The 57,671-nt window shown below is 59.5% G+C and carries 47 protein-coding genes and 2 tRNA genes (2 of these 49 only partly in view); 23 read left to right on the top strand and 26 right to left on the bottom strand.

The genetic code is table 11. The features are described 5' to 3' along the window. Positions 1-102 carry the 3' end of an AGE family epimerase/isomerase gene (locus tag INHI_RS0107470; RefSeq protein WP_027247258.1) on the top strand. Its footprint begins 1,152 nt before the window's first position, so the window shows 102 of its 1,254 coding nt (coding positions 1,153-1,254); its start codon lies beyond the left edge, outside the window; the stop codon is at positions 100-102. A 139-nt stretch (positions 103-241) separates the two neighbouring features. Here the strand turns inward: INHI_RS0107470 and INHI_RS0107475 are convergent. Next, a tRNA-Asn gene (locus tag INHI_RS0107475) sits at positions 242-316 on the bottom strand. A 451-nt stretch (positions 317-767) separates the two neighbouring features. Between INHI_RS0107475 and INHI_RS0107485 the strand changes: the two genes are divergently transcribed. Further along, positions 768-3,779 carry a hypothetical protein gene (locus INHI_RS0107485; RefSeq protein WP_027247259.1) on the top strand — a complete coding sequence of 1,004 codons (3,012 nt, stop codon included), beginning with the start codon at positions 768-770 and terminating at the stop codon, positions 3,777-3,779. A gap of 18 nt (positions 3,780-3,797) precedes the next feature. Here the strand turns inward: INHI_RS0107485 and INHI_RS0107490 are convergent, their stop codons facing one another. The 3 genes from INHI_RS0107490 to INHI_RS0107500 all read right to left on the bottom strand — a co-directional run bounded on the left by INHI_RS0107490 (position 3,798) and on the right by INHI_RS0107500 (position 7,760). Continuing rightward, complete coding sequence (locus tag INHI_RS0107490) at positions 3,798-5,243, bottom strand: phosphatase PAP2 family protein (protein ID WP_027247260.1); 1,446 nt, start codon at positions 5,241-5,243, stop codon at positions 3,798-3,800. A gap of 133 nt (positions 5,244-5,376) precedes the next feature. Beyond that, positions 5,377-7,149: an adenylate/guanylate cyclase domain-containing protein gene (locus INHI_RS0107495; protein WP_027247261.1), complete on the bottom strand. Its 1,773-nt coding sequence runs from the start codon at positions 7,147-7,149 to the stop codon at positions 5,377-5,379. A 122-nt stretch (positions 7,150-7,271) separates the two neighbouring features. Then, positions 7,272-7,760 (bottom strand): Lrp/AsnC family transcriptional regulator, encoded by a 489-nt coding sequence (locus INHI_RS0107500; protein WP_014880073.1) that lies wholly within the window; start codon positions 7,758-7,760, stop codon positions 7,272-7,274. A 94-nt stretch (positions 7,761-7,854) separates the two neighbouring features. Between INHI_RS0107500 and INHI_RS0107505 the strand changes: the two genes are divergently transcribed. Beyond that, entirely contained in the window at positions 7,855-9,060 is a 1,206-nt protein-coding gene (locus INHI_RS0107505) for a methionine gamma-lyase (RefSeq protein WP_027247262.1), read from the top strand. A gap of 115 nt (positions 9,061-9,175) precedes the next feature. Next, positions 9,176-11,587: a thiamine pyrophosphate-binding protein gene (locus INHI_RS0107510; RefSeq protein ID WP_027247263.1), complete on the top strand. Its 2,412-nt coding sequence runs from the start codon at positions 9,176-9,178 to the stop codon at positions 11,585-11,587. Positions 11,588-11,692: 105 nt separating this feature from the next. Here the strand turns inward: INHI_RS0107510 and INHI_RS0107515 are convergent, their stop codons facing one another. Continuing rightward, complete coding sequence (locus tag INHI_RS0107515; RefSeq protein ID WP_027247264.1) at positions 11,693-14,944, bottom strand: chemotaxis protein CheB; 3,252 nt, start codon at positions 14,942-14,944, stop codon at positions 11,693-11,695. 272 nt (positions 14,945-15,216) lie between these two features. On the opposite strand from INHI_RS0107515, the gene INHI_RS0107520 reads away from it, so the two are divergent. The 7 genes from INHI_RS0107520 to INHI_RS0107555 all read left to right on the top strand — a co-directional run bounded on the left by INHI_RS0107520 (position 15,217) and on the right by INHI_RS0107555 (position 21,841). Next, positions 15,217-15,879: a hypothetical protein gene (locus tag INHI_RS0107520; protein ID WP_254656862.1), complete on the top strand. Its 663-nt coding sequence runs from the start codon at positions 15,217-15,219 to the stop codon at positions 15,877-15,879. Positions 15,880-16,436: 557 nt separating this feature from the next. Further along, positions 16,437-17,573 (top strand): ABC transporter substrate-binding protein, encoded by a 1,137-nt coding sequence (locus INHI_RS0107530; RefSeq protein ID WP_027247265.1) that lies wholly within the window; start codon positions 16,437-16,439, stop codon positions 17,571-17,573. A 98-nt stretch (positions 17,574-17,671) separates the two neighbouring features. Then, positions 17,672-18,592, top strand: coding sequence for a branched-chain amino acid ABC transporter permease (locus INHI_RS0107535; RefSeq protein WP_027247266.1), 921 nt, complete (start codon positions 17,672-17,674; stop codon positions 18,590-18,592). Beyond that, on the top strand, positions 18,592-19,575 hold the full coding sequence (locus INHI_RS0107540; RefSeq protein WP_027247267.1) for a branched-chain amino acid ABC transporter permease: 984 nt from the start codon (positions 18,592-18,594) through the stop codon (positions 19,573-19,575). Before INHI_RS0107535 ends, INHI_RS0107540 begins: the two co-directional genes overlap by 1 nt. Then, a complete protein-coding gene (locus INHI_RS0107545; RefSeq protein ID WP_014880065.1) occupies positions 19,568-20,338 on the top strand; it encodes an ABC transporter ATP-binding protein in 771 nt (256 codons plus the stop codon). The genes INHI_RS0107540 and INHI_RS0107545 overlap by 8 nt, the downstream gene beginning before the upstream one ends. After that, complete coding sequence (locus tag INHI_RS0107550) at positions 20,335-21,024, top strand: ABC transporter ATP-binding protein (RefSeq protein ID WP_014880064.1); 690 nt, start codon at positions 20,335-20,337, stop codon at positions 21,022-21,024. Before INHI_RS0107545 ends, INHI_RS0107550 begins: the two co-directional genes overlap by 4 nt. Before the next feature lie 73 nt (positions 21,025-21,097). Beyond that, positions 21,098-21,841, top strand: coding sequence for a glycosyltransferase family 2 protein (locus tag INHI_RS0107555; protein WP_027247268.1), 744 nt, complete (start codon positions 21,098-21,100; stop codon positions 21,839-21,841). A gap of 63 nt (positions 21,842-21,904) precedes the next feature. On the opposite strand, the gene INHI_RS0107560 is transcribed toward INHI_RS0107555, so the two are convergent. Then, positions 21,905-23,455 (bottom strand): trimethylamine methyltransferase family protein, encoded by a 1,551-nt coding sequence (locus tag INHI_RS0107560; protein WP_027247269.1) that lies wholly within the window; start codon positions 23,453-23,455, stop codon positions 21,905-21,907. Between the two features lie 473 nt (positions 23,456-23,928). Here INHI_RS0107560 and INHI_RS0107565 point away from each other — a divergent pair, with 473 nt between their 5' ends. The 5 genes from INHI_RS0107565 (at position 23,929) to INHI_RS0107585 (ending at position 29,713) form a co-directional block, all read left to right on the top strand. Further along, a complete protein-coding gene (locus INHI_RS0107565; protein WP_027247270.1) occupies positions 23,929-24,525 on the top strand; it encodes an outer membrane protein in 597 nt (198 codons plus the stop codon). Between the two features lie 422 nt (positions 24,526-24,947). Beyond that, entirely contained in the window at positions 24,948-25,532 is a 585-nt protein-coding gene (locus INHI_RS0107570) for an outer membrane protein (RefSeq protein WP_014880060.1), read from the top strand. 305 nt (positions 25,533-25,837) lie between these two features. Beyond that, the gene (cysS, locus tag INHI_RS0107575; RefSeq protein WP_027247271.1) at positions 25,838-27,235 is read left to right on the top strand and encodes a cysteine--tRNA ligase; all 1,398 of its coding nucleotides are present in this window, start codon (positions 25,838-25,840) and stop codon (positions 27,233-27,235) included. A 67-nt stretch (positions 27,236-27,302) separates the two neighbouring features. After that, the gene (cimA, locus tag INHI_RS0107580) at positions 27,303-28,934 is read left to right on the top strand and encodes a citramalate synthase (RefSeq protein WP_027247272.1); all 1,632 of its coding nucleotides are present in this window, start codon (positions 27,303-27,305) and stop codon (positions 28,932-28,934) included. Further along, positions 28,934-29,713 carry a squalene/phytoene synthase family protein gene (locus tag INHI_RS0107585; protein ID WP_027247273.1) on the top strand — a complete coding sequence of 260 codons (780 nt, stop codon included), beginning with the start codon at positions 28,934-28,936 and terminating at the stop codon, positions 29,711-29,713. The genes cimA and INHI_RS0107585 overlap by 1 nt, the downstream gene beginning before the upstream one ends. 85 nt (positions 29,714-29,798) lie before the next feature. On the opposite strand, the gene INHI_RS0107590 is transcribed toward INHI_RS0107585, so the two are convergent. Beyond that, positions 29,799-31,025 (bottom strand): MFS transporter, encoded by a 1,227-nt coding sequence (locus INHI_RS0107590; RefSeq protein ID WP_027247274.1) that lies wholly within the window; start codon positions 31,023-31,025, stop codon positions 29,799-29,801. 92 nt (positions 31,026-31,117) lie between these two features. Here INHI_RS0107590 and INHI_RS0107595 point away from each other — a divergent pair, with 92 nt between their 5' ends. Beyond that, the gene (locus INHI_RS0107595) at positions 31,118-31,786 is read left to right on the top strand and encodes a DNA-3-methyladenine glycosylase family protein (protein WP_036766976.1); all 669 of its coding nucleotides are present in this window, start codon (positions 31,118-31,120) and stop codon (positions 31,784-31,786) included. After that, entirely contained in the window at positions 31,783-32,448 is a 666-nt protein-coding gene (locus INHI_RS0107600) for an alpha/beta hydrolase (RefSeq protein WP_027247276.1), read from the top strand. The genes INHI_RS0107595 and INHI_RS0107600 overlap by 4 nt, the downstream gene beginning before the upstream one ends. A gap of 58 nt (positions 32,449-32,506) precedes the next feature. Here the strand turns inward: INHI_RS0107600 and INHI_RS0107605 are convergent, their stop codons facing one another. Beyond that, complete coding sequence (locus tag INHI_RS0107605; protein WP_027247277.1) at positions 32,507-33,205, bottom strand: pseudouridine synthase; 699 nt, start codon at positions 33,203-33,205, stop codon at positions 32,507-32,509. A 601-nt stretch (positions 33,206-33,806) separates the two neighbouring features. Between INHI_RS0107605 and INHI_RS0107610 the strand changes: the two genes are divergently transcribed. Further along, on the top strand, positions 33,807-34,373 hold the full coding sequence (locus INHI_RS0107610; protein WP_014874743.1) for an HNH endonuclease: 567 nt from the start codon (positions 33,807-33,809) through the stop codon (positions 34,371-34,373). Positions 34,374-34,454: 81 nt separating this feature from the next. Here the strand turns inward: INHI_RS0107610 and ocd are convergent, their stop codons facing one another. Genes ocd through rocF form a run of 3 tightly spaced genes read right to left on the bottom strand, consistent with a single transcriptional unit; the run spans position 34,455 to position 37,350 of the window. Next, positions 34,455-35,501: an ornithine cyclodeaminase gene (gene ocd / locus INHI_RS0107615; RefSeq protein WP_027247278.1), complete on the bottom strand. Its 1,047-nt coding sequence runs from the start codon at positions 35,499-35,501 to the stop codon at positions 34,455-34,457. Continuing rightward, a complete protein-coding gene (gene ctlX / locus INHI_RS0107620) occupies positions 35,498-36,427 on the bottom strand; it encodes a citrulline utilization hydrolase CtlX (RefSeq protein ID WP_027247279.1) in 930 nt (309 codons plus the stop codon). Before ctlX ends, ocd begins: the two co-directional genes overlap by 4 nt. After that, positions 36,424-37,350, bottom strand: a complete 927-nt coding sequence (gene rocF / locus INHI_RS0107625; RefSeq protein ID WP_027247280.1) for an arginase — start codon at positions 37,348-37,350, stop codon at positions 36,424-36,426. Before rocF ends, ctlX begins: the two co-directional genes overlap by 4 nt. A 112-nt stretch (positions 37,351-37,462) precedes the next feature. On the opposite strand from rocF, the gene INHI_RS0107630 reads away from it, so the two are divergent. Then, positions 37,463-37,888 carry an Lrp/AsnC family transcriptional regulator gene (locus INHI_RS0107630; RefSeq protein WP_014874739.1) on the top strand — a complete coding sequence of 142 codons (426 nt, stop codon included), beginning with the start codon at positions 37,463-37,465 and terminating at the stop codon, positions 37,886-37,888. Positions 37,889-37,940: 52 nt separating this feature from the next. Here the strand turns inward: INHI_RS0107630 and INHI_RS0107635 are convergent, their stop codons facing one another. Together INHI_RS0107635 and INHI_RS0107640 are read right to left on the bottom strand one after the other, a co-directional pair. Then, positions 37,941-38,411, bottom strand: coding sequence for a disulfide bond formation protein B (locus INHI_RS0107635; protein ID WP_027247281.1), 471 nt, complete (start codon positions 38,409-38,411; stop codon positions 37,941-37,943). 2 nt (positions 38,412-38,413) lie between these two features. Further along, the gene (locus INHI_RS0107640; RefSeq protein WP_014874737.1) at positions 38,414-38,992 is read right to left on the bottom strand and encodes a YqaA family protein; all 579 of its coding nucleotides are present in this window, start codon (positions 38,990-38,992) and stop codon (positions 38,414-38,416) included. A 178-nt stretch (positions 38,993-39,170) separates the two neighbouring features. On the opposite strand from INHI_RS0107640, the gene INHI_RS0107645 reads away from it, so the two are divergent. Beyond that, positions 39,171-39,256 (top strand) — tRNA-Leu (locus tag INHI_RS0107645). 285 nt (positions 39,257-39,541) lie between these two features. On the opposite strand, the gene INHI_RS0107650 is transcribed toward INHI_RS0107645, so the two are convergent. The 13 genes from INHI_RS0107650 to INHI_RS0107710 form a co-directional block, all read right to left on the bottom strand. After that, positions 39,542-41,020 carry an HD-GYP domain-containing protein gene (locus INHI_RS0107650; RefSeq protein WP_027247282.1) on the bottom strand — a complete coding sequence of 493 codons (1,479 nt, stop codon included), beginning with the start codon at positions 41,018-41,020 and terminating at the stop codon, positions 39,542-39,544. Between the two features lie 98 nt (positions 41,021-41,118). Continuing rightward, the gene (locus INHI_RS0107655) at positions 41,119-41,874 is read right to left on the bottom strand and encodes an ABC transporter ATP-binding protein (protein WP_014880046.1); all 756 of its coding nucleotides are present in this window, start codon (positions 41,872-41,874) and stop codon (positions 41,119-41,121) included. Further along, positions 41,874-42,728, bottom strand: coding sequence for an ABC transporter ATP-binding protein (locus INHI_RS0107660; RefSeq protein ID WP_014880045.1), 855 nt, complete (start codon positions 42,726-42,728; stop codon positions 41,874-41,876). The genes INHI_RS0107655 and INHI_RS0107660 overlap by 1 nt, the downstream gene beginning before the upstream one ends. Beyond that, positions 42,725-43,660: a nickel transporter permease gene (gene nikC / locus INHI_RS0107665; protein WP_027247283.1), complete on the bottom strand. Its 936-nt coding sequence runs from the start codon at positions 43,658-43,660 to the stop codon at positions 42,725-42,727. Before nikC ends, INHI_RS0107660 begins: the two co-directional genes overlap by 4 nt. Further along, positions 43,657-44,715, bottom strand: coding sequence for an ABC transporter permease (locus INHI_RS0107670; RefSeq protein ID WP_014874732.1), 1,059 nt, complete (start codon positions 44,713-44,715; stop codon positions 43,657-43,659). The genes nikC and INHI_RS0107670 overlap by 4 nt, the downstream gene beginning before the upstream one ends. A gap of 1 nt (position 44,716) precedes the next feature. Then, positions 44,717-46,312: an ABC transporter substrate-binding protein gene (locus INHI_RS0107675; protein ID WP_027247284.1), complete on the bottom strand. Its 1,596-nt coding sequence runs from the start codon at positions 46,310-46,312 to the stop codon at positions 44,717-44,719. Between the two features lie 85 nt (positions 46,313-46,397). Then, entirely contained in the window at positions 46,398-47,468 is a 1,071-nt protein-coding gene (locus INHI_RS0107680; protein ID WP_027247285.1) for a dipeptidase, read from the bottom strand. A gap of 204 nt (positions 47,469-47,672) precedes the next feature. Further along, positions 47,673-48,344 (bottom strand): class II aldolase/adducin family protein, encoded by a 672-nt coding sequence (locus INHI_RS0107685; protein WP_027247286.1) that lies wholly within the window; start codon positions 48,342-48,344, stop codon positions 47,673-47,675. Positions 48,345-48,351: 7 nt separating this feature from the next. Next, the gene (gene mtnA, locus INHI_RS0107690) at positions 48,352-49,455 is read right to left on the bottom strand and encodes an S-methyl-5-thioribose-1-phosphate isomerase (protein ID WP_027247287.1); all 1,104 of its coding nucleotides are present in this window, start codon (positions 49,453-49,455) and stop codon (positions 48,352-48,354) included. Between the two features lie 87 nt (positions 49,456-49,542). Beyond that, positions 49,543-49,833 carry a MoaD/ThiS family protein gene (locus INHI_RS0107695; RefSeq protein WP_014880039.1) on the bottom strand — a complete coding sequence of 97 codons (291 nt, stop codon included), beginning with the start codon at positions 49,831-49,833 and terminating at the stop codon, positions 49,543-49,545. 10 nt (positions 49,834-49,843) lie between these two features. Continuing rightward, entirely contained in the window at positions 49,844-52,114 is a 2,271-nt protein-coding gene (locus INHI_RS0107700; RefSeq protein ID WP_027247289.1) for a xanthine dehydrogenase family protein molybdopterin-binding subunit, read from the bottom strand. After that, complete coding sequence (locus tag INHI_RS0107705) at positions 52,114-52,596, bottom strand: (2Fe-2S)-binding protein (RefSeq protein ID WP_027247290.1); 483 nt, start codon at positions 52,594-52,596, stop codon at positions 52,114-52,116. Before INHI_RS0107705 ends, INHI_RS0107700 begins: the two co-directional genes overlap by 1 nt. Beyond that, on the bottom strand, positions 52,593-53,459 hold the full coding sequence (locus INHI_RS0107710; RefSeq protein WP_027247291.1) for an FAD binding domain-containing protein: 867 nt from the start codon (positions 53,457-53,459) through the stop codon (positions 52,593-52,595). The genes INHI_RS0107705 and INHI_RS0107710 overlap by 4 nt, the downstream gene beginning before the upstream one ends. A 709-nt stretch (positions 53,460-54,168) precedes the next feature. On the opposite strand from INHI_RS0107710, the gene INHI_RS0107720 reads away from it, so the two are divergent. Both INHI_RS0107720 and INHI_RS0107725 read left to right on the top strand, forming a co-directional pair. Further along, positions 54,169-55,134 carry a TAXI family TRAP transporter solute-binding subunit gene (locus INHI_RS0107720; protein WP_014874723.1) on the top strand — a complete coding sequence of 322 codons (966 nt, stop codon included), beginning with the start codon at positions 54,169-54,171 and terminating at the stop codon, positions 55,132-55,134. A 178-nt stretch (positions 55,135-55,312) separates the two neighbouring features. Continuing rightward, a protein-coding gene (locus INHI_RS0107725) for a TRAP transporter permease (protein WP_027247292.1) crosses the window boundary here: on the top strand, positions 55,313-57,671 show its 5' portion. The gene runs 251 nt beyond the window's last position; only the first 2,359 of its 2,610 coding nucleotides appear in the window; its start codon is at positions 55,313-55,315; its stop codon lies beyond the right edge, outside the window.

The raw sequence follows: 57,671 nt of genomic DNA on the forward strand, positions 1-57,671 counted from the left end.
GATATCTACCACGCATTACAGGCCTGCCTGCTGCCACTGGGGGCACTGCCGCTGGGCCATGTGGCGGGGCTGAAGAAATTGCCCGCGCCGCTGTTGTCCTGAGCGGGGCCGGAGGCGCCTCAATCGAGTACCCGGCGCGCTTGGCAGAACGCGCTACCCTGCACTGGTCAATCGCGGCAAAATACGGACGTACAGAGACCAAAAAGGGCTTAGCGTATACACGCTAAGCCCTTGAAAACTTTGGCTCCGGCGGTAGGGATCGAACCTACGACCAATTGATTAACAGTCAACTGCTCTACCGCTGAGCTACGCCGGAATGTGGGGCTGATATATGGCCTCCGTTCTGGCGCGTCCAGAGAAAAAATGCGCTGGTTTCAAATTTTTTCGCTCCGGGGAACAGATCATTGCGCCAATGGTCAGAGACCCAAACTTGCCACGATGCCGCCGGGCAATCCTTGATGGTTTGACACCTTTCGCCGATCAATGCCGGAGTGCGCTGTCAGCCTACTGCCGACGCTGAAACTATGGTAGGCTCATCCCGAGGTGGGTTTGCGTTTGCAGCGCATCCGATGTTCGAAGCGGCGGATACCGTGGTCCATCAGCGCACCTCCAATGAAATGACCGGATTGAAAAACCGCGTCTCCCTTTGCTGAATGGCGGCAAATTATGCCGTTGCACTGTTGCTGAGGGCCGTTCCTGAGGATGTCGGGTGATCATTATGGCACAGACATAGCATGCCCAGCGGCGCATGCACGAAGGGGGATGACATGGCGAAACTGACACATCCTGGCAAATGGCCGCCCACTGATATTGCTGAGGGCACAACACCGCGGGCCTGGTTGCGATATGAACGGCAATATCCGGGGTCACGCCGCCCGTCGCGCCTGATATCGCATCCGACAGTGCCTTATGTGGCTGCGGCGCGTGTGGGAGGTACGGATGGTGAGATTGATCTGGCGGCGTTGAGTGCGGCGGCAGAACATTACCTCAAACAGCTGAAGCAGTATGTTAATGCAACGCCGCCGCCGCTGGGAAAGGCTGACCCGATGCTGGATCTGCTGGCCGATGTTGCCGCAAGCGGCAGCCTGCTGCATTGGTGTGATATCTGGCCCAAAATTGATGCCGAGCCAAGCCGTCTTGACGGGCAGATCGCCAGTTGGAACATGTCGCGCCATCCAAAGAGTGCGATGCCGGGCACCGTCATTCTGGTGGCGACAGAAGGCATTCCTGACCCCATGCATGGATCCTTTCTAATGCGGTTTCCGTCCGCCGGATTTCGGGTCCCGGTTGAGGTGCGCGCCACCGCTGATGGCTTTGATCTGGTCATCCGTGGCTTGACTGCGGAGTTTCCCGGCGGGTCCCATCAAGCGCTGTCATCGCTGCTGGCAGGACGCAGCGATGCTGAAAAACGAATGGTGCTGGGCGGATTGTCGCGCAGCCTCTCCGGCGTTCCCTTGGGGTTCCAGGCCGGTGTTGCACCGGCAACATTGGTTGCATCCTCCGCGACCGATGCGGAGGATGCGCCCGTCGAGGCTGCGGTCTCATCAGACGACGGCAGCAGCGCGACATCGCCACCGCCCTCTGATCCGGCGCCTGTCCCACCGACACCGCAAGCCGGTGCGGAGCCTCCGGCCCGATCCTCGGTCTATCGGATGATCACGATGCTTGAGGATAACATTGCTAAGCAGGCCGGAGTTGTTCCGAAGTCCCTGTTGCTGCAGGATATTCGGTTTTCGGCGGAGCCTGAGAACGTCACCGACGGGGCCTGGGATATTACCCTGACCCTGCTGGCGCGTGGGCAGGATACGCCGCGGGGCGAACCGGTGAGTTATCGTCTGACAGTTCGGGTGCGTCTGGCGGAGCCAGGCGCAAATGAGGTTGAGTTGCTCTCGGTCACGCGGGTACCGCTGGTCAGTCACGCGGTGGCCGGAACGGGGATTCCGCTGCCGCCACCGCTGCCTTTTGTGCGGGTATTTCCGGTGCCGCCGCCCGATTGGCGGGCCCCGTCGGGGAGAGTTCCGCCGCACCCCGCACCACCGCTTGCATGGCGCCGCCCGACGCGGCCGGACAGGATTTTGGATCTCTTCCGGGAAGACCGGGCGATTCCGCTGGCTCTTGGCATGAAGATGCAGCAACCGGCCTACGAGGTGCGCAACTGCCCGCGGTTTGTGCCTGGCGACGGGGAGGGCCGTTTCCCCAAAGCCCTGCCGACCACCGGGTTGTCCGATCTGCCGCCGCGCCGCAATGTATCCAGTGCAATCAGCGCCTATTGGCACAGCAAAACCTTCTTCGACAATATGCGCGGGCTGGGCCTTGCACCGGAGAGTTACATGGCCACGGCGGAGGGGCCGCTGGCGGTGCACTATCGGTCGGGCATCGTGCCAGGGCCGGGCCGGGATGGGCGGACTATAAATGCCCAGGTGCGCTATGAGGTGGCACCGGATGCCACCCTTCAGAGCAAACCCAGCATCGATATGCATCTGGCGCTGGCCAATCTCAACCGTTGGGCGAGGGTGAAGACAGGAACGCCGGACAGTCGATTGGAGCCGTTGGCTATCGCCAGCTGCGGGCGTTGGATGTTGCATGAATTCGGGCATTACCTTTTGGCGGCCCGGATTGGGCAACTGGAGTTCGACTTTGCCCATAGTGCAGGGGACTCGCTGGCGGCAGTGTTCTTTGATCCACTGTCCGATCTGTCCAGCCCGACCTATCCCGGCGATCCGAGGATGCGGGGGTGGACGTTTCCCTTTGTCTTTGCGCCGCGGCGGCACGACCGGACGCCCGCAATGGGCTGGGGCTGGTACGGATTGCTGAACCGCTCGGTGATTGAGGATCCGCCTGATTCCGGCAGCGAGCATAAGGCCTATCTGACCGAGCAGATCCTATCGTCCACCTGCTTCCTGCTTTATCGGTCATTGGGCGGCGATACGCTTGCGGGTGCGGAGGCAGACTGGACACAGCGCACCCGGGCCTCCGATATGACGCTATATCTGCTGATGCAGGGCATGGCCGGGCTGGCACAATCGCCGTCGCGCGCTGAAATGCTGGAGGTGGGCATGGAAGAGGCCGGCTGGAGCGCCCCGGCCTCCGTCCCCTTGCCAAGAGGCGGAGCAGACTGGCAGCCCGCCACCTCTCACAAGGCGACGCGATGGGCCTATGAAACCATGGGCATGTTCCCTTCAGATCCGAGTGAGATCATCAGCAAAGCGGGGGCGGCTCCGCTCGTTGACATCTACATTCGCGACCGCCGCCCCAATGTCTTCCCCACCGGGGACGGGCCGGTGGAGGTCGGACCAGGCAGCTATGTGCCCGTCTCGCTTCATTGGGCCGCGGATGCCAATTGGGTAATGCCCGGGTGGTGGCCGAGCTGTGGCAACCGGGGGTCCGTCGCCGCCACTAGCGCGCGGCTGCGCGCCTGGGCCGGTTGGGTGCTGAGTGACAAACCGCTTGCTCAGATCATGGAACGCAGTGTTGTCTGGCACGGGGACCTTGATATCGGGCCGTTTGACATTGCGCCGGGCGGGGCCGACATAGCGCTGGCGCAGGCTGATCAGCAACAGATCACGCAACTGACCACAGCAGCACGCAATGCCGCCCCTGCCGGAACCCAGCTGGTGGCCTTTTATGAACTGAGCCAGGTCAACGACCGCGCCAACACCGACCCGTCAGCCGGGTTCACAGTCATGATCGGGCCGGGGGCGTCACCCCCGACGACGGTTCAGGCGCTTGTTGATCTGGTTGCCGGTGACAATAATCTGGGCCTGCATATGGAAGGTTAAGAGACCCCGGCCAACGTGTCATGTGATATCAGCGGAGACCCAGGGTGTCGGCCATTCGGTCTTCGCCTTCTCCAGAATACGGTGCAGCGTGGGCACCGCGATATGCGCCCATGGGGTGCCGTCGGCCGCCGGGTTCACAGGGGCACTGTCCATCAGGCAATACCAGATCCCTGCCGCGATATGCCGTCCTGCGGTCGAGTCGGAGGGGTAGTGAACCCCGATCCGTTCGCGGTTCACCGCAATCCGGTTCGCCATGGTCAGCAAAGGCGAGGCGATCACATCGCTGCCAAGCAGATCGCTATAAGTTGGCTTGCGCAACAAGGTGCCGGCCGGGATTTGAATATCCGTGCCTGAGCCATCGGACTTATACCCTTTCACCACACCAAAACGCTGCGCCACACCGGGGATTTCCAACAACAGCAGGGACAGGAAATGTGCGAGAAACGCATGCCCGCTGGGAAAGGCGGGATGGGCTGGTGGACCAAAGGGCACCGTCAGCCCGGGCCGCAGTATCGACGGGCGCACCCGTTTGAAATAGGCCTTGTAGCTCATATAGGCGACATTACCGACCGCCAGTCCAAGATCAATAAGCTTGAGCGTGAAAGGATGGTCAAAGCTGTTGGCCCCCAGAAAATGGATCAGATAGGCCGGCAGGCCATCGGCCTGAATATCGCATTCAACCATATATTGCTGACGATCATCCTCCATATACATCTTGAGCACTTCCAGCTCGGCGACAATGATGTCAAAGGCGGCCTCAGCCGCAGTGCGCGATTGTGCAGCGGTGCCGGTTCTGACGTATTGCCAAAGCAGATCCTTGTCTTCCAGCCAGCGATTGCCGACATGGGCCGGATGCCAGTTGTTAAACTGTGATGCAAATTCCAGCGCCGCCATGGTGCCGGGTTCGGATCTGTCTGCGGCCCGCAGCCATTCCCCGAGATTGGGGTCAAACGGCAAGCTCCAAAACCGCAGGGCAGGGTCCCAGTCTTCGGTCGTCCATTCCAGCGCCACGGGATAAGCGGCAGTGTCTGTCGGCAGCTGATAAGGGCTGATGATCATCGACAGAGGGAACGGGTCACCGCCGTTGTTGTCTGGGCTGAAGTCCAGCGTCCAGGGCAGCAGCCCCAGCTCCTTGGGTGTCGCGTAGTAGCTGCGCAATGTGCCGATCCCAGCGTCAGCCCCATTGCCGAGCAGATAGCCGTTGTCCTCAAGCCCGAGGCCCAGCCCTGAGCCGAGCCCCAAACCGTTCCCGAGTCCGAGACCGGATCCTAGTCCAAGACCAAGGCCGGATCCCAAACCCAGGCCAAGCCCCAGGCCCTGACCCGCGCCCAACCCGTTGCCAAGACCGAGTCCATTGCCCAATCCCAAACCGTTTCCAAGACCCAGACCATTGCCGAGGCCCAGCCCCAACCCGAGACCCAGACCGTTCGACGCACCTTGTGAACTGCCATGTTCCGCCATCATAAATCCCCCTTAAATCGTTGAATACGAGTTAAAAAACGTCCTACGTGGCTGCTGATATCTGGCCTTTTGCCGGTCTGCCTCTCATTTTATTTTGTTATTGTCGGGTATCCCGATAATGCGCTGTGGCTGCCGTCTACTCGGGCAGTCCCGCGCGTATCAAACCGTCGATCAGACGATCCAGGGCCTCCTTTGATTTCAGCGGATACCAGGTCGCAAATTTCGAGACCGAGAATCCGGGATCGAGAGCGAGTATTTCCTGCGCTACTTTGTGCGCATTTTCAGCCTGACCGCTGAGGGCAAAAGACGCCGCAAGCAACCGCAGGCTGGCCATGAAACGGGGCTTGTTGCGGCGGGCGTTTTTCAGAAAACGGATCGCCTCCGGCAGGTTGTCATCGACAAATTCAGCGAGGCCGGCAGCGGTCAGAAAAAAGAAACTCAGAGGATCGTAAGGCGCCAGCCGCCAGACATTGAGAAGCCTGTCGCGGGCCTCTGCACCGTCGCCGAGGTAGGCATATGTCGTCGCACTCAGCCCCCAGGCCAGCGGCAGGTTCATATTATGCGCCAGCGCATCCTCAAAGAGTTCCAGCGCGTCTTCCGGGCTGTTTTCATGCAGGCTGAGCACATGCGCGCGCACAGACAGCGTCAGCGCGTCATCCGGGTCCAGTTCCACCGCGCGCCGGGAATGGTTGATCATGGTCAATATGTCGTCACGCGGGTTGTGAGAATGGCCCTCCGCCAAAAAGAAATTCATACACCAGGCGAGATAAGCATGGGCCTGGGGATATTTTGGGTCAAGTGAGACGGCGCGCTTCAACAGGGCAATTGCCTCTTCATAGCTGTGGTCGTCCAGCTGATAGAGCCGGGCGAGGGCGCGCAGCACACATTTGTAAGCATCCAGACTGTCAGTGCTGCGGGCGCTGATATGTTCAGCCTCGGTTGACAGCACCTTAGGTTCCAGCATCGCCAGCACACCGGAGGCGATTTCATCCTGAAAGGCAAACAGCTCCTGCAGATCCCCGCGATAGGTCTGAGCCCAGATGGCGCGGTTGCGCAGCACATCCATCAACTCAACAAAAATACGCAGCTGATCCCCGTGTCGGTCGACCGAACCAGTCAGCAGATAGGAAACCCCGAGGCCGCGACCGATCTCGGCCGGGTTTTCGTTGCTGCCCCGGAATTTAAGTGTCGAGGTGCGCGCCATGACAAACATCGTGCGGCTGCGGGACACACCTGAGATGATCTCCTCGGTGATGCCGTCGCCGAAATATTGCTCCTCAGCCTGCGCGCCGCGATCCTGAAACGGCAGAACCGCCAGCGTCGGGCGGTTTTTCCAATCGGCATGGGGGTGCAGGGGAACGGTGTCACCGCTGCCGTCGCAGACCTGATAGACCTGAACCGGGCGATCAATGTTCTTCAGCAGCGGCGATCCAAGGTCGTGAAACCGCAGCGACAGTTTTCCGCGAACGATATCGCGGACCATCTTGGTGACCACCACGGTGCCGGGATCGGCCAGTTGATGAATGCGTGAGGCGATGACAACGCCATCAGATTGCACAGTGCCCTGATCATCGATCACGTCGTCAATATTGACGCCAATGCGGATCTTCATCGGGTTGGCATCGTCATTCTGCTGGCCCAGCCGGTCCTGAACCGCCATGGCCCATTGCACCGCATCTGTGGCGCTGGAGAATTCCACCAGCAGCGCATCTCCGGCATCGGACCGCCGCACGCCGTCGTAACGCTTCAACTCATCCAGCAGCACTGTATCGCGCAGGTGACACCAACGGCGCACCGTATCCGTTGTGCTGATTTCGATATGCCGCGTGTAATCGGCCACGTCAGCAAAGGCAAACGCCGTGAGCCGCGTAGAGATCTTGGGTAGGATTGTCGAGATGGGCCCCTGCATGGATGATGTCCTGCCGCCAATAGGGGGGCAGTATATCGAATAGTATAGAATTATAAAGAATGTAGCGCAGGGGAAGTCGTATCTTCGCCGACTATCCGCAAATCAGCGAACCCGCTGGGTGATCAGCTTTTGGAGCTCTCAACCTCCGGGTAGACTGCAGTCTTTTTCACGACGCCGTAGACAAAGCTGGTGTCGATGGAACTGATACCGCCAATGGGATGCAGACGCGCGCGCACGAAGCGTTCGTAATCCTCCAAATCCGCCACCACCACGCGCAGCAGGTAGTCGGCCAGGCCGGTCATCACAAAACAATCCAGCACCTCCGGTGTGTCGCGGATCTGGCGTTCGAAATTGGCCACCACGCTTTCCGTGTGGTTCTCAAGGCTGACCCGGACAAAGACCGTGACCGGCAGCCCGTAGACCTTGGCATCGACATCGATACTGTAGCCCTGAATGACATTGGTGTTTTCCAGAATACGCAATCTGCGCAGGCAGGGTGAGGGCGAGAGATTGACCTCAGCCGCGAGGTCGAGATTCGTCATCCGCCCATTGCGCTGCAGCGCCCGGATTATTCGGCGATCGGTGGCATCCAGTTTGGCTATCTCTGGCATAATATGCCAATCCTTTTCCAGTTTGAGGGTAAATTAGCAACTAATCACCCGCGTGGCCATCCTAAGATGCTGGAAACACAATAGGGTGATTTCCATGACAAAAACCGGCTCCAGCTTCTCCACACGCGCAATCCACCATGGCTATGACACGCAGTCGCAGCAGGGATCGCTGAACCCGCCGCTCTATCTGACGTCGACGTTCACCTTCGATTCCGCCGAGGCCGGTGGCGAGATGTTCACGGGTGAGCGCGAGGGGCATTTCTACAGCCGGATCTCCAACCCGACGCTGGACCATCTGGAGCAGCGCATTGCCAATCTGGAAGGGGGCGAAGCAGGGCTCGCCACGGCGTCCGGCATGGGTGCGATCACTTCGACGCTGTGGTCGTTCCTTGCGGCGGGTGACGAGATCATCCTCGACAAGACACTCTATGGCTGCACCTTCTCCTTCATGACCCATGGTCTGCCGCGTTTTGGTGTGAAGGTGCGCCTGGTGGATATGACAGATCCGACCAATCTGGCAGAGGCGATCAGCCCCAAGACCAAGCTGGTCTATTTCGAGACGCCGGCGAATCCCAATAATCGCTTGATCGACATTGCTGCGATTTCCGAGATTGCGCACAAAGCCGGTGCCAAAGTGGTGGTCGACAACACCTTTGCCACGCCGGTCCTCACGCGACCGATCGAACTGGGCGCAGATATCGTGGTGCATTCGGCAACCAAATTCATCAGTGGTCATGGCGATGTCATCGCGGGGCTGGTGGTGGGCTCCAAGGAGGATATCACCCAGATCCGTCTGGTGGGGCTGAAGGATATGACTGGTGCGGTCATGTCACCCTTCAGCGCAATGCTACTGATGCGCGGCCTGAAGACGCTGGAACTGCGCATGGAGCGCCATTGCAAATCCGCACTGAAAGTCGCTGAGGCACTGCAAGCGCATCCTGCGGTGGAGCGGGTCTATTATCCAGGCCTTGATGATTTTGCCCAGAGAGATCTGGCCGGGCGGCAGATGTCGGGCTTTGGTGGCATGATCCCGTTTGAAGTGGTCGGCGGCAAGGCAGGCGGTATCGCCATGATGAACCGGCTTGAGATGATCCAGCGCGCGGTCTCGCTAGGTGATGCGGAGACCCTGATCCAACACCCGGCCAGCATGACCCATTCGACCTACACCCCTGAGGAACGCGCCGAACATGGCATCGCTGAGGGTCTGGTGCGGATGTCGGTAGGGCTTGAAGGTGTCGACGATATCATCGACGATCTGATGCAGGCGCTGTCCTCGCATAACGCCTACGCCGCTGCCTGATCTCGGCTGTGCCCGGCGCCCCCGTTGGGGCGCCTTATGGTAACGGCCGCGCCCTTCGGGCCGCTCTATGTAAAAGGCCCCCTCCGCACTCCGGCGGGAGGGGTAGCTTCGACTTATGCCAACGAGTTTGACCATGACCCCGACAACCGCCGCGCCGCCACCCTCTCCTGAAATGCTGAAGACGATTGAGCAGCGGTTGCTGTGGCTGTCACATTGGATGATCCACAACGCCAACCACCTGCGCGCCAAGGAAGATGGCATCAAGATCGGCGGCCATCAGGCCAGCTCTGCCTCCATGGTGTCGATCATGACCGCGCTCTATTTCAGCGCGCTGCGGCCCGAGGACCGGGTGGCCGTGAAACCCCATGCCTCGCCGATCTTTCATGCGATCCAATATCTGATGGGCAATCAGACCCGTGAGAAGATGGAGAATTTCCGTGGTTTTGGCGGGGTGCAGAGCTACCCGAGCCGGACCAAAGATATTGATGACGTGGATTTCTCCACCGGATCCGTGGGTCTGGGCGTGGCGATCACCTCCTTTGCGTCCATGGTTCAGGACTATATCACCGCGAAATCCTGGGGCGCAGACGCGCCGCAGGGGCGCATGGTGGCGCTGGTCGGCGATGCAGAACTGGATGAGGGCAATGTCTATGAATGCCTTCAGGAAGGCTGGAAAAACGATCTGCGCAACACCTGGTGGATCATTGATTACAACCGCCAGTCCCTTGACGGGATTGTGCGCGAAGGATTGTTCCAGCGGATTGAGAAGATCTTTGACGCCTTTGGCTGGGATGTGGTGAAGGTAAAATATGGCGCCCTGCAACGCGCCGCCTTTGAGGAGCCGGGCGGCGACAAGCTGCGTCAGTGGATTGATGATTGCCCCAACCAGACCTATTCGGCGCTGACCTTTATGGGCGGGGCTGTCTGGCGTCAGCATCTGATGGAGGATCTGGGCGATCAGGGGGATGTGACTGCACTGATAGAGCGGCGTTCGGATGCGGATCTGGCAGCCCTGATGGAAAACCTCGGCGGTAATTGCGTGACCACCATGGCCGATACCTTTGCCGCCATCGACCATGATCGTCCGGTTTGTTTCCTGGCCTATACGGTGAAGGGGTGGGGCACGCCCATCGCGGGCCATAAGGACAACCACGGCGGCCTGATGAACAAGACCCAAATGGCCGAATGGCAGCGCTACATGGGTGTCGCTGAGGGTGAGGAATGGGAGCCGTTCGCAACGGTCGAAAATGTAGCTGCGCTGCAGGGCTTTCTTGATCAGGCCCCGTTTTTTGCCAAGGGAGCGCGGCGCTATCAGGATGCGCGCTTACCCGTGCCAACGGTGGAGGTGAAGACCGATCGCGAGATGTCGACACAGATGGGATTTGGCAAGATCCTTGATGATCTCTCCAAAGGTGACAGCGACCTGGCGACACGGATTGTCACCATGTCACCGGATGTGACCGGGACCACCAACCTTGGCCCTTGGGTGAACCGGCGCAAGCTCTTCGCCCGCACGGCTCAGGCGGATGCTTTCATCGAGCATAAGATCCCGTCGACCGCCAAATGGGAGTTCACACCGGACGGCCAGCACATCGAGCTGGGCATCGCTGAGATGAACCTGTTCCTGCTGTTGGGGGCTGCCGGCCTGTCTCAATCGCTGTTTGGCAAGCGGTTGATCCCTATTGGCACCGTCTATGACCCCTTCGTCGCGCGCGGCCTCGATGCGCTCAATTATGCCTGCTATCAGGATGCCCGTTTTATGATCGTGGGCACACCGTCGGGGGTGACACTCGCGCCTGAGGGTGGTGCGCATCAATCCATCGGCTCGCCGCTGATCGGGATGAGCCAGGACGGGTTGGCCGCGTTTGAACCTGCTTTCGTCGATGAGCTGGCGGTGATCATGGAATGGGCGTTTGATTATCTTCAGCGTGACGGCGAGGGCGACCCGGATGAGCGCACATGGCTGCGCGATGAGACCGGCGGCTCGGTCTATCTCCGGCTGACCACCAACCCGATTGAACAGCCGGGCAAACGTGTTGACGATGATTTCCGGCAAGGCGCCATTGATGGCGCTTACTGGCTGAAAAAGCCGGGGCCGAACTGTGATGTGGTGATCGCCTATCAGGGGGCTGTTGCGCCGGAAGCCATTAAAGCCGCTGCCGCCATTGGCGAAGGCCGCCGTGACGTGGGCGTGCTGGCGGTCACCTCGGCCGACCGGCTAAATGCGGGCTGGACCGCAGCGCAGCGGGCGCGGGCCCGTGGTCTGCCGCAGGCACAAAGCCATATCGAGACGTTGCTGGCCCAGCTGCCCAGCCATTGCAAGCTGATCACAGTGATTGACGGGCACCCCGCAACCCTGAGCTGGCTGGGGAGCGTTCAGGGGCATCAGTCTATTCCGCTTGGCGTCGAGCATTTTGGTCAGACCGGTACCATCGGTGATCTCTACCGCCATTTCGGCATCGACGCGCAAGCCATCACCGCGGCTGCAGACGGGTTGACGGCAGGGCGACGGCTTAAGGTGGTGTAACGTCTGACCTCTCCTGAGGCAGGTCAAAGACTACAGATGTGGAACATGAAAAAGGCGCAGTCACCTGCGCCTTTTTTGAAATGTGATTGCCCTATGTGAAGGCGATCAGCTGTCAGTCTCCTGCGCCTCGCGGAAGATCCCGACCAGTCGCGTCACATCACCATTGTCGTCGCGAATAGCCATCCCCTGGCTCTCCACCTGGATCTCGACGCCATCGGGACGGATCAAACGTTTGATGAAGGAAAAACCGTTACCCGTTTCAATGGCCTCGGAGACGATGCGCTGCACATCCTCACGGTCATCGGGGTGGAAGAAGGCAATCGCGCTGTCGATTTCCGGATCATAATCCTCGGGTTTTACGCCATGGATCTCATAGACTTTGGGCGACCAATAGGGGGTCTGGCCATCCGCATCGATGGACCAGAAACCGATCCCGACCATGTCCTGAACCAATTCGGCCTGCATCAGCAACTCTTCGGCCCGTTCGCGTGCCTCCACGGTTTCTGTCACATCGGTGCCAATGGTGAAAACAGTCGGTTCCTCGGTGATGTGATGCGGGAACCGGTGGCGGTCCATGCTGATCCAGCGGTCGCCCTCACCACCGGGCAAGCTCACCTGCAGCAGTTCATTGTCAAACCCGTCCTTGCTGTCGAGCACCTTTGCATCTTCCCGGAGCGTCTGCTCATCAGCGCCGGCGTCCGATGCGAGTGCAAAGAGATTCTTTGACAGCGCCTTGTCCCGGCTCAGCCCAAGGAGTTCCGCATAGGCCGAACTGATCCGCAGGACCTCACCGCTGCGGGTTCGATTGAGCAGCAGCAGATTGGAGTTGTCGAGGATCATCTCCATCTCATGGGCCATGCCGGGGAATTCCGACACCACCATGGTCACGCCGAGGATCTGCCCATTGACATCAAAGTAGGGCGAGCAGGTCAGCCGGATGCGGGTGCCCTTGGAGGTGAATTCCTCGGTCACGGTCTGGCCAAGGCGCAGCGCCTCGCTGCAGATCGGTGCCAGGATCGGAAAACCTTCCGGCAGGGCACATTGGCTGATGTGCGGGCTGGAGATGGGGCGGCGGATATTGAACATCCGGGTTGCCGCCAGAGTTGCCTGAGTGATCTGCAAAGCGCTGTCGGCCACAACAATCGCCAGCGGCGTGCTTTCGAGAACGGAGATCAGCTCGCCGGTACGACCACTCAGCTCGGACGCGGTGACCTGCAGTTCCTCGTTGACGGTAATCAGCTCTTCGTTGGTGGATTGCAGTTCCTCGTTTGAGGTCTCCAGCTCCTCATTGGTGGCTTGAAGTTCCTCATTGGTGGATTGCAGCTCCTCATTGAGCGACTGCAGTTCCTCGTTCGAGGTCTCCAGCTCTTCAATTGTCTGCTGCAGAGCTTCGCGGGTTGTCGCGACCTCATTCTCAAGATTGCGGATCCGTTCAAAGGTGGCGTCACCTTCCTCACCAACAATCGGTGTCTCACTCATCCGGGAGCGGTCAACCGTGACCGGCGTGAAGACCACAAGCGCCGCGCGTTCGCTGATGTCCTTGGCGATAATCGGGTAGACGTCGAGGCGGATCTCCTCGTCGTCATTCTCTGCCAGAAGATGGCGCACGCCGCCCTTGTGAGCGCCGTTTTTCAGCGCGATGGTGATCAGGCTGCGCGCCTCTTCACGCAGGGGGCTGCGCAGCAGATCAAGATGCATCCGCAACGAACTGGTCTCATTGACTTCGATAAACTGACTCACCGAGCCATAGACCCGCGCGATGGAGAAATCCTCGGTGACCAGAAGCGAGTTTTTGCCCAGGGACTGTGCCAATGCCTCAAACAGCTGACGGTCGGTGGAGGGCCCCGGCTGTGCAGGCGGTTTGATGGTTGGCCGCTGCGCCATCATCGGCACCGATGGCATATTATAGGGCTGCTGGGCCTGATGGGCGCGCAGAGATCGCTTACGATAGACATGCGATGCAGAGCGGTCCTGGACGAACAGTTCATCAGATCCGGCGACGCTCTCGGCGGTGCCGAGGAACAGCAGCCCATGCGGTGACATCGCATAGTGGAACCGCGACATGACTTTCTGCTGCAGCGGGTTGCCGAAATAAATCAGTAGGTTGCGGCAGCAGATCAGATCTACCTTCTGAAACGGCGGATCCTGGCAGACGTTGTGGTCGGAGAACAGAACCGCATTGCGCAGGTTGTCGACCACCCGGACGCCATCGGTCTGGCGGATCAGGTATTTATCCGCAAGTTCAGAGGGGATATCGTTCAGCGCCGCAAGGCTGTAGACCCCTTTACGCGCCGTTTTCAACGCATCCTTATCGATATCGGTCGCGAAAATCTGCACCCGTGATTTGAGCTGATTGGTCGGGTTGCCGAGCGCCTCAGAGACCACCATGGCGATTGAGTAGGCCTCTTCGCCGGTGGCGCAGCCAGCCACCCAGATTCGCAGCGGGCCGGGACCGCGCTCCTTGATCAGTTGGGGCAGCAGCGCTTTCAACAACTCGAATTCTTCGCGGTCGCGGAAAAACCGCGTGACCGAAATCAGCAAGTCCTTGAACAAGGCATCAACAGCATGAGGGTTGTTGCGGCAGAACTGGGTGTATTCCTCCTGGGTTTCGATCCCAAGGGCAATCATGCGCCGCTCGATCCGGCGGCTGATGGTTGTCTGTTTGTAGTCGCGGAAATCCACGCGGGTGCGCGCCAGAAGAATTTGTAGCAGATCCGACACCGGCGAGTCCCGCAGGCTGTTCTCATGCCGGAAGGAGGTGAAATCACGCGGGGAAGAGAGGATCTTCTGCAGGTTGGCGCCGATATCTTGCGGCCGCAGCACGAGATCGACGCAGCCAGTCTGCACCGCAGCTACAGGCATTCCATCGTATTTCGCGCTTTCGGCGTCCTGGGCAATGGTAATGCCGCCGGCCTCTCGAATGGCCTGTACACCATAGGCGCCATCACTGCCGGTCCCCGAGAGGATGATCGCCATGGAGTTGTCGCCGTTCTGCTCCGCAAGGCTGACCAGGAAGCGGTCGACCGAGGGGCGCGGCGTACCGGGTTCGGCATTGGGATCCTGTAGCAGGTGCAGGCGACCATCTGAGAAGATGACATCGCTCTTGGGCGGGGTGATATAGACGACATTGGCCTCGGGGATCGTGCCATTTTGTATGGTGCCGACCTTCAGCTGGGTCTGCCGCGCCACCAGCTCCGTCATCAGGCTTTTGTGGTGTGGCGACATATGTTGGACAACAACATAGGCCGCAGGCACATCCACCGGGAGCGTCGCAACCAGCTCACGAATGGCTTCAAGTCCGCCTGCGGAAGACCCGATGCCGATAATGGTCAGGTCCTGAGTTGTTTGCGTTGTCATATGTGTGCCTATCGTCTACCGTCTTTTTTATCTATTAACGCCTTCAGCGCTACAAGGTCCATGACCAATTGCGAAAAAGGTCGATCTGGGAGTGAGCTGACATGGCGTGCTAGGTTTGGGGGCGGGATAGAAAAATTACAATTTAGGGTTGCATAAAGCTTGACTGAGATTGTTACTCCAACCTACGCTGTATCAATGGTTTGTAAACTACTCCTAACTAGAAATTAAAACATCTCCAGTGATACAGGTTGGGTGTGATGAACGTGGTGGCTATGACTGATAGTACTGAGACTGGAGAAGACCAACGACGGTTCATCGTGAACCTGATGGCGGAGAAGGGGGAGACCCCCTATGTCCGGTCCTGTGAAGTGGTCAGTTCCGCGTTCCGCAACAGAACCTCCTTCGTGAATACGATGCCGCTTGAGGAGGTGTTTTGCGATTCTATTGCCGAAGGATTGAACGACTGCGTCAACATGCTGTCGGGCGAAACACAGGTTATTTCCCTGCCGTCCCTCATACTTGAAGTGCCAGGCCTGGTGCTGGCTGGGGCTCATATTCTCACCACCGTTAATGATGATGGTAGTCAGTCGATCATCATCCGGTTTCGGATCAGTCTTGGCGGGATCGGCTATGCATTCCGCCCTGATGTGGGCTTCGGTGCCGGGCTTGAGGATCTGACCCGAGAGGTGAGCGCGCAGGTGCTGACCGATCTGGCATTGCCGCTGCTCAATGTGCTTTCCGCGACAGAGGCCGGTCTGGTCGATGCAGAGAGTGCCATAGGATCCCTGAGCCAGCAGCTCGCCGACCGGGTTCATGAAATCCGCTTTCAAATCGAACTTGTGAAACGCTATACCGACGGTCTTGAGCGTCAGCGCAATAACCCTCAAGGCGCGGATGCCGTGAAAGATCAACCGCGCCGACTTAGTTCCTGCTAACGAATACTATTTCTTCACAGCTCTCAGTTGTTATTAATGTTATTGCGATGGTTGACCTACCACGCAATACATTCGTCATAGGCGTTTGCAGTCCCATCTTATGGATCTCGCGCTTAGTTGCAAAAAAATCGCTCAACCGCGTGATCGTCGTTGTATGTGACAATAGTCCTTTGGCCATATGCGACGCCGCCTTCCACGGTGCGCTCTCTTCCTACCGACATCAGGTGAGGTGACGGTGGTTCTCCATCGGAAAATCCCGACATGACCGCCGTGCCTGCCGCGATGATAAGTTTTAAGGTTAGATATTTTAATCTTGAAATAAATACAGACTTCGGCCTAGGCTTCTTTAAGGGATCGATAAAGCGGTCCTTGGACATCGTGTGATCGGTCTCCTGCGCATGTGCTCTGCCTCCGGTATGAGTGCGCCCGCGCAGGCCGACAAATGTGAAGAACGCCGCAAAAAGCTGGCGCAGCGCAGTCCAATCAGAAAGAGTAAGCGGCGGGGAGTTGCCACAGAAGCAGCCCCCATTGCTCAGACAGATCAGGGAGATGGATCAATGACGACACTGAAGACCATGGCACTGGCCACAGCCATATCAACACTGGCCTTGGCCGCCGGCGCTGAGACAAAGATCGGTATGATAACAACGCTCTCCGGTGGCGGCGCGGGCCTTGGCGTCGATGTGCGCGACGGCTTCATGCTGGCGATGGAGCAGGCGGGCCGCGACGATATCGAAGTGGTGATCGAAGATGACCAGCGCAAACCTGAAAGCGCCGTGCAGATCGCCGATCAGATGATCCAATCGGAGAAGGTCGATATTATGACCGGCATCATCTGGTCGAACCTTGCCATGGCGGTGGTTCCGGCGGCAACGGCACAGGGCGTATTCTATCTGTCGCCCAATGCCGGCCCGTCAGCGCTGGCCGGGAAGCGCTGCCATGAAAACTACTTCAACGTGGCTTGGCAGAATGACAATCTGCATGAGGCGGCGGGCGCCTACGCCAATGATGCGGGCCTGAAAAACAGCTACATTCTCGCCCCGAACTACCCGGCGGGCAAGGATGCATTGACCGGCTACAAACGGATGTATCAGGGCGATCTGGCGGGTGAGACCTACACCAAACTGGGGCAGACCGACTATGCTGCTGAGATTGCGCAGATCCGCGCCTCCGGTGCCGACAGCGTCTATTTCTTCCTGCCGGGCGGTATGGGGATTTCCTTCCTCAAGCAATATGCAGACAGCGGTGTTGATCTGCCGGTGGTTGGCCCGGCCTTCAGCTTTGATCAGGGCATCCTGCAGGCAGTTGGTGGCGCGGCCTTGGGCATCAAGAACACCTCGCAGTGGAACAAGGATCTGGACAACCCGGCCAACACAGCCTTTGTCGCCGCCTTCGAGCAGAAATATGAACGTCTGCCGTCGTTGTATGCAAGCCAGGGTTATGACACCGCGAACCTGATCCTCAGCGCACTGGACAAGGCAAGTGTCGATGACAAAGAGGCCTTTCGCGCAGCGCTGAAGGCGGCGGAGTTCGAGTCCGTTCGGGGGGATTTCAAATTCGGTGACAACCACCACCCGATCCAGAACATCTATGTCCGCGAAGTCATTCAAGAAGGCGATGTTTTCACCAACAAGATCATCGCAACCGGTCTGGAAAATCACGCGGACGCCTACGCGGCTGAGTGCAAGATGTAAGACCGCATGGGGCGTGCGGGCCGGTGAGAGATCCGGCTCGCATCACCCAATTCCAATTGCTGCGGGGCGTGATGCCTCTGCCTTGGTGGAACTAACTAATGTCCCTCATTCTTATTCTGGAGCAGATCCTGAACGGATTGCAGTTCGGGGTGATGCTCTTTCTCATGGCGGCCGGCCTGACCTTGGTCTTTGGCGTTATGGGGCTGATCAATCTGGCGCATGGTGCGCTTTATATGGTTGGTGCCTTTGCCGCCGCTGTTGTGGCCGCCTGGACCGGCTCTTTTGTCCTGGCCCTGATGGCCAGCTTAGCAGCCGCCGCCGCGGCCGGCGCGCTGGTCGAATTCCTGGTGATCCGGAAACTCTATGACCGGGATCATCTGGATCAGGTGCTGGCCACCTTTGCGCTGATCCTGATCTTCTCGGAGGGCACGCGCTGGGTCTTTGGATCCTTCCCGCTGTTTCTGGATGTGCCGAGTTATCTTTCGGGTCCGATCAGCCTGCCGGGGGGCATTGAATACCCGCTCTATCGTCTGACCATCATTGCCATTGGCCTGGTGGTTGCAGCCGGTTTGTTCTGGCTGATCGCACGCACGCGCATCGGCATCCAGATCCGCGCCGGCGAAAGTGATCGGGAGATGATCGCGGCCCTTGGTGTCGATATTTCAAAGCTTTACACGCTGGTCTTCGCCCTTGGTGCTGCACTGGCCGGATTGGCCGGTGCCTTGGTCGGAGCCATCCAATCGGTGCAGGTTGGCATGGGTGAGCCTGTGTTGATCCTTGCCTTCGTGGTGATTGTGATTGGCGGCATCGGCTCGATCAAAGGCGCCATGGTCGGCTCGCTTTTGGTCGGGCTCACCGACACGCTTGGCGGCGTGTTCCTGCCGCAGATGTTCGCGCTGTTCATGGAACCGGCCAGTGCAACATCCGTCGGGGCATCGCTGGCGTCGATGCTGATTTACATCCTGATGGCGGTCATCCTGCTGGTGCGCCCGTCCGGTCTCTATGGGGGGCAGCACTGATGAACCGTGAAAAACTGTTGAACGCTGCGGTGATCCTGCTGCTGCTCGCGATCCCACTATGGGCGCATATGACAGAGGAGCCGTTTCTGATTACTCTCGCAACGAAGGTGGCAATCCTTGCGCTGGCGGGGGTTGGCCTCAATATTGCCCTGGGGATTGGTGGTCTTGTAAGCCTTGGCCATGCGGCATTTTTCGGGATCGGTGGTTATGCGATGGGCATCCTCGCCGTCCATGCGCAGAATTACGAACCACTGGCCGAGTGGCCACTTCTGATCGAAGGCACCAACCAGATGCCGGTGATCTGGCTGGTGGCGGTTGTTGCCAGTGCGCTTGCAGCACTGGTGATCGGCGCGCTGTCGCTGCGCACCTCGGGCGTCTATTTCATCATGATCACCTTGGCCTTTGGTCAGATGCTCTACTACTTTGCCATCAGTTGGTCAGCCTATGGCGGTGAAGACGGGCTATCGATCTGGGTGCGCAATGAGTTTCCGGGTATGAATACGTTGGCTCCGCTGCAGTTTTTCCTGATCTGTTACGCCATCCTCTGTGCGGCGCTGTGGTTTGCCGCCCGACTGGCGCGCGCGCCCTTTGGTCTGGCGCTCTCTGCTGCGCGTCAATGCGAGGCGCGGGTGGAGACGGTTGGCATCACCCCTTACCAGCTGCGTCTGACGGCCTTTGTCATCTCAGGAGCGATCACCGGTCTGGCCGGCGCGCTGTTTGCCGATCTGAACCGTTTTGTCAGCCCCACAATGTTCAGTTGGCACACCAGTGGTGAGATCATGATTTTTGTTATCATCGGCGGCGTCGGGCGGCTTTTTGGCCCGGTGATCGGGGCTGCGTTGTTCATTCTGCTCGAGCACCTTCTGGGTGGGATCAGCGATTACTGGCAGATCTATCTGGGCGGGCTGCTGCTGATCATTGTACTTTACGCCCGTGGCGGCGTGATCGGTGCGATCAGCGGACGGGAGGTGGCCCATGACTGATCCAACGGGCGCAAAGCAGGTTTTGGAGGTCAGAGATCTTAGCAAATCCTTTGGCGCGTTGCAGGCCAGCAAGAACATCTCTCTGGATCTGCGTGCCGGAGAAATCCATGCCTTGATTGGTCCGAACGGCGCCGGAAAATCAACACTTATCAAGCAGATATCCGGGGAACTTCGTCCCGACAGCGGGTCCGTTTCGCTGCTTGGTCATCCGGTAGATGATCTGAGCCGTGTCGCACGAGCCCGGATGGGGCTGGGGCGTACCTTCCAGATCTCCGCCCTCGCGATGGACTTCACGGTATTGCAAAACGCGGTGCTCGGCGCGCTTGGCGCGCGGGGCGGCGTGTTTCGGTTCCTAGGCAATGTGATGCGGGACAAGGCATTGGTGGCGCAGGCGGAACACGCCTTGGAGCGCGTGGGCCTGTTGAGCGACGCAAAGCGGCGGACCGCGGACCTGTCACATGGCCAACGGCGCCAACTGGAGGTGGCGGTGGCGCTGACGCTGCAACCACGGCTGTTCCTGATGGATGAGCCGATGGCAGGCCTTGGGGCAGGTGGATCGCAGGCGCTGACAGGGTTTCTGAACACCCTGCGCCATGAGGCGCCGATCCTTCTGGTAGAGCATGATATGGATGCTGTCTTTGCTTTGGCGGATCGGATCAGCGTGTTGGTTTATGGCGAAGTCATCGCCACCGGCACCACCGATGAGATCCGCAACAACGCAGAGGTGCGACGCGCCTACTTGGGTGAGGAGGAGGCGGTATGACTTTGCTATCTCTAAAAAATGTTACTGCGTCCTATGGGCCGTCTCAGGCCTTGTTTGGTGTGGAGCTGGACATCGGCGAAGGCGAGGTGGTGGCGCTGATGGGCCGCAACGGCATGGGTAAGTCGACCACGATCAAGACCATCTGCGGCATGTTGCCAGCGAGTGAAGGCACGCTGCATTTCGCAGGAAATGACCTGCGCAAGCTGCACTCACATAAGATCGCGCGACTGGGTATCGGGTTGGTACCTGAGGGCCGTCGATGTTTTGCACCGCTCACGGTCGAGGAAAATCTGAGAGCTGCTGCAAGGCCCGGCCCCTGGGATTTCGCCATGGTCGCAGACCTCTTCCCCCGCTTGGCGGAGCGGCGCGATCAGACCGCGTCTTCTCTCTCCGGAGGGGAGCAACAGATGCTCGCCATTGGTCGTGCGTTGATGATCAACCCGCGTCTGTTGATCCTGGACGAGGCGACCGAAGGCCTCGCTCCCGTGGTGCGTCAGGAAATCTGGGCGGCGATTGCGCGGCTGAAACGCGACAGTGGTCTGTCGATTCTGGTGGTGGACAAGACACTACGTGAACTCGCCGCCGTGGCGGACCGAGCGGTGATTGTGAACAAGGGCGCGACGGTCTGGACGGGTGCAATGGACGCGCTGACTCCCGAGCTGAAGGACCGCTATCTGGGCGTTTAGCCAGGTCCCTGGCTTGGACTCGTGACCCGGCTTTGCTAGGCAGGGCAAAACACTCCCGGCCAAGGAACCCACCATGCCTGCAATCACCCTCTGCATTCCCGCCTATGCTATGGGCGGGGATGGTGCGCGCTACTTGGCGGATTCCTTTGACCATCTCTGCCATCAGAGTTTCAGCGATTTTGATATCGTTGTATCAGATCAATCCGATGATATGGCGGTTGCTGAGGTCTGCCGGACTTATGCCGACCGGCTGACCATCACCCATCTGTGGAACCGCGAGGGGCTGAGACAGGCCTCGGCGAATGTGAACAACGCAATAGCCCATGCAACCGGCGATATCATCAAGGTTCTGTTCCAAGATGATTTGATTATAGACCCCAACGGGTTGGCGCACATACATGATGCAATGGGGCAGGGTGCGGACTGGTGCCTCTGCGGCTCTGGCGTTACGCGGGATGGCAGCACTGTGACCCGTCCGATGCGACCTCGGCTGACCGATCGGATGCATTTTGGCAAGAATACCGTTTCCAGCCCCTCGGTTCTCGCCATGCGCCGTACCTCCGCGATGGAGTTCGACGAAGCCTTGATCTGGCTGATGGATGTGGACCTCTACAAACGCCTGTGGGATGCCTACGGAGATCCGGTGGTGGTGCCCGACACCGTGATTGCCAACCGCATGCATGAGGGTCAGGTCAGCGCGTCTGTCAGCAAGGCGTTGCGGCAGAAGGAGCTGCGATACATGGGCAGAAAATTTGCCAGGACCACCAGTTTTCGCGGCTGGTTGGAATATCTTCGGCAGCGGCTGAAGGCGCTCTGACATCGCGACGTCAAAGTACACCTATGGGCAGTCTGAGGTGATGCCCATAGGTATTTCAATCGTCTAGCGGGATAAGTGAATGTTAAATCTCTCTCGCAAAGCCTGATCCAGAACTGGATCGAATTGCGCCTGCGAGGCTTGGCTTAGGATATGTTCCTTGCGGGCTATCGCCTTTTCGATGAGGTCAGGCTTGTCCAGCTCAGCCCATTCCTTGGGAGAGGTGCGATCCCCGAATGTGGGATAAACGAAATCCTGCTGCATCCGGCTGAGCGTAGCGTCCGTACCCAGATAATGGCCAGTTCCGCTAAGGCAGACTTCAGCAATCTGATCGATGGCAACGGTGTCTTCGCTCACCTCAATACCGCGCACGCAACGCAGCGCCTGGCCGAGCATATCGTCGCTCAGGATCAGCGACTCAAGGCAGAACCCAAGCAGAGAGGCATGCATTCCGGCCGCCTCATACACCATATTGCACCCCGACAGCCCCGCCATCACGTTGGAGCACATCTGCTCCCATCCGGCCTGCATGTCGGGCAGTTTGCTGTCAGAGGCGCCAGCGGCGGCGCCGCCCGGCAGGTCATAAAAATGATGCATCTGCGCGCAGCCCGCCGTCAGCAGCGCCTGTTCGCCAGATCCGATCGACATCGCCCCGGTTCGCAGATCAAGCCCGAAAGGCCAGGTGCCAAAGATCGCAGGCGCCCCGGGTTTGACGGCGTTGACGTAGACCAGACCGGCAAGGCATTCGGCAACCGCCTGCACAATGGCGCCGGCAATCGTTGATGGTGCGGTGGCGCCGGCCATGCCCGCGGACAGCAAGAGAACCGGCATACCGCCCTTGATGCACAGCTCCATCACCTCGCAGCTTTCGGTGGCAAACTTCATCGGGGGCACAACAAAGCAGTTGGAATTGGACATAAACGGACGCTCGCGCCATTTGTCCTCACCGCCTGCAATCATATGCAGCATCTCCAGTGCCGGCGGCACATGGCTCGGCTCGGTAAAGGATGTTCCGATATGTTTCAGCGTGCCAGAGCAGCTCGCGTAGACCGTATTCAGGTCCATTTCCATATTGTCGAGAATATCGCGGCACACCATAGGCCGCTGCAGGAAGTGGACGTTGTCCAATTGGTCGGTGATCCGGGCCGCGTCGTGCAAATCCTGCACGGTTGAATCGCGATATGTCCGGCCATGAACATCAACCACATGGACTGCAGCACCGGCAGTGCCGTAATGCACCCGCGTGCCTGAGAGTTCGAGGTCGTTCTTGCCATCCCGGCTGAACAGGGTGACCGATCGGTTGGCCTTGGCAATCGTGTCCTCTACCAGGGCACGGGGGAACCGGATGCGGCCATCGTCGCCTTCAATGCAGCCCGCAGCTTTCAGATAGGCAACCCCGCTTGGTGGCGCGTCGGCAAGGCCGATCTGCTCCAACGCGTTCAGCGCGGCTTCGTGGATACGTGCAACACCGGCGTCGCTGAGCGGGCGATAAAGGCCGCCCTCCAGCCCGGCCCGAACGGGGCGCAGATGGTCGGCAAGGGGGGCTGCCCGGGCAGCACGGCGGGCAGCGCGGCCACCGCTTCGGGACGCACGAGGGGAGTTCGATTGATCTGTCATAAGGTCTCTCTGGGTCTGAAATGGAAGCTGATCGTTTCAGATCCGCCTCGGTCGTCCCCGCGCCGCCCGACCACGGGACGCGCCGATTGTGCGGCCGATCAGACTGATGAACCACCGTTCTCCTGACTGTTTCCCTGGCTGGCTGGCTGCCATGTCACTGCTCCGTTGTCGTCTGTACATCGTTGCACAGAGGGCGACCGATTCTATCTCATTTGCGACTTATGTGAAATTTGCGACCAATATTTCACAACGGAGATGCGCCAACTTCTAAATTCACCTCCGAGCATGATCGGTAAAAATGTATAAATATTAGCGCGTTAAAGGGTGAATTTCGTCTATGTTGGTGTTACCAACTGAGGCACTCTGAGAACGCCATCATGCTGAACCCGGTGTTAAGCATTTGCAGAGATACTGGTCGGAGATGGGCAATCACGCGCGCCTGAACGGCGCGCCGTCAAAAAAGGGCAGTGCCGATGACACCGGCCTTCATTCGCAGCACGGACCATGATCTCTCGGCGCATCGTAAGCAGCGGCGCCGGTGGCTTCGGACAGGTGGTAGCGGATCAGCCCGGTGGGCAGCGATTGCCGGGCTCACAGCGGCGGTCCTTGCGGCTGCGCCCTGTTCTGCTGGTGACTGGAGCGGTTTTTTCCTTGGCGCCTCCATGGCGCGCGTACAGGCCGCGCAATCAGTGCGGGGTTCAGTAAGCGCGTCGGGGCTTCACCTTGGCTATGATCATGATTTTGGTCTCGTGGTGCTGGGCGGGGAGGTCGAGGTTGATCGCAGCGGGCGTGCCCGCTCTGACCTGACGGAGGATCAGACCCGGCGGATCAAACTGAGGGCCGGTTACGATATGGGGGAGACGCTGGGATATGTCACCGTCGGCTCAGCCCGCAATGAAACCGCCACAGATAGCGACAACGGGGCGGTTTATGGCCTTGGGCTCAGCTACTCCCTCAACCGGGCTCTGCATGTCAGCGGGGAATACCTGCATCAGGACGCAAGCGATGGCGCCGCCGTTCAGACGCCCTCGCGTGATATCCTGTCGATCCGCGCATCTTTTCAGTTCTGACGCCCTCCCTCTCACCATCCGTCAATAGGCGTGGCTGCCGGGATCGACCTCTTGGGGCTAGTGTCCAAACACACCTAGATCTGGCCATCACTTCGCAGCGTCTCATCCATCGTCGCGCGACTGGCGCAATGGGCAGATCAAGAGTTGCATGACGGCCCCGGTTTCAGAAGCCAGATGAGCGGTGGTTGGCCGGTCCGGCAAGGCACCGGCGCGGATTTGCCAATCGGCGATTAGACGCCCGAAATCAATCGGCAGGAACCTGCCTCATGCCCTCATTTTGGGCCAAATAATGCGCAGAAATTCGGAAAAACTCGACGGGGTCTGGAACAAAACCGCTGTCGATCTTCTTTAGGAGGGGCAGACGCGAGAGTAGCGCGTCTTTGAGAAGACACATGTCGAAAGACAGACAAGGAGAAGTCGAGATGACTCGTATCGTATCCATGGCCGCCATCGCCGCCGCCCTGAGCACCCCAGCCTTTGCCGGCAATCTGGAAGAGCCCGTCGTGGCCCCAGCCCCTACGGCACCGCCCGTCGTGGTTGCCAATGACGGTGGCGATTGGACCGGTGCCTATATCGGTGGCCAAATCGGGCAGCTGGACGCAGACACCAGCAACGGCCTGTCAGGCGATGATGTCTCTTACGGTGTGCACGCTGGCTATAACTATGATTTTGGCCGCTTCGTGCTGGGTGGTGAGATTGACTATGACGCCACAGATGTCGATCTTGGCGGCGGTGCCGCCACTGTGGACTCCGTGATGCGTGGCAAGGTGAAGGCCGGGTATGACTTCGGTCCCGTCCTCGCCTATGTGACTGGCGGTGTGGCGCAGGTCGACACCTCTGTTGGTGATGAAACCGGTGAATTTTACGGTATCGGCGTCGCCTACCGCGTGACCGACCAATGGACTGTCGGTGGTGAAGTGTTGGAGCATGACTTCGATAATCTGGGCAGCTCCGGCATCAGCGCCGATGCGACCACCGTATCGCTGCGGGCCTCCTACCAGTTCTGATTTGCCCCCCAGTGATAACAGCGGCGCGTCCATTTCGATGGGCGCGCCGTTTTGCGTCGGCGTGAGGCTTAAGTCTGAATTGCAGGCTTGGCGGGGCTTTCTTGCTGTGTTATGCCAATCTTATGAACCGGATTTGCAACATTATTACCTGCTGCATTACCTGCTGAAATAGTCAGCGGGCTGGTTTCTGTCGTTCCCTTCTTTTGAACAAGTTGCTAAGCCCGCGCTGCGCGCCGCGTACCTGCGGCACCCGTTGGGAGATTGGCCAGAGGCGCACTGCGCCGCGGTCAGACGAAGGATTTGTGATGACGACGATCAAGCTGCACAACACCCGCACCAGAGGCAAAGAGGTGCTGAACCCGATCAATCCCGACGATGTGCGCCTCTATCTCTGTGGGCCGACAGTCTATGACCGCGCCCATTTAGGCAATGCGCGCCCGGTGGTGGTGTTTGATGTGCTCTATCGCCTGTTGCGCCACGTCTACGGCACCGATCATGTCACCTATGCGCGCAATTTCACCGATGTGGATGACAAGATCAACGCAACCGCGCTGGCCCGCAAGGAAGCAGGCGCGCCGGGCACGCTGGAAGAGCTGGTACAGGAGCGCACAGAAGAGACTATCAGTTGGTATCTGGCGGATATGGCTGAACTGGGCGCGCTGGAGCCGGATCACATGCCGCGCGCAACCGCCTATATCCCGCAGATGATCGCGATGATCGAAGAGCTGATCGCCAAGGGTCATGCCTATGCGGACGGTGCCGGTCATGTGCTGTTCTCGGTCAAGAGCTACAAGGATTACGGCGCGCTGTCCGGCCGGTCGGTGGACGACATGATTGCCGGTGCGCGGGTTGAAGTGGCCGATAACAAACGCGATCCGATGGATTTCGTGCTGTGGAAGCCCTCCACCGATGAGCTGCCCGGTTGGGACAGCCCCTGGGGCCGGGGTCGTCCGGGTTGGCATATCGAATGCTCCGCCATGAGCCACGAACTGTTTGGCGATAGTTTCGACATTCACGGCGGCGGCAATGACCTGATGTTCCCGCATCACGAGAATGAAATTGCGCAAAGCTGCTGTGCCCATCCCGAGGGTGATTTTGCAAAAATCTGGCTGCATAATGAGATGCTGCAGGTCGAAGGAAAGAAGATGTCCAAGTCTCTGGGCAACTTTTTCACCGTGCGCGACCTCTTGGATCAGGGGTATCCGGGGGAGGTGATCCGGTTGGTATTTTTGCAAACCCACTATCGCAAGCCGATGGATTGGACCGACAAAAAAGCAAAAGAAGCAGAGGCAACGCTGCGTAAGTGGTATCAGCTTGCGGCAACGGCCCTAGACAATGAAGAACCATATGTTGGGGTGATCAATGCACTATCCGATGATCTAAATACAGCCCAAGCAATTGCCGAATTGCATCAGCTTTTTCATGCCGAAGATGCTGCAAGCATGCGGGCTAGTTTGAAGTTCATGGGTCTTATGGGTGCGGACACTCCAACATGGGCTACCGGTGAGAACATTGATCTAACCTTATATGAGAGAAAACTATCCGATGCTCGGGAAGTCGCTATGCAGAGTAAGGATTTTTCCGAGGTTGATCGCCTGAAGGCGGCCTTTGTTGCTGCTGGGGTTGAGGTCCGGATGAGTAAGACCGGCGTTGAACTGGTGCCCGGCCCCTCATTCGATTCCAGCAAACTGGACGCGATCTAGCACCAAAACAGACCACTGCCCTCAGAGGTGAGGGCCACCCTCATTCCGCCAAGCCATAAGGCCAGCCATGACCAAAGAACGTCTTTACCTCTATGACACCACGCTGCGCGATGGGCAGCAGACCCAGGGTGTGCAGTTCTCGACCACCGAGAAGGTGCAGATTGCGACGGCGCTGGACGGGCTTGGGGTGGACTACATCGAAGGAGGCTGGCCCGGCGCCAATCCGACCGACAGCGGGTTCTTTGACGCAGCCCCCCGGACGCGCGCGACCATGACTGCCTTTGGCATGACCAAACGGGCAGGGCGTTCCGCGGAAAACGACGATGTGCTGGCGGCGGTGTTGAATGCCGGCACAGCGGCGGTCTGTCTGGTCGGCAAAAGCCATGATTATCACGTCACCCATGCGCTGGGGATCACGCTTGAGGAGAACCTCGATAATATCCGGGCCTCCATCGCGCATCTTGTGGCGCAGGGGCGCGAGGCGCTGTTTGATGCCGAACATTTTTTTGACGGCTACAAGGACAACCCGGACTACGCGCTGGCGGCATGCCGCGCCGCGCTTGAAGCAGGCGCGCGCTGGGTGGTGCTGTGTGATACCAATGGCGGCACCTTGCCGGGGGACGTGGGGCGGATCGTGGCGGAGGTGATCGCGGCCGGGTTGCCGGGGGATCATTTGGGCATTCACACCCATAATGATACCGAAAATGCGGTGGCCTGCTCGCTGGCGGCTGTGGATGCAGGCGCGCGGCAGATCCAAGGCACGCTGAACGGTCTGGGGGAGCGCTGCGGCAATGCCAATCTGACCACACTGATCCCCACACTGCTGCTGAAACACCCCTATGCGGACCAGTTTGACATCGGTGTCAGCCACGAGGGCTTGAGTACGCTCACCGCGCTCAGCCGGATGCTGGATGAGATTCTGAACCGGGTACCAACGAAACAGGCCGCTTATGTTGGGGCCTCCGCCTTTGCCCATAAGGCCGGGCTGCATGCCAGCGCGATCCTGAAGGATCCGAGCACCTACGAACATATTGACCCGACATTGGTTGGCAATGCGCGTATCATTCCGATGTCCAATCAGGCAGGGCAGTCCAATCTGCGCCGTCGCCTGTCGGAGGCCGGTCTGCGCGTTGAGAACGGCGACCCGGCGCTGGCGCGAATTCTGGAGCGGATCAAAACCCGTGAGGCCGAGGGGTATTCCTATGACACCGCGCAGGCCTCGTTCGAGATCCTGGCGCGCGAGGAGCTGGGGCAGCTTCCAAGTTTCTTTGAGGTGAAGCGCTATAAGGTCACGGTGGAGCGGCGCAAGAACAAGTATGACCGGATGGTCTCGCTCTCTGAGGCGGTTGTGGTCGTTAAGGTGGATGGCCAAAAGCTGCTGTCGGTGAGTGAATCGCTGGACGAGACCGGTAGCGACCGGGGTCCGGTGAACGCGCTGGCCAAGGCGCTGACCAAGGATCTGGGCCAGTATTCCAAGGCGCTGGGTGATATGCGGCTGGTTGATTTCAAAGTGCGCATCACCCAAGGCGGCACCGAGGCGGTGACACGGGTCATTATCGACAGCGAAGATGGCGCCGGGCGACGCTGGTCTACCGTTGGCGTCAGCGCGAACATAATAGATGCCTCGTTTGAGGCGCTGCTGGATGCGATCCGCTGGAAGCTGCTACGCGACACCGATGCCGGGGGCGTTGGCGTCTGATGACGACATTTGATGACGACCTGATTACCTGCGCCGATCTGGTACAGAAAGGCGATCCCGACCGTTTTGCCACGGTGATGGCCTCGCCAGTCTCTACGCGCGCCGCCCTGTTTGCGATTTACGCGTTTAATCTGGAATTGGCGCGGGCACCCTGGGCCTCAACCGAGGCAATGATTGCCGAAATGCGTGTGCAATGGTGGCGCGACGTCGGCGCCGAGATTGCCGCCGGTGGTTCTGTGCGTCGACATTTTGTCGCCACACCGCTGGCCAGGGTCCTGACGCCGGAACTGGCGGTGCATATTGATGAAATGGCAGAGGCCCGCCGCTGGGACATCTACCGAGACCCGTTTGAGGATGAGGCGGCACTGGCGGATCACATCGACAAGACCACAGGCTCGCTCATGTGGATGGCAGCGGCGACGCTGGGGGCACGTGATCAGACACTAGTGCGCCGGTTCGCCTATGGGGTCGGCGTCGCCAATTGGCTGCGCGCAATACCCAAATTGGTTGCAGAGAAGCGCGTGCCGCTTCTGGATGGCACCCCCGAGGGAGTACGGGCACTGGCCCAGGATGGCCTTGCGGCGTTGAAAGAAGCCCGCGCCAATCGGGGAGCGATGGCGGCATCTTCGCTGCCGGCGCTCCTGCCAGGCTGGCAGGCGGACAAGATCCTGCAACAGGCCGTCGCCGTGCCGCAACGGGTTGCAGATGGCGCCTTGGGGACAAGTGAATTCCGCCGTCGCACCAGTCTGATCTATCGGGTCTCGACCGGGCGCTGGTAGGTTCACTGAGATTCAGATGGAAAAAAGACGCCGACGGCTTTCCGCCTGGCGTCTTTTTCTTTTTCTGCAGCGGGTTAACCGGAGATCACATGTCACGTACAGCTCGGGGTTTCAACGCAAGCCACAAGAGCGCGCCGCCCGCCAGGACCAGGAAGGGCGCCATCGCCATGTTCACGGCGGTCCAGCCTTCGACCGCACTACCGCCTGAACAGTTCATCAGCCCGCCCGAGGCCAGCGAGGCAAAGGTGACGCCGCCAAAGACCAAGAGATCATTCAGCCCCTGCATCCGGCCGCGCTCATAGCTCTCATGTGCGCCGGCCAACATGGTGGTTGCACCAATGAAGCCAAAGTTCCAGCCAATGCCCAGCAAGACCAAGGCGACAAAGAAATTTTCCAGATCCACGCCCTGCAGCGCGACAGCCCCGGCTGCGGCAAGAATCACAAGGCCGGCGCCAACAACCTTTTCAACGCCGAAACGCGCAATCAGATGACCGGTAAAGAAGGAAGGCACATACATTGCCAGCACGTGGGCGGTCACCACGTCAGCCGCGCTGCCTTCGGTAAAGCCACAGCCAACAACCGCCAGCGGGGTGGAGGTCATCACTAAGTTCATCAGCGCGTAGGACACCATTGCACAGATCACGGCCACGGCGATGGTGGGTGTGCGCAGCAGCTCCAGACGGCTGCGTCCCTTGGGCGCGTCCTCGCTGGGCACCGGGGGTTTGGGGATCTTGAGGAACAGAAACAGGATGGCGCCCAGAACATTGACTGCGACCACGGCCATATAGGTGCCGAGGAAGGGGATCACAAAGGCTTGGCTGGTCGCCTTGACGATCTGCGGGCCAATAATGGCTGAGAGCAACCCGCCCGCCATCACATAAGAAATTGCCTTGGGCCGAAACGCATCGGACGCGGTGTCAGTGGCGGCAAAGCGGTAAAAACCTTGCGCGCTCATGTAGATACCGGTCAGGAAGCTGCCAAACAGGAAGATGGGGAAGGAACCAAGGTAGAGCCCATAGGCACCAATGACCCCGCCAAGGGTGCCGCCGGCAGCCCCGACAAAGAATCCCGCCTTGCGCCCGTAACGCTGCATGATCGCGGAGATCGGCGTTGCTGCCAGCATGGAACCGGCGACGATCAGCGAAATCGGCAGGGTCGCGAAACAGGCATTGCTGGCAAGCGATTGACCTGCGAGACCACCAATGGTGAAGATCATCGGCATCTGCGCGCCCAAAAAGGCCTGCGCAAGCACGAGAATGACAACATTGCGTTTGGCGATGCGGTCGTCGGGGAGGGGGAGGCTGTCAGTCATGACAGATGCGTATCCCTGAATATCCGGCAGGGCAAGATTGATGCTGCATCAGTGCGTTATGCGCGCGAAAAAGACGCAAGGAGAGGTGACACATGACAGGATCGAAAAATCCGGATGCGGCGGGGGCGGTTAACGTCGGACGGATCATCACCAGTGACGCCTGCGTATCTGAAGGAGCAGCTTGGCTGGCCGATCACGACGCGCGATTTGCCGCCGCGATTGACCTCTGCGGACCGCTGCCCCTGCGCCGCAAACCCGAGGGCTTTGCCGAACTGCTCAGCGCGATTGTCAGCCAGCAGGTGAGCGTCGCCTCTGCCAATGCGATCTGGGGCCGGATGGTTGAGGCGGGGTTGGACACCGCCACTGCCGTTGCCGCCGCTAGCGAGGATGATCTGCGCGGTGTCGGTCTCAGCCGTCAGAAAATCCGCTACGCCCACGCCCTGGCTGCGGCCGGCATTGATTTCGACGCCCTACGCCAGCTGCCGGATTCCGAGGTGATTGAGACCCTGACGCAAGTTTCGGGCATCGGCACTTGGACCGCGGAAATCTATGCGATGTTCTCGCTTGGGCGGGCCGATGTCTTTGCCCATGGTGATCTGGCGTTGCAGGAGGGTGCGCGGATACTGCTCGACCTGCCAGAGCGGCCCAAACCCGCCGCGATGCGCCGCATCGCCGAGGCATGGTCGCCGTGGCGGTCGGTTGCGGCGCGCGTGCTCTGGGCCTATTACCGGGTGGCAAAGGACAGGGAAGGGATCCGATGACACGAGTTTTATCAGCCGAGCGCAAGGCGCCTTTGTCGGGGCAGACCCGATCCGTGGTGGTGTTTCTGCATGGCTATGGGGCCAATGGCGCCGACCTGCTGGGACTGGCTGACCCCTTGGGCGAACATCTGCCGGATACATTGTTTGTGGCGCCCGATGCGCCGGAGCGTTGTGCGGGCACGCCCTTTGGCTTCCAATGGTTTCCGATCCCCTGGATCGACGGTTCTTCCGAAGAGGAATCCATGCGGGGCATGATGGCCTCCATCGAGGATCTGAACGCATTTCTGGATGCGCTAATGGTGGATGAAGATGTGCTGCCCGAGCAAGTGGTGCTGTTTGGATTCTCCCAAGGCACGATGATGAGCCTGCATGTCGCACCCCGCCGTGAAGATGCGGTGGCGGGGATCGTCGCCTTCTCCGGGCGGCTGCTCTCGCCGGAGACGCTAAAGGATGAGGTGGTCTCAAAAATGCCGGTGCTGCTGGTGCATGGCGACGCTGACGATGTGGTGCCGCCGCAATCACTGCCCGAGGCTGCCGAGGCGCTGGGAGAGGCCGGGTTCCAGGATGTCTTCGCCCATATCATGAAGGGCACAGGTCACGGCATTGCACCCGACGGGTTGAGCGTGGCGCTGGCCTTCATGCGTGACAAGCTGAGCCTGTGACACCACTGCGACCGGTTCCGGTTGCAGCAGGATCAGAAAACAACACCAGCCGCGCAGCTTAACGCTTGCGCGGCTTTCTTGGTTTTCGCGGTTTTAAGCCTGCATCCGACTCCGGTCGAGCGGGCTTTGACGCGGCGGCTTTGCGCCGGGCAATGGCCTGTCGGTTTGGCGCAGGTTTGGGTTTTGGCGGACCCGGAATAATTGGCGCCTCCAGATCCTCCCAGGTGCCGGGGGACAAGCCGTCCAGCGTCCAGATCCCAATCGCCGCCCGGATGAGGCGCAGGGTCGGATGGCCGACAGCGGCTGTCATTCGCCGCACCTGCCGGTTGCGGCCTTCGCGGATGGTGAGCGCGATCCAGCTGTCAGGCACGGACTTTCGCACCCGGATCGGTGGGTTGCGTGCCCAGATCCCTTCCGGTTCCTCAATCAACGCGGCTTTGGCTGGGCGGGTCATCCCGTCTTTCAGCTCCACGCCGTTGGCCAGCGCCTGAATGGCGGCGGCATCCGGTGTGCCCTCGACCTGTACCCAATAGGTTTTCGGCATCTTATGCTGCGGGTCCGAAATCCACGCTTGCAAACGCCCATGATCGGTCAGCAGCATCAGCCCCTCGCTGTCACGGTCCAACCGCCCCGCAGGGTAAACCCCCGGCAGATCAATCCAGTCGCTGAGCGTCGCACGCGGACTGCTGTCGCTGCCACGATCGGTGAACTGGGGCAGTACATCATAGGGTTTGTTGAAGCGGATCAATCTGGTCATCAGCCTGCAATAGGCAGCGCTTTACTAAGTGGCAAGGGTGACGAGCGCCTCCAGCGTGGTTTGGCCGGGTGCAGATCAGCGTCTAGCCGTCATGCTGCTGTCACGGAAGCATCCTAGTGATCAATCAGAAAGCTGGTCCGAGGCCGTGTTAGAATCATTGATAATGGGGGCTTGCCAGTTGCAGGCCACGATATATAGTTAATTCAAAGCAGGGGCGGGTTCCCCGCTCTGATGTCGGAACACAGGCAGACAGGGCGGTAGAGCCGTTGCAGAACATGCAGATCCACCAGCAACAGATTTCAGCAGGTATTGGCGATGGGTGTACAGCCGTCGCCCAAGGTGAGCCTGTGAGTTGCTGCAACAAGGGGATGCGTCCGCTGATTGGTCTGCGAATACCTGTCTGGCCGCATCGAAGCCCTCTGTCGGTTCGCCCTCAGTATGCTGAGATTCATATGACTGATCCAAAGACAAGCGCGTGGGCTCCACGCGCTTTTGTTTTTTCTGAAACCACCGCTGTGCCGGCCCGTGTGCGGGGGCAGGGTGGTGGTCGATGGCCGGGACCTTGGCGCAGGTCCAGGCCATTGAAACGAGGAGGTGCAGTATGACCGTCGCCGTTGGCAATCTCAGAACCTTGATTCTGAACGCAGATATGCAGCCACTCAGTTGGGCACCGCTGTCTGTCTGCAATTGGCAGGATGCATTTGTCGCCGTTCATCAGGAGCGTGTGATCCAGGTCAAAACCTACGAAGATGTCGAGGTGCATTCTGCCTCGCAATCCTTCGAAGTCCCTTCTGTTGTGGCGCTAAAGCGCTATCGCAAGCGTAAGAAAGTCGCCTTTACCCGCTATAACGTCTTCCTGCGCGATGAGTTCTGCTGCCAGTATTGCGGCAAGCGGTTTGCCGCCAAAGATCTGACATTTGACCATGTCATCCCCCGCAGCAAAGGCGGCGCATCTTCCTGGACCAATATCGTGGCCTGTTGCAGTGCCGATAACCTGCGCAAAGGCAATCTGAAGCCACAGCAGGTCGGGCTGAAACTGCGCCGCAAACCCTTTGCCCCCAGTCCGCATGAGCTGGACGCCATTGCCCGGCGCCTGCCGCGTCCCAAACCAGAGCTGCACCAGACCTGGATGGACTTTCTCTATTGGGACAGCGAATTGGACAGCTGAGAAACCACAACAGATTTATCCATAAAAAAAGCCCCGATTAGCAAAGCTGTCGGGGCTTTTGGTTGTCTATATCCCGAAATCTCAGCCCTTGGCGCGTTGCACCATGCCAAAGAGATCGCGCGGATCGTCAGGGTCGGCCAGCATATCCAACTCAAGGAAGAAATCCGTATCCTTGATCCGGTCGCGGATGTAGCGCAGGGCCGAGAAATCCTCGATCGCAAAACCGACGCTGTCGAACAGGGTGATCTGCTTGTCATCGCGGCGACCGGGTTTCTGGCCCAGGATCACCTGCCACAGCTCGGTGACTTCAAAATCCTCAGGCATCTGTTGGATCTCGCCTTCGATCCGGGTCTGGGGCGGGAATTCCACAAACACGTCAGAGCGGGACAGGATGCCCGGTGCAAGCTCCGTTTTGCCGGGGCAATCTCCGCCGATGGCGTTGATGTGGACACCGCTTCCGACCATGTTGTCGGTCAGGATCGTGGCATATTGCTTGTCGGCGGTGCAGGTGGTCAGGATCTGCGCGCCCTCGATGGCCTCTTCCGGCGTTTTGCAGGCCACAACGTCCAGCCCGCTGGTCTTCAGGTTCGCCGCGCATTTCGCGGTTGCAGCCGGATCAACATCATAAAGCCGCACGGATTTCAGCCCGCAGATCGCCTGCATCGCCAGTGACTGGAATTCTGACTGGGCGCCATTGCCGATCATCGCCATCGTCGTCGCCTCTTTGGGGGCCAGATGCTTTGCCACCATAGCTGAGGTCGCAGCGGTGCGTAATGCGGTCAGGATCGTCATCTCGGTCAGCAGCACCGGATAGCCGGTATAGACATCCGCCAAGAGGCCAAAGGCAGTGACTGTCTGCAGCCCCTCAGAGGTGTTTTTCGGGTGGCCGTTTACATATTTGAAGCCATACGCCTCGCCGTCGGAGGTTGGCATCAACTCAATCACGCCCACATCGGAGTGGCTGGCCACGCGCGGCGTTTTGTCAAACAGCTCCCAGCGTTTGAAATCTTCTTCGATATAGGTGGCCAGATCCTTCATCACGGTGTCAATTCCAACATGATGAATGAGGCGCATCATATTGTCGACGCTGACAAAAGGCACAAGTGCCTTGTCCGAGGGTTGGGTCATAACTGGGTCCTTTCACGGGGGCTGAGGTGGATGGCTGCCAGCATGCAGCGCACCGACCCGCCAGCGGTTTCGATTGTAGGGATGGAGAGCGGCAGCAAGTCGGCACTGCGCTCGACTATGGCGATCTGTTCTGGGCGCAGTACCTCCACCGCGCGGGAGGAGAGCGCCAGAAGACGGCGATCACCGGTCAGCTCCAGCGCATTGCCGGCAAATCCGGCGATCTGTTCGGGCGTAAGATCAATCACCCGGCGTCCGGTTTCCTCCAGCCGCGCGGCAACTTCGGCCCGACGCATTGGATCGGTGATCATATCAAGGCAGATCAGCGCATAATCCGTGCCGATGCCCATCAGAACATTGGTGTGATAGACATCACGGCCCTGCGCGTCCCGCGCTTCGAACACCATCGGTTCAAAGTTGAAATGGGTGCAGAAGCGTTCCAGCAGCACCGGATCGGCACGGTTGGATTTCACGGTATAGGCGATGCGTCCGATATGATCGAGCACCATGGCGCCGGTACCTTCGAGCGCCAGCCCGTCCTGTTCCAGCCCGGAATAGTCGATCACATCTTGAACGCGGTAGTCCCGCTTCAGCAGTTCGATCACATCCCAACGGCGTTCCTTGCGCCGGTTGGCCGCATACATCGGGTAGACCGCAACATGGCCGCCGGCATGGGTCGAAAACCAGTTGTTGGGGAAGACGCTGTCCGGGATCTCTGTGCTGGTGTCGTCAAACACATGCACGCTCACACCAGCGCCGCGCAGCGCTGCAACAGCTGCGTCGAATTCAGCCAATGCCTGGGCCGAGGTGACATCGGCAGTCTCACGCGCAAGGGTCTGAAACGCATTATCGTCGCGCGTCTCCGGATTGGAGCAGAAATGATGTGGTCGGATCATCACCACCGCACCGGGGGCCTGAAGCCGTCTCATTGATAGCTCCGTGTTGGGCGGTCAAAGACGCGGCGACCAAGAGCCGAAGCGCAGAGATCCACCATTAGATGCGCGGTACGACCGCGCTCATCCAGAAACGGGTTCAGCTCCACCAGATCAAGCGAGGTCATCAGGCCGGAATCATGCAGCATTTCGCAAACCAGATGACCCTCGCGTACTGTGGCGCCGCCGGGCACGGTGGTGCCGACTGCGGGGGCTACAGACGGATCCAGAAAATCAACATCGAGCGAGACATGCAGCATTCCGTTGGCATCTTTGACCCGCTGGAGAAAGGCAGAGAGCGGACCGGCAATTCCATTTTCGTCGATGTCACGCATGTCATGACGGTGAATATCGCTGGCCTCAAGCGCGAGGCGTTCCGGGGTATCCACGGAACGCAGGCCAATCATGCAGACGTTTTCTTGCGGGACCGGATTGGCAACCTCGGGAAAGCCTGCAAAATCAGGGCGCCCGGTGAAATAGCCCACTGGCGTCCCGTGTAGATTGCCGCTGTCAGAGGTTGCAGGCGTATGGAAATCGGTATGCGCATCAAGCCACAGCACGAATTGCGGGCGGCCTTCCTTGGCCGCGTGGTTGGCCACGCCAACAACCGACCCCAAGGACAGCGAATGGTCGCCACCAAGGAAGATCGGCAGGCCATCTTTCATCGCCTCTTCGGCGGCGCGGATCAGGCGATTGGTCCAGCCGATCGTTTCATTGCGGGCAAAGACCAGACCGTCGTTGGTATCGGGTTCATGGGTGGCAGGACGCAGATTGCCCTGATCGATCACCTTGTGACCCAGACTTTCAATTGCGCGCCCCAGACCGGCGGTGCGATAGGCATCCGGCCCCATCAGGCATCCGGCGCGTCGCTTGCCGCTGTCCACCGGGGCCCCGATCAGAATACAGGTCTTGGATGTCACGCGCATATCTCCTCTGCGAACTGTAGATACTCTTAGAAACCTCCGATTTGAGGTGGATTCCAGCGATCAAATCGCCCATATAGTAGGGCAAATAATCAAGTCGGAGGTTAAATTGGACAAAACGGATGAGCGCCTGATTGCTGCGCTACGTCATAATGCACGCGCATCCCTGTCGGATCTGGCGTTGCAGCTGAACCTGTCGCGGACCACCGTCCGGGCCCGGATCGAACGGTTGCAGACCAAAGGTGATATCCTTGGGTTTTCTGTTGTACTGAAAGAGGATGTCCTACGCGATCCGGTGCGTGGGCTGATGATGATCGGCATCGAAGGCCGTGGTACCAGCCGGATCACCCGACAGCTTCAGGGGCTGCCAGAGGTGCGGGCGATCCACACGACAAACGGGCGCTGGGATCTGATTATTGAGCTGGGCACCGAAACGCTCGAAACCCTGGATGCCGCCCTTGCCAAGATCCGTACATTCGAAGGGGTGGTCAGCAGCGAGACCAACCTCCTGCTTGCCACAAAAAAGGACAGCTAATTCGGGCAACGCCAGGCCTATCCGATTGTGGCGCCCAGCATCTGTGTTCCTGTCAGATCCGGTTCTTGCGCATGTGGTTGGCCGCAGCGACCCAGAGTACGGCCAGAAAAAGCGAGGCAATCGCATTCCAGCTGGCCATTGAGAGGTTGAACAGCTCCCATGGTACATCGTCGCAGCGCACCAGCGGTGCCGACATGATTTTCTGCATCAGATCCTCGCCGCTGAGGTTGCCAATCGGGCCGGAGGTGCAGGAATTTGGACCTTCCCACCAGCCAAGCTCAACACCGCTGTGATAAGCACCGATACCCGCCGTGGCCAGCGCAACCAGCGCGCCGAGATAGGGCAGGATCACCATTGGCACCATCAGGGCCAGCACCCCAATCACAATCGCGGCGCCATGCGGGTAACGCTGCCAGATGCACAGCTTACACGGCGGCATCTCGCCCAGATACTGGAACCCGAAGGCCCCCAGCAGAAGCGCAGCTGAGCCAGCGGTGGCAATCAGAATTAGAAATCGGCTCATGTTTACAAGACCTTTAGTGCGAAAAACCCGCCAAACAACAACACGACAAAGATCGTGAAGACAAGGCCCAGACGCCGTTCAATAAAGTCGCGGATGGGCGCGCCGAATTGCCACAGAAGCCCCGCAACGATGAAAAACCTCATAGCACGCGCCAGAATGGAGGTCGCAACGAAGGTTGCGATGGGCATTCCAGTCCAGCCTGACATTATTGTGATCACCTTATAGGGGAAGGGTGTGATGCCCGCGATCAGCACGGCCCAAAACCCAAAATCATTGAAGCGCTGATTGAATTCCGCCATCGCATCCGCCTTGCCCATGGCAGCAAGCACCGGTTGACCGATACTGTCGTAGAAAAACGCACCGATCGCGTAGCCCAGCAATCCCCCCGCAACTGACGCCACCAGCGCCACCAACGCAATCAGCCAAGCCCGAGAGGGGCGGGCGAGGATCATCGGGATCATCAACACATCTGGCGGGATCGGAAAAACCGAGCTTTCAACAAAGGCCACACCCGCGAGGCACCACAGCGCCTTGGGATGATCGGCCAGAGCCATAGTTCGGTCATACAGCGCGCGCAACATCCTCGGGGCTCTCCTTGGCAATCCGATGAGAGCGGTGCCACGTGGGGGCGGGCGGGTCAACCATCATGGCCTCATGAGGCGCCCAAATGTCGTTCAGACTTCAGGTGCATTTTTCACCACTTCGGGCGCGATTTGCCTATGGACCTCAGCGACCGCCTTGGGTAGGAACAGGACAGAGGCCCAAGTGGCGGAATGGTAGACGCAGGGGATTCAAAATCCCCCGCCTTTGCGGGCGTGCCGGTTCGAGTCCGGCCTTGGGTACCAAGGGTTTCAAGGGGCTGTGCGATTGCGTCGCGCGGCCCCTTCTTCTTTTCGACATCCTCGGAAGCAGAACCCAAGCCCGGCAACTGCGTCGTCGCGGATCAACTTCGCCGACTTTGGGGCTGCAGGTTCGTCGGCGGCGAGGGCGACCACTCTCGCTGTAATCGCGCAGGGATGAGAGCAAGCGCTACAACTGCAGATGTCTGAGTTTTCTTCCGATGCGCATGGCTCGCGTCACATCTGCATGCGTATCTCTCACAGTCAGAAGACCGCGCATTCGCGGAAACGTCAGTATCTGGGCGAGAATGGGCGCGTTTCGCGGGCGGGCCATGGGCTCGCTGCGATGGCGTCTTTCAGGGCGTGGTAGATCTTCGGGTCGATGGCTGTGCCCTGCATGTCGTCCATAACTGCAAATGCCTTCTCCAGCGGCAATGCCGAACGATAGGGACGGTCCGCGGTCATCGCGTCAAAAATATCAGCGACGGTGAGGATGCGCATTTCAACTGTCAGATCCGCCGCTCCGAGGCCGTGCGGATAGCCGGTCCCATCCAGCCGTTCGTGATGCGCCGCCACCACTTCTGCGACATCTTCGAAAACCGAAATCCGTCGCAATATGTCATGACCCAGAACTGGGTGCAGTTTCACCTGCTCCATATCCTGACTGTTCAGACGGCCGGGTTTATCCAGAATCGCGTTGGACACGCCTAACTTACCCAGATCATGCAGAAGCCCCGCACGGACCATCCAGCGCCGATGAGGCAGGTCAAAACCGAGCGCCTCACAGATCATATCTGTGTAATGTGCGACCCGTTCGGAATGGCCATATGTGAAAGGACTTTTGGCATCGATCACCTTTGAAAAGGCGTAAGAAACCTCATCCAGATAGTCGTCATCGACGGGCATGCTCACCCGTGCTGCGCGATCAGAGAACACGCTGGTCTCCAGCCTGTTGCTGGTTAGCCTGTCGTAAAATCCGGGCGCGCGGATCACGCGAGTAAAGATGGGCACCAGCTCCGGATCGAACCAGCTGCCTGCGCGGGTTTCCAGCTCATCCGCCGCGGCGCCGGAGCCCAGCTGTAGCGTGAAAACATCCGTGACCTGCGCCATAAGCGCGATACGGGAGAACAGCGGAATCTCCTTTTGGCTGATTCCGGCCGGATGGCCGCCGCCATTCCAATGCTCGTCCAGACCGGCAATCCCATTGGCAACCCGTTCCGAGAAGCGCATCAGCCGGGCGATTTCTGCGCCCCTGTCACAGCGGGTCTGGATCAGTTCAGTGGCCAGGCTGCCACTGCGGCCAATCACGCCAGTGACCGTTTTCAGCCGCTTCAGACGGCCGTCCCCCTGACCGGTGTGGCGCAGCACGAAATCCAGCTTTTGCCGGGTTGTGCCATCGACAAATTTGAAGTTGCGCTTAAAGGTGAGATCATCGGTTCGGTAGAGCGCGCAGATCCGGGCGGCGTTGGAGCTGCATCCCAGATCCTTGAGCAGAAGCGTAAAGTACAGATCCGCGCGCTCCTGCTGCGACAGATGCAGGTAATCTGCTACCTGCATGCCAATCCAACAGCAGCGGACGCAATGCCCCTCTGGCTGACCTTCGGTGAGATCCAGCGCATGGCTGAGTGCACCCAGCAGTTCGCCCAGCTGGATGGTTTGGCCGCCGACCCGCGAATAGGTCACATCGTGCAGCACGCCAATGGAGGCGGCCGCAAAACCGGGGGCCGGATCCGATCCGGGCAGCGAATACGGGGTCGGAGTGGCCACCATGGCGCGCATCCTTGTTCAAACGCGCGCCTAGCCTACTATAGCAGCCTTAATCTCAGGTTACTGCGGCGATCATCCGCCCTGTAGACATCGGCATCAGGTCAGGCGACACGATTTGCCGAGGCCTCAAGCAGCGTTTGGGTATAGGGATGCTGTGTCCTGCCCGCACGCATCGCCTCAATGCTGAGCACCTCGACGATCTCGCCATGCTGCATCACTGCTGCCTGGTCGCACATATGCGCCACCACCGCGAGATCATGGGAAACCATCATAAAGGTCAGCCCATGTTCGGCACGCAAATCACTGAGAAGGTTTAGAATTTCTGCCTGAACAGAAACATCCAGTGCCGAGGTCGGCTCATCCAGCAGCAAGATATCCGGCTGTGGTGCCAAGGCGCGGGCAATGGCGACGCGCTGGCGTTGTCCCCCCGACAGCTGATGCGGATAGCGAAAGCGGAAGGCCGGACCGAGACCGACGTCTTTCAGCAATTGGTCAACCCGATCGTCGATATCGCGAAACCCGTGCAGGTGCAGCGTCTCCGACAACACCTGATCCACCGACTGGCGCGGATGGAGCGAGGCATAGGGATCCTGAAACACCATCTGAACGGTCTTATAGAACTCCCGGTCGCGGGTGGGGCCAAGCCGCGTGCCTTCGACCGAGATTTCACCGTTCCATTGCGGCGCAAGTCCGGTGATGGCTTTCAGAATAGTGGATTTTCCCGACCCGCTCTCTCCGACAAGGCCAAAGCTGGCACCTGTCTCAACCCTGAGAGAGGCCGCTTTGACGGCATGGACCAACGCGCCGCGGTCGCCAAAATAGACGTTCAGATTGTTGATTTCCAAGGCGGTTGTCATCACCGTCCCTCCACGCTGGGGGCATCTCGCCAGGCGGGATCACGTTGCAGGACCTCCAGCCGTGGACGCGGTGCATCAAATCGGGGCAGGCTGCCCAACAGTCCCTTGGTATAGGGGTGCTGGGCCTCATGCAGGCGATTGGCGTCGCAGACCTCGACGATGCGACCCGCATACATGATCAGCACGCGGTCGCAGAATTGCGAGACAAGGTTCAGATCGTGGCTGATAAAGATCAGCCCCATGCCGCGTTCCTTCACCAGCCGATCCATGATCGACAGCACCTGCCCCTGTACCGAGACATCCAGCGCCGAGGTGGGCTCATCTGCGATCAGAATTTCGGGGTTGGGGATTAGCATCATAGCGATCATGATCCGCTGGCCCATACCGCCCGACATCTCATGCGGGTAGGCGGTCATCACCCGTTCCGGGTCGCGGATCGACACGGCCTCCAGCATTTCCAGTGCTTTGGCATAGGCCTCGGCCTTGGTGGATTTGCTGTGCAGGCGGTGCGCTTCGATCAGCTGATTGCCAATGGTCATCACCGGGTTGAGCGAGAATTTCGGATCCTGCATCACCATGGAGATCTGCTCGCCGCGCACATTGCGCATCTCGCGCTCTGATTTGGCCAGAAGATTTTCACCATGCAGATTGATGTGATCGGCCTCAACAATGCCAGGATGACGGATCAAGCGAAGGATGGCACGGCCGGTCATGGATTTTCCCGACCCGCTTTCGCCAACAATCCCAAGCCGCTCACGCCCAAGCGAGAACGACACGCCGCGCACGGCATCAAAGATACCGTTGCGGGTGGGAAAGCGCACCCAGAGGTTTTCTACATCCAATAGCGTGCTCATGAGGCGCTGTCCTTCGGGTCCAATACATCACGCAGGCCATCGCCCAGCAGGTTGAAAGCCAGCGAGACCGCAAAGATGGCGAGACCGGGCATGGTGGCAACCCACCAGTGATCCAGAATGAACCGGCGCCCTTCGGAAATCATCGCGCCCCATTCCGGGCTGGGCGGCTGTGCCCCCAGACCCAGGAAGCCGAGGCCAGCGGCGGCCAGAATGATGCCGGCCATATCCAGTGTCACCCGCACAATCAGCGAAGACACGCACAGCGGCCAGATATGCTTGATAATGATCCGCAGCGGACCTGCGCCTTGCAGTCGGATCGCGCTGATATAGTCTGAGGACCGGATCGTCAGCGTCTCTGCCCGCGCCATCCGCGCATAGGGCGGCCAAGCGGTAAGAGAGATCGCCAGCACGGCGTTTTCGATCCCGGCGCCAAGCGCGGCCACAAAGGCCAGCGCCAGAACCAGCCTTGGAAAGGCGAGGAAGATATCGGTGATCCGCATCAGGATGATATCGGCCCAGCCACCGACATAGCCCGAGACCGTCCCCACGAGAAGCCCTGCAATCGGCGCAATCATTGCAACCAATGCGACGATATAAAGCGTGATACGCGCACCGTGGATCAAGCGGCTGAGGATATCACGACCAAGGGAATCCGTGCCCAGAATATGCCCCTCGCTGCCAAGCGGTTGCAGCCGGTTGGCGAGGTTCTGCACATAAGGGTCATGCGGCGCGATCACCGGCGCCAGCACAGCAATGGAGATCAGCAGGATCAGAATGCCAAGGCCAACCATGGCCATGTGGTTCTGCCGCAATGAAAGCCACCCTTGATAGAGGGCGGCCAGCCGCGCCTGACGACGTGATGTCGGCGTGTCAGTCAGCAGCCAGGCGCGCAGGCCCTGCTTTGGGGCCGTGGTTTGCGAAGACATGCTCATTTCGACCTCGGATCAAAAACTTTGTAGAGAAGGTCGGAGAAGATGTTGAGGCAGATAAACACAAGCCCCACAACAACTGTACCGCCCAGAACCGCGTTCATGTCAGCGGACAAAAGCGCGGTGGTGATGTAACTGCCAATTCCCGGCCAGGAAAAAATGATCTCGGTCAGAACCGACCCCTCAAGCAGATTGGCATAGCTGAGCGCGATCACGGTGATCAGTTGCACGCGGATATTGCGAAATGCATGCGTCCAGACCACGGCCCATTCGCTCATGCCCTTGACGCGGGCGGTGGTGACATATTCCGCCGAAAGCTGCTCCAGCATGAAGGACCGCGTCATGCGGCTGATATAGGCGAGGCTGTAGTACCCCAGCAGCGCGGCAGGCAGCACGATATGTGAGAACGCATCGCGAAACGCGCCCCAGTCGCCCGCAATCAGCGAATCCAGCAGGATCATCCCGGTGACCGACGGGATCATATCCTCATAAAATATCCCCTGACGGCCCGGCCCACCGACCCAACCCAGGATGCCGTAGAACAGCAATAGCCCCATCAGGCCCAGCCAGAAGATGGGCATGGAGTATCCAACCAGCGCGATCACACGGGCAATCTGGTCAATCCAGCTGCCCCGGCGTACCGCGGCGATGACGCCCAGTGGCACACCAAGGATACAGCCGAAAAAAATGCCAATAGTGGCCAGTTCAAACGTCGCCGGGAACACACGGGCAATATCGGTGGACACATCGCGTGCTGTCAGCAATGAGGTGCCGAAATCACCCCGCAGGACATCGGTGACATAGTAGAAAAACTGCACCGCCAGCGACCGGTCAAGGCCCAGCTCGCGGTAGGCGGCGTTATACTGCTCCTCGGTGGCACGCTCGCCGACGATGGCCAGCACCGGATCAATGGGCATCACCCGACCGATCAGGAAGGTCACAAATAAGAGGCCCAGCATTGTGACCGCGATGGACGACAGCGTCACCAGCGTGCCGCGCGCCCAAGGGGGGAGGGGCAGCCAAGGCCGCCGCTCCGTTTCTGTTGCGAAATTCGCCATCTTACTTGGTCACGTCCCAGTACGCGGCCGAGGTAATGGCCCCGCCGAGGCTCAGCCCTTCGACGTTGTCGGCCATGCCAGCCTGTTCGATCAGCTGGAACATGACGGCAAAGGGAGCAGTGTCGCGGAACTGCGCCTGGATCTCATGGTACATTTCCGCGCGCTTCTCGGTGTCGCCTTCGACCACAGCAGCGGCAACCTTTTCAGTCAGCCCGCCAGTGTCCCAACCATTGCGCCAGGCCAGAAGACCGGTTGCATTGGCTTCGTCCGAGTTATCCGGATTATAGGCAAAGGTGCCTGCGTTGGTATGCGGATCGGGATAGTCCGGGCCCCATGCGCCCAGATAGATATCCAACTCGCGTGCGCGGTATTTGCCCAGGATCTGCTTGCCCGTGCCAACCTCAAGGTTGAGCGTGATTCCCGCCTGCGCGAACGTGTTCTGCAGCGACTGTGCAATTTCCAGACGCTCTTGTGCCTCGCGCACACCGACGGTCAGCTCCAGATTTTCGACACCGGCCTCAGCCAACAATGCCTTGGCCTTTTCGACATCGAAGGAGAATGGGTTTTCATCCACCGCGCCGAGATACGTCTTGGGCAAGAAGTTCTGATGGCCGACATACCAGTTCTTGAGGAAGCTGTTTTCCATGCCGTCATAGTCGATCAGATATTTCAGCGCCTGACGGACCTGAGGTTTGGACAGCTCCGGATGTTTCTGGTTGAAGGAGACATACATCAGGCGGCCTCGCATTTCGCGCAGCACCTCGACACCGTCCACACCGGCGAGACCATCCACGTCCGATGGTGTCAGGTCGCGGGCCACGTCAATGTCGCCACGTTCCAGCATCAGACGCTGAGTGGCGCTTTCCTGAACGTGACGCACGATAACGCGCTTCATTGCTGCCTCGCCGCCGTAGTAGGAGGGGTTGGCGCTCAGGGTGACGCTTTCCTTCGGCTTCCAGCTGGCAAGACTGTAAGGGCCGGAGCCTGCGGAATTGGTGGTCAACCACTTGTTGCCCATATCGCCGTCGACTTCATTGGCCATGACCAATTCCTTGTCAACGATCGCGCCAATCGTGGCGGTCAGGCAGTTCAGGACAAAGGATGTCGCATAGCGCTTGTCCGTTGTGATCGACAGAGTGTTGCCGTCAACCTTGATGGTGTCATCGGCGTTTTCGGGCGTGAAGCCAAACTGCGTAATGATGAAGGACGGCGTCTTGTTCAGAAGAACCGCGCGCTTCAGCGAGAACGCCGCATCCTCGGCCCGGACTGGGTTGCCGGATTGGAAGGTCACGCCTTCGCGCATGGTGAAGGTGATGGTGCGGCCATCCTCAGAGACGGTCCAGCTTTCGGCCAGATCCGGCTGGTAGCCGGCATCCAGATCGGACGGGTCAAAGTTGACCAGTTTGCCGTAAATATTGCGGATCACATCTGCGCCTGCAAACTCAAAACTCTGCGCCGGATCCAGTGTGGTGATATCGTCAATACGGTTGGCAATGACCAGCATATTGGCCGGTGTTTCGGCCATCGTGGCTATCGGGGTGAGGCCAATCGCCAGCCCCAGCGCGGCGGTGCCAAGAAGGGTTTGAATGGTTTTCATCTTTAACTCCCTATCGTGTTTTTAATCTTGGAATATCGCGCTGTTGTCAGCGTCTTGTTGTTGTTTGGGTCTAAAACGGGCGAGATTACGGGCCTGCGTTCTTGGCTGGGTTTTGCCAGGTGGCATCCAGGACCCGCAACCAATTGCCGTGGCACAGTTTCTTCATCAGGGCATCGTTGATTCCGTGCTGGCGCAGGGCGACGCGAAGGACCGGTAGGCCCGCCACGGTTTCGATGTCCTGTGGCACTGTGGCGCCATCAAAATCCGAGCCGAACCCAACACGATCCTCTCCCAGATGGGTAACCAGGTGGTCGATATGGCGCAGCACGCGATCAAGCGGGGTATCAGCATCCATGCGGCCATCTTCCCGCAGGAAGGCCACGGCAAAGTTGAGACCAACCATCCCATCGCTATCACGGATGGCGTGCAGCTGGCGATCGGTCAGGTTGCGGCTGTGGGGCGTCAAAGCATGAGCGTTGGAATGTGTGGCCACCAGCGGCGCGTCGCTTAGCTCCGCAACATCCCAGAACCCGGCCTCATTCAGGTGGGACAGGTCGATCATCACCCCCAGCTGATTGCAGCGCTGCACCAGCCGTTTGCCATCAGACGTCAGACCTGGCCCGGTATCGGGTGACCCTGGAAAGCGGAACGGCACACCATGGCCAAACCGGGTCGGGCGGCTCCAGACCGGGCCGAGAGAGCGTAAGCCCGCCTGATAGAGCACCTCAAGCATATGGAAATCCGGGTCAATTGCCTCAGCCCCCTCCATATGCATCACCGCCGCCATCACGCCATTTGCGAGACAATTGCGAATATCATTCGTGCTACGACAAATTTTCAGCGCGCCATCGCGTTCCAGCTGATACAGGATTGCCGCTTGTGACAGGGCCACGGGGGCGGCTTCGGACCAGCTGATTTCTTGGGACAAGGGCAGGTCATAGCTGTCCGACGACATCTTGTCGTGCATATCGATGTTGACAACATCAGGCACATAGATGGCAAAGAAGCCGCCGCTAAAGCCGCCGTGGCGCGCTTTGGTAAGGTCAATTTGCCGCCCGCCATCACCCTGAAACCCGTCTTTGCCGGGAGAAACATCGCGATTGTGCAATTGCAGCAAAAGATCGTTGTGGCCGTCGAAAATCAGAGGATCAGTCATTTTACTTCCTAATTCCCTGATATGAGGTCGTATCTTTTGCGCTAACGCAAGGGAATTTACGCTGGTTTTAAAGATAAGTCAGAGCAACGCCCAAAAAGTAGCGTCTGACCAGCGGGATGCAGGAAGGGGCGGGTCGCCCTGTCCGAGGATCGCTCGACCGGGCCGGGAAGATGTTCGATTAACGCGCGAATGCGAGTCGGGACTTCAATCCCGTTTCAAGCCATAGCTCGCAAACGCCGCCAGCGCCTCGTCCATCTGCGTCGGGCTAAGCAGCCTTGGCGTGCCAATGCTGCGCGCGCGAATATAAATTGCCGCCAAATGCTCCAGCTCGGCCATCCGCCACATGGCGCGCGCCAGTGTGTCGCCTGTGCAGATGGCGCCATGGTTCGCCATCAGGCACCCCTCGCGGTCCGCCATTGCCGCAACCACATGGGCTGATAATTCGGTCGTGCCGAACAGCGCATATTCTGCCAGTGGCACGTCATGCCCGCCAAATGCTGCCACCATATAGTGGCAGGCCGGGATAGGCATGTGGTTCACAGCGAGGGCACAGCAGTTCACCGGGTGGGCATGGACGACGGCCATCACCTCTGGCTTGTCTGCGAGCAGTGCCTGATGAAATTGCCACTCGGAAGAGGGGGAAGGCTGCCCCCTCTGCGGATCTGGGCTGCCGACCACGGGCATCCGGACAATCATGTCCGGGCTCATCGCCTCATAGGGGATGCCGGATGGGGTGATCAGCATCTCCCCCCCGGCGATCCGCAGCGAGATATTGCCTGAGGTGCCCTGATTAATGCCACTCCGGTTCATCTCCAGACAGGCGTCAATAATCGACTGGCGCAGTGTGTCGCTGTCATCTGGGGCAGGTTTTGTCATCGCACGGTCACCCCGCCTTGCGAATGAGATCGGGGAAAAGCGCTGCCAGCCCCTCGGCAGAGGCGTCGCAGATGCCACGTTCAGTGATCAGCCCGGTCACCAGTCGGTTAGGTGTCACATCAAAGGCGGGGTTGCCGCAGGCGGTGCTTTCGGGGGTGACGCGCGCGAGGCCCATGTCACCACTATCAAGCACGCCTTGGACATGGCTCACCTCGCGGCTGTCGCGGTCCTCGATCGGGATTTCAGCAACGCCATCAGTCACGGTCCAGTCGATGGTGGGAGAGGGCAGGGCAACATAAAAGGGCACCCCGTTGTCATGCGCGGCCAGCGCTTTCAGGTAGGTGCCGATCTTGTTACAGACATCGCCCTGACGGGTGGTGCGATCAGTGCCGGTGATCACCAGATCAACCTGTCCGTGCTGCATAAGATGGCCCCCGGCATTGTCCGTGATGTAGCTGTGGCTAATACCATGGCTGCCCAGTTCCCACGCGGTCAGCGCACCCTGATTGCGCGGGCGGGTCTCATCGACCCAGACGTGGATGGGGATACCGGCATCATGCGCCTGATACATCGGACTGGTGGCCGTACCCCAGTCAACAGTGGCGATCCAGCCGGCATTGCAATGGGTCAGCAGGCGCACCGGCTCACCTGCAGGTTTCCTGGCCGCGATATCACGGATCAGCGTCAGCCCGTAGGTTCCGATGCGTCGGTTGATTTCGACATCCTCATCGGCGATGGCATGGGCAAGCTTCAGCGCCGCCTTGGCGCGGTCTTCCTCAGGCAGAGGGATCAGCGTCTCCATGAATCGGTTCAGCGCCCAGCGCAGGTTGATCGCGGTGGGGCGGGTGGCGTTGAGCTGTTCCCAGGCGGCCTTCAATGCGTTGTCGGACGGATCCAGATCCGCAGCCAGCGCCATGCCATAGGCCGCGGTCGCTCCGATCAACGGTGCGCCACGCACCCGCATTTCCACGATCGCGGTGGCAAACTCGTCCAATGTAGCAACGGGCTGAACGCGAAATTCATGCGGCAACCAGCGCTGATCAATGATCATCAGAACCGATTGATCCTCATCCCACCAGAGCGAACGATAATGCGTGCCGTTGATTTTCACGTGGGGTCCTCCGTTGATGGCGAGCCCAGCGCCGCCGTTGGATGTTGTCCTAGCGCATTGGCGTTAAAGTGCAATCATCTTGCACGCCTAGCCGCCGCGTAGTCTCTGCATCAGATATATTTCATTCTCAGGGGCGAGCGGTTCATCCAGACTGGCTGCGATGATGCGGCCATCCACAGCGACGGATACGCCTGCGTCCAAGGCCGGGGAGAGTGCCGGATAGGCAGATTTAAGCGCCGCAATCATCGCGCCGATTGTGGCAGCGTCAACCTCGACAGCCTCTTGGCCCTCGGCAAAACGCCGCAATCCAGACCAAAGGTGAACGGTCAGGCGCGGTATCCCCGCGCCCTGACCTGTTGTGATGTGTTCAGACGCCATTTGCCGGGCCTCAGCCGTTGTTGGCGCGCTGCTGATCCAGGGCTGCCAGAATACGCGGTGGTGACATCGGAAGCGCATGCAGCCGCACACCCGCCGCCGCAGAAACCGCATTTGCAATGGCCGCGAGAGGCGGGCAGATTGATGTCTCGCCGACACCGCGCACGCCAAAGGGATGGCCGGGGTTTGGCACCTCGACAATCACCGTGTCGATCATTGGCAAGTCAGAGGCGACGGGTATCCGGTAGTCGAGGAAGACGGCATTCTGCAACCGACCATCCTCCCCGTAAATATATTCCTCATTGAGCGCCCAGCCGATGCCCTGTGCGGCACCACCCTGAAACTGCCCTTCAACATAGGTGGGATGGATCGCCTTGCCCGCGTCCTGAATGACTGTATAGCGCGTCACGGCGGTTTTGCCGGTTTCCGGGTCAACTTCGGCATCGACGATATGCGTGGCAAAGGAGACACCGGCGCCTTCGGGGGTGGCTTCAAAATGGCCTGAGATAGGTCCACCGGTCTGGCCCATGTCGCGGGTGATTTCAGCCAGTGGCAGCGGGTCAAAATTGCCTGCATTCGGACCAGAGGGTACGGCGTGGCCATCCTCCCATTTGACAGCATCCTCAGGAATGCCCCATTTGGCCGCCGCGCGTTTGCTGAGTTTGGCCACGGCATCCTCTGCCGCCTTGATCGTGGCCAGGCCACTGGCATAGGTCACCCGGCTACCGTGGGAGACATCATTGTATCCCAGCGTTGCGGTATCGGCGATGGTGACACGGATGCTCTCATAGGGAATGCCGAGAACCTCTGCCGCCATCAGCGCCATGGAGGCACGAGATCCGCCGATATCCGGTGTCCCGACAGAGATCTGGCAGGTGCCATCCTCTGACAGCGACAGCGAAACGGAGGTTTCGCCACCATGGTTGAACCAAAAGCCGCAGGAGATGCCGCGCCCCTGACCGGGTTTCAGCGGGGCACTGTAGTGCGGATGCGCTTTGGCGGCCTCCAGCGTTTCGACCAGACCAATGCGTTCGAACTTTGGCCCATAGGAGGCTCTGGTCCCCTCCCGGGCGGCGTTCTTCAATCGGACATCAACAGGGTCGAGATCCAGTTTGCGGCAGAGCTCGTCAATCACAGATTCCACCGCATAGGCCGCCATCGGCGAGCCGGGCGCCCGGTAGGCGGCCTGTTTGGGCCGATTGCTCATGATATCATAACCGACCTGCTGAACATGTTGCAGATCATAGGGCGCAAAGGCACACATGGCGGTCATATCCGCAGGCGCACCCGGAAAGGCACCGCCCTGTAGGCGGAAGGTGCCCTGTGCAGCTGTGATGATGCCATCCGCTGTCATACCAATCTTGATATCCATGGAGGTCGAGGCCGTGGGACCGGTCGCGCGGAACACTTCCGGGCGACTCATCACCAATTTCACCGGGCGATTGGCCTTGCGCGACAGGGCAAGGGCGACAGGTTCGATGAACACCGTGGTCTTGCCGCCAAAGCCGCCGCCAATTTCCGAGGCGGTGACGCGCAGCTGCGATGTCTCGATCCCCAACAGCGCCGCACAGTTCTTCTGCACGTACCAGTGGCCTTGCGTACAGCACCATAACTCACCTTTGCCGTCCTGTCCCAGCTGAGCCAGACAGGCGTGGGGTTCAATATAGCCCTGATGCGTGGCCTCTGTGACGAAATGCTCCTCCACCACCAGATCGGCCTTGGCAAAACCCGCCTCGACATCGCCATGGCCGCTTTCGTGATAACGCACCACGTTTGGGTGCATCCCATCGGGCACGGAATAATCGGCAGCGCCTTCGCGGATCACCGGCGCATCCTTGGCCATGGCCTTGTCGACATCGGTCACATGGGGCAGCACCTCATACTCAACCTCAATCAGCTTTAGCGCGTCACGTGCGGCGAGGGCAGAGGTGGCAGCGACGGCGGCAATGGCATGGCCATCATAGAGCGCGATATCGCCTGCCATCACGTTTTCCAGCACGTTCCACTGTTCGCCTTCCAGCCCCGGCGCGGGCTTGATCGCGTCGGAGAAATCGGCACGTGTCACGATCGCCTTCACATCGGCCAGCGCTTCGGCCTTGCTGGTGTCGATATGTTTGATCCGGGCATGGGCATGGGGGCTGCGCAGGATGGCCCCGAAGAGCATGCCCGGTGCCGTGGCATCGGCACCAAAGCGCGCCTTGCCCGTGACCTTGTCCAGACCATCAGGGCGGTTAGGGCGGGTCCCCACTTGGGTGAAGTCGGTTTTTCGTTGATCCAGAGCCATTATGACGCCTCCCGCATCTCTGCTGCCGCGTCAATCACGGCGCGAATGATCTTGTCATAGCCGGTACAGCGGCACAGATTGCCGGCCAGCCAATAGCGCACTTCGGTCTCGCTGGGGTCTGGATTTTTCTCCAGCAGAGATTTGGCCGCGACCAGAATACCCGGCGTGCAGATCCCGCATTGCAACGCGGCGTGGTCGATGAACTTCTGTTGCAGTGGATGCAGTGTTTCGCCGGGCGCGATGCCTTCGACCGTGGCAATCTCTTGGCCCTCAGCCTCAACCCCGAGGACGAGGCAGGAACAGACCAGCCGACCGTTCAAGGTGACCGAACAGGCCCCGCAGTCACCCGTGCCGCAGCCTTCCTTGGCGCCCGTGAGATTCAACCGGTCACGCAGCACATCCAGCAGAGTTTCGCGCGGGTCGCAGAGATAGTCGACCGCATCGCCGTTGATGGTGGCTGAGACGTGGATTTTCGAGCTCATACTGTGTCTCCCTTGGCACGGGTATAGGCGATTTCGGCAGCGCGGCGCGCCATCACGCCCGCGACTTGCGTGCGAAAGGCAACGGTGCCGCGTTTGTCAGAGATCGGAGTGCAGGCATCGGAGGCGGCGGTGGCCAGTCGCTCAAGCGCCGCGTCGTCCAGCGTGGAGCCAATTAGCGCATCGGCACAGGCCTCAACCAGCAGCACCGTCGGGGCAACAGCGCCCAGTGCAACACGCGCCTCCGCAATGGTGTCCCTCTCCAGCCGCAACCAGACGCCGCAGCCGACAACCGCGATATCCATTTCGGTCCTTGGAATGAACCGCAGATAGGCATCCCCCTGACCCGGTTGAGCGGCGGGCAGATGCACAGCTGTGATCAACTCGCCGGTGGTGAGCGTGGTTTTTCCGGGAGCGGAGGGAATATCCACGGCAGCGGCGCGGCGATGCCCCTTTGGGCCGGTGATGCTGACAGTTGCGTTGGCGGCCACTAGGGCTGGGACGCTGTCCGCCGCTGGCGAGGCATTGCACAGATTGCCGACAAGTGTCGCGCGGCCTTGCACCTGGGTTGAGCCGATGAGATCCATCGCCTCGACCACACCGGGCCAGGCAGCACACAGGGCAGGGTGCTCGCTCATCTCAGCCCCTGCCACGGCGGCGCCGATGGTCCAGCTGCCATCATCTTCCTGCCGGATGTCCCGAGCCCCCTCAATCGACTTGATGTCGATCAGCGTATCCGGGGTCACGATATCGGCCCGCATCTGCACCAGCACATCTGTACCGCCGGCCAGCACGCGGGTCACACCCTTGGCTGAGGCCGCCAGCTCTGCCGCCTCGGCAAAACTGCTGGGTCGGTGATATTCCATTGGGACTGTCCTTCTGCTGGCCTTGCTGCTGGCGACTGTGGTTGAATCCGGGGGACCCGCGTGGGGACCATAGGTAGGCGTGGCGTTGATCCTATGATCGCTAAATGGTCCCTGAACGTGGCGCGTGCCCGCCGGACCATCTTGCGACCAGATGTGCGCTTGGGCAAGCCGCCATCACGGCTTCGCCGGCTCATAGGAGGGAAAATCACCTGTCACGGCCGTTCCATTCACATTCCGAGCGGGCCGTCACCGCTCTCCAAGCAACGGCAGCACACGATACAAATGGGGAGGGTTTTACGCTTTTGCCCCTTGCGGTGCCGGATCCACTCTTTTATGGCGTCGGCGTTTCCGAATTTTTTGCAAAAAATATCGCCACCAAAGGGGTTTGACTGTCAGAGTTGGCTTGCACTCAGGTGTGACAATCTGCCACAGTGCGCCGAATCCAACGGATGTGGGTACGGGGGAAAATTTCGGGATCAGTGTCAGATACGCAGAAACCCAGTGCCCTTTGGCAATGGGGCGGACCGCAAGCCTTGACTTGGCCGGATGCGCCTGAAACGCTTAAACCTCTGGACCTGCCGGAAATTGTTGCCAGAACGCGCGACAAATCACACCTGGCGTCTACATGTCCCCAAGGGTTCAACGACCCCCAGCCGCACCTCATGCGGCTAACGGTTTCGACGACAAAAAACGTGGGAGAACAACACATATGACCAACACCAAGCTGGCCGTTAGCGCCCTAGTAGCAACTGCCTTTATGGCGCCTGCTGCCATGGCAGAAGAATTCATCACAATTGGTACCGGCGGCGTAACCGGCGTGTACTATCCGACCGGTGGCGCGATCTGCCGTCTGGTCAACAAGACCCGCAAAGAGCACGGCATCCGCTGTTCCGTGGAATCCACTGGCGGCTCTGTCTACAACATCAACACCATCCGCGAAGGCGAGCTGGAATTTGGTGTGGCACAGTCCGACTGGCAGTACCACGCCTACAACGGCACCTCCAAATTCGAAGAGCAGGGCGCCTTTGAAGGTCTGCGCGCGGTGTTCTCCGTGCATCCCGAGCCCTTCACCGTTGTGGCCCGCGCTGATGCCGGCGTGACCAGCTTTGACGATCTCAAAGGCAAGCGCGTCAACATTGGCAACCCAGGCTCCGGCCAGCGCGGCACCATGGAAGTGCTGCTGGAAGCCAAAGGCTGGGGCATGGATGCCTTCGCTCTGGCGACCGAGCTGAAAGCGGCCGAACAATCCGCAGCGCTCTGTGACAACCAGATCGACGCGATGGTCTACACCGTTGGCCACCCTTCGGGTTCCATTCAGGAAGCCACCACCGCCTGTGACTCCGTTCTGGTGACCGTTGATGGCGAAGCCGTTGAAAAGCTGATCGCCGACAACTCCTTCTACCGGACTGCAACCATCCCCGGTGGCATGTACCGTGGCTCTGACGCGGATGTCGGCACATTCGGTGTGGGCGCGACCTTCGTCACCTCCGATCAGGTCTCCGACGAGGCGGTTTATACCGTGGTGAAAGCGGTCTTTGAGAACTTCGATGACTTCAAAAAGCTGCACCCGGCATTCGCCAACCTCAAGCCTGAGGAAATGGCAACCGCAGGCCTGTCCGCGCCGCTGCATCCCGGTGCTGCGAAATACTACAAAGAGCAGGGCTGGGTAGAGTAACCCATCTCTGATGATTGCAACGGGGCGCCAATTGGTGCCCCGTTTTGCCCTTGCCGTGAAGGCTTTGCCCTTTGCCATGAGGCGCTGAAACTCCACCAGGGAGCAGGGCGCGTCGGGGCCAAGGGCAACACCCAAGAATAACCGGCCGCAGAGTCTGACGGCCTCAGGGGGATACTCCATGACATCCGATGTTCAAGGAAATCGACCGCTTACCGAAGAAGAGCTACAGGACCTCGTCGCATCCTCCGATGCCGGCGCACGCAACCCGGTTGGGTCGGTTGGGCTGTTTCTGGCGATTGTCGCCGTAATATGGTCGGTCTTTCAGGTGGTGCTGGCCTCGCCAGTTTCAAACCTTTTGCTGCCCGGCAGCGTGGTGAACAACTCGCGCCAGATCCATTTGGCTTTTGCCATTTTTCTCGCCTACGCCGCCTATCCGGCACTGAAGAGTAGTCCGACGGACCGGATCCCGGTTCAGGACTGGATTCTGGCCCTGATGGGTACATTTACCGCACTTTATGGCTATATCTTCTACGAGAAGATCGTGAATTCCGGTGGCAAGGGTGATGACATCGACACGATCTTTGCTGCGATCGGTCTTGTGCTGCTGTTTGAAGGCGCGCGCCGCGCCCTTGGCCCGGCGATGGCAATCGTGGCCTCTGTTTTCATGCTGTATGTTTTCTTCGGCTCATCCGAGCTGGTCCCCGATGTGATCCGCTGGAAAGGCGCATCTCTGGACCGCGCCATGGAGCAGATGTGGATAACCTCTGAGGGGGTCTTTGGCATCGCCTTGGGCGTCTCCACCAAATTCGTGTTTCTCTTCGTGCTGTTCGGCGCACTTCTGGATAAGGCAGGGGCTGGCAATTACTTCATCAAGATGGCCTTTGGCGCGCTGGGACACCTGCGCGGTGGTCCCGCCAAGGCCGCTGTTGTTGGCTCTGCCGCTACCGGTCTGATTTCCGGCTCGTCCATCGCCAATGTGGTGACCACCGGCACCTTCACCATTCCCTTGATGAAGCGGGTGGGCTTCAGTTCGGAGCAGGCCGGTTCGGTCGAAGTTGCCTCTTCGGTGAATGGCCAGATCATGCCGCCCGTCATGGGGGCTGCGGCCTTCCTGATGGTGGAATACGTCGGCATTTCCTATGTGGAGGTGATCACCCATGCCTTCCTGCCGGCCGCGATTTCCTACATCGCGCTGGTCTATATCGTCCATCTTGAGGCGGTGAAGCGGAACATGCCCACGCTGGGCAACCGCGTGGTGTCTATGGGGCGGACCATCGGCGGAATGGCCGCGTTTTTCGCGGGGTTTGCGGCTCTTTGCTACGGCATTCAATATCCCATTAAGGCGATCACCGCCGCGATCCCCGGCGCCTCTGGCCTTGTGCTGTCGCTCTTAGTGGTTGCAGCCTATCTGGGGCTATTGTGGCTGGCGGCCGGGACCGATGATCTGGTGCCGGATGATCCCAATGCGGCTGAGGTCGAGCTGCCAGTGGTAGGCGAAATCTACAAGGCGGGCCTGCACTATTTGCTGCCGATCATTGTCTTGGTTTATTTCCTGATGATTGAGCAGAAATCGCCGGGCCTGTCCGCCTTCTGGGCAACTGCGCTACTGTTTGTGATCCTGCTGACGCAAAAACCATTGAAGGCGCTGTTCCGGGGGCAAAGCACTTTGGCGCACAGCTTCCTTGATGGGGTGCATGATCTGTGGAACGGGCTGATTGACGGCGCCCGCAACATGATCGGCATTGCCTTGGCCACCGCCACCGCAGGCGTCATTGTTGGCACTGTGACGCTGACCGGCGTTGGTCAGGTGATGTCGGAACTGGTGGAACTGATGTCCGGCGGTAACCTGATCCTGATGCTGATCATGGTCGGCCTTCTCTCGCTGGTTCTGGGCATGGGGCTGCCGACCACCGCCAACTACATCGTTGTCAGTTCGCTGATGGCCGGCGTTGTGGTAGAACTTGGCGCGCAGTCGGGACTGGTGGTTCCACTGATTGCCGTGCATCTCTTTGTGTTCTACTTCGGCATCATGGCGGATGTGACACCGCCTGTGGGTCTGGCCAGCTTTGCTGCCGCTGCGGTGTCGGGGGGCGATGCCATTCGCACCGGCTTTGTGGCGTTCTTCTACAGCCTGCGCACCGTGGCGCTGCCCTTTGTCTTCATCTTCAACACGGATCTGTTGTTGATTGATGTGACCTGGGTGCAGGGCATTTTGGTAGCGATTTCTGCGACCATCGCCATTCTGGCCTTCACCGCCGGTACGATGAACTACTTCCTGACCCGCAACCGCATCTATGAAAGCGTGTTGCTGGTACTGGTCGCCTTTGCCCTGTTCCGCCCGGACTTCTTCATGAACCGGTTGATGCCTCCGTTCGCCAGCACGGATCCAGCCGCATTGGTGGAAACCGTGGCCACGGCCCCAGCCGGTAGCGAGCTACGGATCACCGTGGAAGGGCCGGATTTCGACACCGGTGAGCAGAAGACCACAACGCTGATCCTGCCTGTCGCTGATGGTGGCGATGGTCAGGCGCAGGTCG

Source organism: Phaeobacter inhibens DSM 16374, assembly GCF_000473105.1.
In the GTDB taxonomy this organism is placed as follows: Bacteria; Pseudomonadota; Alphaproteobacteria; order Rhodobacterales; family Rhodobacteraceae; genus Phaeobacter; species Phaeobacter inhibens.

What these genes read in the sequence shown, in the direction of transcription:
- INHI_RS0107485 (WP_027247259.1), top strand. Translation starts at nt 768, where the DNA reads ATGGCGAAACTGACACATCCTGGCAAATGGCCGCCCACTGATATTGCT.
- INHI_RS0107490 (WP_027247260.1), bottom strand. Translation starts at nt 5,243, where the DNA reads ATGATGGCGGAACATGGCAGTTCACAAGGTGCGTCGAACGGTCTGGGT.
- INHI_RS0107495 (WP_027247261.1), bottom strand. Translation starts at nt 7,149, where the DNA reads ATGCAGGGGCCCATCTCGACAATCCTACCCAAGATCTCTACGCGGCTC.
- INHI_RS0107500 (WP_014880073.1), bottom strand. Translation starts at nt 7,760, where the DNA reads ATGCCAGAGATAGCCAAACTGGATGCCACCGATCGCCGAATAATCCGG.
- INHI_RS0107505 (WP_027247262.1), top strand. Translation starts at nt 7,855, where the DNA reads ATGACAAAAACCGGCTCCAGCTTCTCCACACGCGCAATCCACCATGGC.
- INHI_RS0107510 (WP_027247263.1), top strand. Translation starts at nt 9,176, where the DNA reads ATGCCAACGAGTTTGACCATGACCCCGACAACCGCCGCGCCGCCACCC.
- INHI_RS0107515 (WP_027247264.1), bottom strand. Translation starts at nt 14,944, where the DNA reads ATGACAACGCAAACAACTCAGGACCTGACCATTATCGGCATCGGGTCT.
- INHI_RS0107520 (WP_254656862.1), top strand. Translation starts at nt 15,217, where the DNA reads ATGACTGATAGTACTGAGACTGGAGAAGACCAACGACGGTTCATCGTG.
- INHI_RS0107530 (WP_027247265.1), top strand. Translation starts at nt 16,437, where the DNA reads ATGACGACACTGAAGACCATGGCACTGGCCACAGCCATATCAACACTG.
- INHI_RS0107535 (WP_027247266.1), top strand. Translation starts at nt 17,672, where the DNA reads ATGTCCCTCATTCTTATTCTGGAGCAGATCCTGAACGGATTGCAGTTC.
- INHI_RS0107540 (WP_027247267.1), top strand. Translation starts at nt 18,592, where the DNA reads ATGAACCGTGAAAAACTGTTGAACGCTGCGGTGATCCTGCTGCTGCTC.
- INHI_RS0107545 (WP_014880065.1), top strand. Translation starts at nt 19,568, where the DNA reads ATGACTGATCCAACGGGCGCAAAGCAGGTTTTGGAGGTCAGAGATCTT.
- INHI_RS0107550 (WP_014880064.1), top strand. Translation starts at nt 20,335, where the DNA reads ATGACTTTGCTATCTCTAAAAAATGTTACTGCGTCCTATGGGCCGTCT.
- INHI_RS0107555 (WP_027247268.1), top strand. Translation starts at nt 21,098, where the DNA reads ATGCCTGCAATCACCCTCTGCATTCCCGCCTATGCTATGGGCGGGGAT.
- INHI_RS0107560 (WP_027247269.1), bottom strand. Translation starts at nt 23,455, where the DNA reads ATGACAGATCAATCGAACTCCCCTCGTGCGTCCCGAAGCGGTGGCCGC.
- INHI_RS0107565 (WP_027247270.1), top strand. Translation starts at nt 23,929, where the DNA reads ATGACACCGGCCTTCATTCGCAGCACGGACCATGATCTCTCGGCGCAT.
- INHI_RS0107570 (WP_014880060.1), top strand. Translation starts at nt 24,948, where the DNA reads ATGACTCGTATCGTATCCATGGCCGCCATCGCCGCCGCCCTGAGCACC.
- cysS (WP_027247271.1), top strand. Translation starts at nt 25,838, where the DNA reads ATGACGACGATCAAGCTGCACAACACCCGCACCAGAGGCAAAGAGGTG.
- cimA (WP_027247272.1), top strand. Translation starts at nt 27,303, where the DNA reads ATGACCAAAGAACGTCTTTACCTCTATGACACCACGCTGCGCGATGGG.
- INHI_RS0107585 (WP_027247273.1), top strand. Translation starts at nt 28,934, where the DNA reads ATGACGACATTTGATGACGACCTGATTACCTGCGCCGATCTGGTACAG.
- INHI_RS0107590 (WP_027247274.1), bottom strand. Translation starts at nt 31,025, where the DNA reads ATGACTGACAGCCTCCCCCTCCCCGACGACCGCATCGCCAAACGCAAT.
- INHI_RS0107595 (WP_036766976.1), top strand. Translation starts at nt 31,118, where the DNA reads ATGACAGGATCGAAAAATCCGGATGCGGCGGGGGCGGTTAACGTCGGA.
- INHI_RS0107600 (WP_027247276.1), top strand. Translation starts at nt 31,783, where the DNA reads ATGACACGAGTTTTATCAGCCGAGCGCAAGGCGCCTTTGTCGGGGCAG.
- INHI_RS0107605 (WP_027247277.1), bottom strand. Translation starts at nt 33,205, where the DNA reads ATGACCAGATTGATCCGCTTCAACAAACCCTATGATGTACTGCCCCAG.
- INHI_RS0107610 (WP_014874743.1), top strand. Translation starts at nt 33,807, where the DNA reads ATGACCGTCGCCGTTGGCAATCTCAGAACCTTGATTCTGAACGCAGAT.
- ocd (WP_027247278.1), bottom strand. Translation starts at nt 35,501, where the DNA reads ATGACCCAACCCTCGGACAAGGCACTTGTGCCTTTTGTCAGCGTCGAC.
- ctlX (WP_027247279.1), bottom strand. Translation starts at nt 36,427, where the DNA reads ATGAGACGGCTTCAGGCCCCCGGTGCGGTGGTGATGATCCGACCACAT.
- INHI_RS0107635 (WP_027247281.1), bottom strand. Translation starts at nt 38,411, where the DNA reads ATGAGCCGATTTCTAATTCTGATTGCCACCGCTGGCTCAGCTGCGCTT.
- INHI_RS0107640 (WP_014874737.1), bottom strand. Translation starts at nt 38,992, where the DNA reads ATGTTGCGCGCGCTGTATGACCGAACTATGGCTCTGGCCGATCATCCC.
- INHI_RS0107650 (WP_027247282.1), bottom strand. Translation starts at nt 41,020, where the DNA reads ATGGTGGCCACTCCGACCCCGTATTCGCTGCCCGGATCGGATCCGGCC.
- INHI_RS0107655 (WP_014880046.1), bottom strand. Translation starts at nt 41,874, where the DNA reads ATGACAACCGCCTTGGAAATCAACAATCTGAACGTCTATTTTGGCGAC.
- INHI_RS0107660 (WP_014880045.1), bottom strand. Translation starts at nt 42,728, where the DNA reads ATGAGCACGCTATTGGATGTAGAAAACCTCTGGGTGCGCTTTCCCACC.
- nikC (WP_027247283.1), bottom strand. Translation starts at nt 43,660, where the DNA reads ATGAGCATGTCTTCGCAAACCACGGCCCCAAAGCAGGGCCTGCGCGCC.
- INHI_RS0107670 (WP_014874732.1), bottom strand. Translation starts at nt 44,715, where the DNA reads ATGGCGAATTTCGCAACAGAAACGGAGCGGCGGCCTTGGCTGCCCCTC.
- INHI_RS0107675 (WP_027247284.1), bottom strand. Translation starts at nt 46,312, where the DNA reads ATGAAAACCATTCAAACCCTTCTTGGCACCGCCGCGCTGGGGCTGGCG.
- INHI_RS0107680 (WP_027247285.1), bottom strand. Translation starts at nt 47,468, where the DNA reads ATGACTGATCCTCTGATTTTCGACGGCCACAACGATCTTTTGCTGCAA.
- INHI_RS0107685 (WP_027247286.1), bottom strand. Translation starts at nt 48,344, where the DNA reads ATGACAAAACCTGCCCCAGATGACAGCGACACACTGCGCCAGTCGATT.
- INHI_RS0107695 (WP_014880039.1), bottom strand. Translation starts at nt 49,833, where the DNA reads ATGGCGTCTGAACACATCACAACAGGTCAGGGCGCGGGGATACCGCGC.
- INHI_RS0107700 (WP_027247289.1), bottom strand. Translation starts at nt 52,114, where the DNA reads ATGGCTCTGGATCAACGAAAAACCGACTTCACCCAAGTGGGGACCCGC.
- INHI_RS0107705 (WP_027247290.1), bottom strand. Translation starts at nt 52,596, where the DNA reads ATGAGCTCGAAAATCCACGTCTCAGCCACCATCAACGGCGATGCGGTC.
- INHI_RS0107710 (WP_027247291.1), bottom strand. Translation starts at nt 53,459, where the DNA reads ATGGAATATCACCGACCCAGCAGTTTTGCCGAGGCGGCAGAGCTGGCG.
- INHI_RS0107720 (WP_014874723.1), top strand. Translation starts at nt 54,169, where the DNA reads ATGACCAACACCAAGCTGGCCGTTAGCGCCCTAGTAGCAACTGCCTTT.